Source organism: Streptosporangium carneum, assembly GCF_027922005.1.
Taxonomy (GTDB): Bacteria; Actinomycetota; Actinomycetes; order Streptosporangiales; family Streptosporangiaceae; genus Streptosporangium; species Streptosporangium carneum.
Genome location: NZ_BSEV01000016.1, coordinates 57,672 through 115,342, shown reverse-complemented (window position 1 = coordinate 115,342; position 57,671 = coordinate 57,672). Strand labels below are relative to the sequence as shown.

48 protein-coding genes, 1 tRNA gene and 1 pseudogene (2 of these 50 cut by a window edge) are annotated in these 57,671 nt (G+C 69.4%); 14 read left to right on the top strand and 36 right to left on the bottom strand.

Annotation, left to right across the window (positions count from 1 at the left end):
• The 16 genes from ettA to PKF00_RS28475 all read right to left on the bottom strand — a co-directional run.
• Positions 1-260, bottom strand: partial view of an energy-dependent translational throttle protein EttA gene (gene ettA / locus PKF00_RS28550; RefSeq protein ID WP_271220747.1) — the 5' portion only. 1,405 nt of this gene lie to the left of the window's left edge; 260 of the gene's 1,665 nt are visible here — the first part of the coding sequence; the start codon lies at positions 258-260; its stop codon lies off the left edge, out of view.
• 26 nt (positions 261-286) lie between these two features.
• A complete protein-coding gene (locus tag PKF00_RS28545; protein ID WP_271220746.1) occupies positions 287-1,387 on the bottom strand; it encodes a GGDEF domain-containing protein in 1,101 nt (366 codons plus the stop codon).
• Positions 1,388-2,861: 1,474 nt separating this feature from the next.
• Positions 2,862-3,662 (bottom strand): single-stranded DNA-binding protein, encoded by an 801-nt coding sequence (locus tag PKF00_RS28540; RefSeq protein WP_271220745.1) that lies wholly within the window; start codon positions 3,660-3,662, stop codon positions 2,862-2,864.
• A gap of 520 nt (positions 3,663-4,182) precedes the next feature.
• Positions 4,183-5,823, bottom strand: coding sequence for a GTP-binding protein (locus PKF00_RS28535; RefSeq protein WP_271220744.1), 1,641 nt, complete (start codon positions 5,821-5,823; stop codon positions 4,183-4,185).
• Complete coding sequence (locus PKF00_RS28530; RefSeq protein ID WP_271220743.1) at positions 5,820-7,880, bottom strand: GTPase; 2,061 nt, start codon at positions 7,878-7,880, stop codon at positions 5,820-5,822. The genes PKF00_RS28535 and PKF00_RS28530 overlap by 4 nt, the downstream gene beginning before the upstream one ends.
• Before the next feature lie 2,099 nt (positions 7,881-9,979).
• On the bottom strand, positions 9,980-11,212 hold the full coding sequence (gene cobA / locus PKF00_RS28525; protein WP_271220742.1) for a uroporphyrinogen-III C-methyltransferase: 1,233 nt from the start codon (positions 11,210-11,212) through the stop codon (positions 9,980-9,982).
• Positions 11,213-11,362: 150 nt separating this feature from the next.
• The gene (gene cobT / locus PKF00_RS28520) at positions 11,363-12,460 is read right to left on the bottom strand and encodes a nicotinate-nucleotide--dimethylbenzimidazole phosphoribosyltransferase (protein WP_271220741.1); all 1,098 of its coding nucleotides are present in this window, start codon (positions 12,458-12,460) and stop codon (positions 11,363-11,365) included.
• Positions 12,461-12,585: 125 nt separating this feature from the next.
• The gene (locus PKF00_RS28515) at positions 12,586-13,413 is read right to left on the bottom strand and encodes a sirohydrochlorin chelatase (protein WP_271220740.1); all 828 of its coding nucleotides are present in this window, start codon (positions 13,411-13,413) and stop codon (positions 12,586-12,588) included.
• A gap of 171 nt (positions 13,414-13,584) precedes the next feature.
• Entirely contained in the window at positions 13,585-14,127 is a 543-nt protein-coding gene (locus tag PKF00_RS28510; protein WP_271220739.1) for a GNAT family N-acetyltransferase, read from the bottom strand.
• Between the two features lie 165 nt (positions 14,128-14,292).
• On the bottom strand, positions 14,293-14,916 hold the full coding sequence (locus PKF00_RS28505) for a LutC/YkgG family protein (protein WP_271220738.1): 624 nt from the start codon (positions 14,914-14,916) through the stop codon (positions 14,293-14,295).
• Positions 14,913-16,325 (bottom strand): lactate utilization protein B, encoded by a 1,413-nt coding sequence (locus PKF00_RS28500; RefSeq protein ID WP_271220737.1) that lies wholly within the window; start codon positions 16,323-16,325, stop codon positions 14,913-14,915. Before PKF00_RS28500 ends, PKF00_RS28505 begins: the two co-directional genes overlap by 4 nt.
• Complete coding sequence (locus PKF00_RS28495) at positions 16,322-17,137, bottom strand: (Fe-S)-binding protein (RefSeq protein ID WP_271220736.1); 816 nt, start codon at positions 17,135-17,137, stop codon at positions 16,322-16,324. The genes PKF00_RS28500 and PKF00_RS28495 overlap by 4 nt, the downstream gene beginning before the upstream one ends.
• A gap of 195 nt (positions 17,138-17,332) precedes the next feature.
• Positions 17,333-18,859, bottom strand: coding sequence for a sulfatase family protein (locus PKF00_RS28490; RefSeq protein WP_271220735.1), 1,527 nt, complete (start codon positions 18,857-18,859; stop codon positions 17,333-17,335).
• Positions 18,860-19,040: 181 nt separating this feature from the next.
• Positions 19,041-19,919, bottom strand: a complete 879-nt coding sequence (locus tag PKF00_RS28485; protein ID WP_271220734.1) for an ABC transporter substrate-binding protein — start codon at positions 19,917-19,919, stop codon at positions 19,041-19,043.
• A 266-nt stretch (positions 19,920-20,185) separates the two neighbouring features.
• Positions 20,186-22,186 carry an FtsX-like permease family protein gene (locus tag PKF00_RS28480; RefSeq protein WP_271220733.1) on the bottom strand — a complete coding sequence of 667 codons (2,001 nt, stop codon included), beginning with the start codon at positions 22,184-22,186 and terminating at the stop codon, positions 20,186-20,188.
• Positions 22,183-22,932 (bottom strand): ABC transporter ATP-binding protein, encoded by a 750-nt coding sequence (locus PKF00_RS28475; protein WP_271220732.1) that lies wholly within the window; start codon positions 22,930-22,932, stop codon positions 22,183-22,185. The genes PKF00_RS28480 and PKF00_RS28475 overlap by 4 nt, the downstream gene beginning before the upstream one ends.
• Positions 22,933-23,046: 114 nt before the next feature.
• On the opposite strand from PKF00_RS28475, the gene PKF00_RS28470 reads away from it, so the two are divergent.
• Both PKF00_RS28470 and PKF00_RS28465 read left to right on the top strand, forming a co-directional pair.
• Complete coding sequence (locus tag PKF00_RS28470; protein ID WP_271220731.1) at positions 23,047-23,697, top strand: response regulator; 651 nt, start codon at positions 23,047-23,049, stop codon at positions 23,695-23,697.
• A gap of 127 nt (positions 23,698-23,824) precedes the next feature.
• Positions 23,825-24,583 carry a DUF4328 domain-containing protein gene (locus PKF00_RS28465; RefSeq protein WP_271220730.1) on the top strand — a complete coding sequence of 253 codons (759 nt, stop codon included), beginning with the start codon at positions 23,825-23,827 and terminating at the stop codon, positions 24,581-24,583.
• On the opposite strand, the gene PKF00_RS28460 is transcribed toward PKF00_RS28465, so the two are convergent.
• Together PKF00_RS28460 and PKF00_RS28455 are read right to left on the bottom strand one after the other, a co-directional pair.
• Positions 24,523-24,789 (bottom strand): DUF6504 family protein, encoded by a 267-nt coding sequence (locus PKF00_RS28460; protein ID WP_271220729.1) that lies wholly within the window; start codon positions 24,787-24,789, stop codon positions 24,523-24,525. The two genes, PKF00_RS28465 and PKF00_RS28460, sit on opposite strands and share 61 nt — an antisense overlap.
• Positions 24,790-24,859: 70 nt before the next feature.
• Positions 24,860-25,357: a GntR family transcriptional regulator gene (locus PKF00_RS28455; RefSeq protein ID WP_271220728.1), complete on the bottom strand. Its 498-nt coding sequence runs from the start codon at positions 25,355-25,357 to the stop codon at positions 24,860-24,862.
• A 401-nt stretch (positions 25,358-25,758) separates the two neighbouring features.
• Here PKF00_RS28455 and PKF00_RS28450 point away from each other — a divergent pair, with 401 nt between their 5' ends.
• Positions 25,759-27,645 (top strand): serine/threonine-protein kinase, encoded by a 1,887-nt coding sequence (locus PKF00_RS28450; RefSeq protein WP_271220727.1) that lies wholly within the window; start codon positions 25,759-25,761, stop codon positions 27,643-27,645.
• A gap of 124 nt (positions 27,646-27,769) precedes the next feature.
• Entirely contained in the window at positions 27,770-28,732 is a 963-nt protein-coding gene (locus PKF00_RS28445) for a quinone oxidoreductase family protein (RefSeq protein WP_271220726.1), read from the top strand.
• 107 nt (positions 28,733-28,839) lie between these two features.
• Here PKF00_RS28445 and PKF00_RS28440 read toward each other — a convergent pair whose 3' ends face one another.
• Positions 28,840-30,147 carry an FAD-dependent oxidoreductase gene (locus tag PKF00_RS28440; RefSeq protein ID WP_271220725.1) on the bottom strand — a complete coding sequence of 436 codons (1,308 nt, stop codon included), beginning with the start codon at positions 30,145-30,147 and terminating at the stop codon, positions 28,840-28,842.
• A gap of 116 nt (positions 30,148-30,263) precedes the next feature.
• Between PKF00_RS28440 and PKF00_RS28435 the strand changes: the two genes are divergently transcribed.
• The gene (locus PKF00_RS28435; protein ID WP_271220724.1) at positions 30,264-31,163 is read left to right on the top strand and encodes a patatin-like phospholipase family protein; all 900 of its coding nucleotides are present in this window, start codon (positions 30,264-30,266) and stop codon (positions 31,161-31,163) included.
• An 82-nt stretch (positions 31,164-31,245) separates the two neighbouring features.
• Positions 31,246-32,280 carry a 1-acyl-sn-glycerol-3-phosphate acyltransferase gene (locus PKF00_RS28430; RefSeq protein WP_271220723.1) on the top strand — a complete coding sequence of 345 codons (1,035 nt, stop codon included), beginning with the start codon at positions 31,246-31,248 and terminating at the stop codon, positions 32,278-32,280.
• 62 nt (positions 32,281-32,342) lie between these two features.
• Here the strand turns inward: PKF00_RS28430 and PKF00_RS28425 are convergent, their stop codons facing one another.
• The 5 genes from PKF00_RS28425 to PKF00_RS28405 form a co-directional block, all read right to left on the bottom strand.
• Complete coding sequence (locus tag PKF00_RS28425) at positions 32,343-35,699, bottom strand: NACHT domain-containing protein (RefSeq protein ID WP_271220722.1); 3,357 nt, start codon at positions 35,697-35,699, stop codon at positions 32,343-32,345.
• Positions 35,700-35,864: 165 nt separating this feature from the next.
• The gene (locus PKF00_RS28420; protein WP_271220721.1) at positions 35,865-36,059 is read right to left on the bottom strand and encodes an SHOCT domain-containing protein; all 195 of its coding nucleotides are present in this window, start codon (positions 36,057-36,059) and stop codon (positions 35,865-35,867) included.
• Positions 36,060-36,070: 11 nt separating this feature from the next.
• Complete coding sequence (locus PKF00_RS28415; protein ID WP_271220720.1) at positions 36,071-37,606, bottom strand: cobyric acid synthase; 1,536 nt, start codon at positions 37,604-37,606, stop codon at positions 36,071-36,073.
• Between the two features lie 236 nt (positions 37,607-37,842).
• Positions 37,843-38,787, bottom strand: a complete 945-nt coding sequence (locus PKF00_RS28410; RefSeq protein ID WP_425582192.1) for a cobalamin biosynthesis protein — start codon at positions 38,785-38,787, stop codon at positions 37,843-37,845.
• Between the two features lie 136 nt (positions 38,788-38,923).
• On the bottom strand, positions 38,924-39,676 hold the full coding sequence (locus tag PKF00_RS28405) for a phosphotransferase enzyme family protein (RefSeq protein WP_271220718.1): 753 nt from the start codon (positions 39,674-39,676) through the stop codon (positions 38,924-38,926).
• A gap of 291 nt (positions 39,677-39,967) precedes the next feature.
• Between PKF00_RS28405 and PKF00_RS28400 the strand changes: the two genes are divergently transcribed.
• Positions 39,968-40,041, top strand: a tRNA-Arg gene (locus PKF00_RS28400).
• Between the two features lie 247 nt (positions 40,042-40,288).
• On the opposite strand, the gene PKF00_RS28395 is transcribed toward PKF00_RS28400, so the two are convergent.
• From PKF00_RS28395 to PKF00_RS28355, 9 genes are all read right to left on the bottom strand, one after another.
• Positions 40,289-41,671, bottom strand: a complete 1,383-nt coding sequence (locus PKF00_RS28395; protein WP_271220717.1) for a tyrosine-type recombinase/integrase — start codon at positions 41,669-41,671, stop codon at positions 40,289-40,291.
• On the bottom strand, positions 41,668-41,880 hold the full coding sequence (locus PKF00_RS28390) for a helix-turn-helix transcriptional regulator (protein ID WP_271220716.1): 213 nt from the start codon (positions 41,878-41,880) through the stop codon (positions 41,668-41,670). Before PKF00_RS28390 ends, PKF00_RS28395 begins: the two co-directional genes overlap by 4 nt.
• The gene (locus PKF00_RS28385; protein ID WP_271220715.1) at positions 41,877-43,559 is read right to left on the bottom strand and encodes a replication initiator; all 1,683 of its coding nucleotides are present in this window, start codon (positions 43,557-43,559) and stop codon (positions 41,877-41,879) included. Before PKF00_RS28385 ends, PKF00_RS28390 begins: the two co-directional genes overlap by 4 nt.
• Positions 43,556-43,756 (bottom strand): hypothetical protein, encoded by a 201-nt coding sequence (locus PKF00_RS28380; RefSeq protein ID WP_271220714.1) that lies wholly within the window; start codon positions 43,754-43,756, stop codon positions 43,556-43,558. The genes PKF00_RS28385 and PKF00_RS28380 overlap by 4 nt, the downstream gene beginning before the upstream one ends.
• Entirely contained in the window at positions 43,753-45,165 is a 1,413-nt protein-coding gene (locus PKF00_RS28375) for an FtsK/SpoIIIE domain-containing protein (RefSeq protein ID WP_271220713.1), read from the bottom strand. The genes PKF00_RS28380 and PKF00_RS28375 overlap by 4 nt, the downstream gene beginning before the upstream one ends.
• Before the next feature lie 85 nt (positions 45,166-45,250).
• The gene (locus PKF00_RS28370) at positions 45,251-45,673 is read right to left on the bottom strand and encodes a plasmid replication, integration and excision activator (protein WP_271220712.1); all 423 of its coding nucleotides are present in this window, start codon (positions 45,671-45,673) and stop codon (positions 45,251-45,253) included.
• Between the two features lie 124 nt (positions 45,674-45,797).
• Positions 45,798-46,601: a GntR family transcriptional regulator gene (locus PKF00_RS28365; protein WP_271220711.1), complete on the bottom strand. Its 804-nt coding sequence runs from the start codon at positions 46,599-46,601 to the stop codon at positions 45,798-45,800.
• A gap of 114 nt (positions 46,602-46,715) precedes the next feature.
• A complete protein-coding gene (locus tag PKF00_RS28360) occupies positions 46,716-47,003 on the bottom strand; it encodes a hypothetical protein (RefSeq protein ID WP_271220710.1) in 288 nt (95 codons plus the stop codon).
• Positions 47,000-47,416, bottom strand: coding sequence for a hypothetical protein (locus PKF00_RS28355; protein ID WP_271220709.1), 417 nt, complete (start codon positions 47,414-47,416; stop codon positions 47,000-47,002). The genes PKF00_RS28360 and PKF00_RS28355 overlap by 4 nt, the downstream gene beginning before the upstream one ends.
• Positions 47,417-47,613: 197 nt before the next feature.
• Between PKF00_RS28355 and PKF00_RS28350 the strand changes: the two genes are divergently transcribed.
• The 3 genes from PKF00_RS28350 (at position 47,614) to PKF00_RS28340 (ending at position 52,643) form a co-directional block, all read left to right on the top strand.
• On the top strand, positions 47,614-48,939 hold the full coding sequence (locus PKF00_RS28350) for a helix-turn-helix domain-containing protein (protein WP_309298442.1): 1,326 nt from the start codon (positions 47,614-47,616) through the stop codon (positions 48,937-48,939).
• A gap of 41 nt (positions 48,940-48,980) precedes the next feature.
• The gene (locus PKF00_RS28345; RefSeq protein ID WP_271220707.1) at positions 48,981-49,454 is read left to right on the top strand and encodes an NUDIX domain-containing protein; all 474 of its coding nucleotides are present in this window, start codon (positions 48,981-48,983) and stop codon (positions 49,452-49,454) included.
• 687 nt (positions 49,455-50,141) lie between these two features.
• Positions 50,142-52,643, top strand: a complete 2,502-nt coding sequence (locus tag PKF00_RS28340; protein ID WP_271220706.1) for an AAA family ATPase — start codon at positions 50,142-50,144, stop codon at positions 52,641-52,643.
• 775 nt (positions 52,644-53,418) lie between these two features.
• Here the strand turns inward: PKF00_RS28340 and PKF00_RS28335 are convergent.
• The gene (locus tag PKF00_RS28335) at positions 53,419-54,000 is read right to left on the bottom strand and encodes a site-specific integrase (RefSeq protein WP_271220705.1); all 582 of its coding nucleotides are present in this window, start codon (positions 53,998-54,000) and stop codon (positions 53,419-53,421) included.
• A gap of 18 nt (positions 54,001-54,018) precedes the next feature.
• Here PKF00_RS28335 and PKF00_RS28330 point away from each other — a divergent pair, with 18 nt between their 5' ends.
• Positions 54,019-54,153 (top strand): hypothetical protein, encoded by a 135-nt coding sequence (locus PKF00_RS28330; RefSeq protein WP_271220704.1) that lies wholly within the window; start codon positions 54,019-54,021, stop codon positions 54,151-54,153.
• A gap of 331 nt (positions 54,154-54,484) precedes the next feature.
• Positions 54,485-55,531 carry a methyltransferase gene (locus tag PKF00_RS28325; RefSeq protein ID WP_271220703.1) on the top strand — a complete coding sequence of 349 codons (1,047 nt, stop codon included), beginning with the start codon at positions 54,485-54,487 and terminating at the stop codon, positions 55,529-55,531.
• Positions 55,532-55,905: 374 nt separating this feature from the next.
• On the opposite strand, the gene PKF00_RS28320 is transcribed toward PKF00_RS28325, so the two are convergent.
• Both PKF00_RS28320 and PKF00_RS28315 read right to left on the bottom strand, forming a co-directional pair.
• A complete protein-coding gene (locus PKF00_RS28320; protein ID WP_271220702.1) occupies positions 55,906-56,403 on the bottom strand; it encodes a hypothetical protein in 498 nt (165 codons plus the stop codon).
• A 117-nt stretch (positions 56,404-56,520) separates the two neighbouring features.
• Entirely contained in the window at positions 56,521-56,877 is a 357-nt protein-coding gene (locus tag PKF00_RS28315) for a tyrosine-type recombinase/integrase (protein WP_271220822.1), read from the bottom strand.
• A gap of 267 nt (positions 56,878-57,144) precedes the next feature.
• On the opposite strand from PKF00_RS28315, the pseudogene PKF00_RS45225 reads away from it, so the two are divergent.
• Positions 57,145-57,561, top strand: a pseudogene (locus PKF00_RS45225) (transposase domain-containing protein); the annotation flags it as partial.
• 58 nt (positions 57,562-57,619) lie between these two features.
• A protein-coding gene (locus PKF00_RS28305) for a DUF8825 domain-containing protein (protein WP_498073065.1) crosses the window boundary here: on the top strand, positions 57,620-57,671 show its start. 134 nt of this gene lie beyond the right edge of the window; the window shows 52 of its 186 coding nt (coding positions 1-52); its start codon is at positions 57,620-57,622; its stop codon lies beyond the right edge, outside the window.

Below are 57,671 nucleotides of genomic sequence, written 5' to 3'. Positions count from 1 at the left end.
CCGAGCACCGTCTTGGACTCGTTGAGGGGGGGCTCCTGCTGGAGCATGCCGACGGTGAAGCCGGGCATGAGCCGGGCGTCGCCGTTGGACGGCTGCTCCAGGCCCGCCATCATCTTCAGCAGCGTCGACTTTCCTGTGCCGTTCGGCCCAAGAACGCCGATCTTCGCGCCCGGCAGGAACGACAGCGTCACGTCATCGAGGACGACCTTGTCACCATGCGCCTTGCGCACGCGCTGCAGTGTGTAGATGTACTCCGGCATGCCTTCTAGCTTAGAGCCTGATGGGCTTAGCTAGGGGCGGCCTCCGGGCCGGGACGCCGAGCGGGCGGCACAGGCGTTGCGGGCAGGCAGATCCGGTCTCGGCCGAGCTCCTTCGCACGGTAAAGAGCCAGGTCGGCCGCGGCGAGCAGCTCGATCAGGTCGTCGCCGTGCATGCTCATGATCGCGACCCCCGCGGAGATCGTCACGGTGACCATGTTGTCGTCCGCAGGAACGGCCATCCGCCCGATGCGGGAGCGCAGCCGCTCGGCGACTCTGCGGGCCTCGGTCACGTCGGCCCTCGGCAGCAGGACGACGAACTCCTCACCGCCGAAACGGCCGACCACGTCGTAGTCGCGCAGCTGGCTGCGGATGGTGGCGGCCACTCCGATCAGGACCTGGTCTCCGACCAGGTGGCCGTAGGTGTCGTTGACCCGTTTGAAGTGGTCGATGTCGACGATCAGAAGGGCGAGGGTCTCCCCGGTGCGGCGCGCCCTGACGATCTCGGTGTCGGCCTCGCGCTGCCACGCCGCCGCGTTGAGCAGGCCCGTCTTCGGGTCGGTGCGAGCCGCGGCCTGGAGCTGGGCGTGCAGCAGGCTGCGCTGGAGCAGCACCACCGGCGGCAGGGCCAGCACCAGCAGCGCCAGGTTCACCCCGCACGCGATGGCGACAAGGACGCCCAGGCAGAGCTCGACCACGTCGAGCAGCAGGCTCTCCCGGTCCCACAGCACCTCCCGCCAGCGGGTGTCGGGAACGGCGGTGTGGGCGGCGATGGCGATCAGCGCGGTGTTCAGCACCGTGAACAGGACGGCACAGCCCACGGCGACGAGGATCGGACCGCCCGCCCCCGCGGTGAGGCCGTCCAGGTCGCCGACCACGGCGTGGAACAGCACCGAGGCCGCGCATCCGGCCAGGCTGATGGCGGCCGAACTGAAAACCCTCCGGTAGACGACCGTCTCACGCACCCGTTTCTGCAACAGCAGCTGCAGCGGAATGGGTGCCAGAAGGGCGTAGACAGGCGGCAGCAACAACGCGGCGGGCAGCCACCAGGCGGACAGCAGGTCGCGGGAGACGCCCGCGGGCATGCCGAGCCTGCGGGTCGCCTCGATGCAGACGGCGCCACAGACCATCAGCGCGACGAAGGTGAGTAAGTCGTGCCAGTGGAAATCAGTCGATGCGGCGAAAAACCCGATTGCGATGAGATCCAGGGCCACGATGCCGCAAAGATAGACAACCAGTGGACGGCGTTGCCCAAGGATGGGCCACCGATCGGCCAGGGTCGTCACGGTGTCGCGTGATTTGACCGAGGTGTGACTGGGTGCCGCCATGTCGTCCCCTTCTCCGACTAACGATGTGTAACACGATAGTTGCGGAGTGTGCGCCGCGCGATGGGAACCGCTACCTTGGGCGGAGTGGGTCCACTCATCAGGTGACTCACTGTTGGGGACCGCCCTTCCCGGAGAGCGGACCATGTAGGAAAGGAGCAGCCATGCTGCGAGGTGTGACCTGGACCTAGGCCCTGTCCCTTAGATCTTTTGCCCCCTGCGGTCGCCCAGACGGCATCTCGCGGCGTTCCCACCCCACCCCGCGAAAACGCTGCGCGAACTCCGCGTTCACCGCGGGAACCCCCGGGATGTCTTGGTCACCGCAACCGGCTGCGATCCCTCCCTCCATGACGCACCGTCCGGCTGCGACGTACCACCCGGTCGATCAGCAGCGTAGGCAGGATCTACAGGACAGGACCCGCACGGTGCTTCAGCACCTGGCACGGGCGAGTCCATCGGCCCGCTTCTCCTGGCGCCACCGCGCCCCCTGGGCGGGGCACCAACCATGTACGGCCGATGCCCCCTCCCCCTCGACTTCGCCCGGTTCTCCCGCGGCCTCGGGTTTTCCCTGACCTCCAGGCCAGACAAGAACCCCAGAGACCGCTTTGCTGGAAGGCCATCCCAGAAAGCCCGCCTGAAGCACGTGCGTCCCCCAGCTCTTCCCACTCCCTGGTCAGGGCACGCCGCAGCTCCCTGACCAGGACACCCCCCGAAGCCCCCTGAGCAGAACAGACCACCTCCTTCCCGAGGGGACAGCCTCCTTCTCCGGACTCTCTGGAGGACAGCCTCCTTCTCTGGAAGATCGTCTCTAGAGGACAGCTCTCTGGAGGATCGTCTCTAGAACAACCTCCTGCGGAGAACCGTCCGGGAGACCCCACCCCGAACAGCCTTCGCCCATTCCTCACAGGTCTCCCCCGCCTCAGGCACGTCCGGCTCAACCGCCCCCGCCTCAGGTACGTATGCCTCGAACGTCCACCTCAGAGGGCCCAACCTCAACCACCCCCGCGTCAGGCACGTCCACCTCAGATGTCCACCTCAGAGAGCCCAACCTCAATCGCCCCCGCCTCACACACCTCCACCTCAGAGAGCCCAACCTCAGCCGCCCCCGCCTCACACACCTCCACCTCAGAGAGCCCAACCTCAGCCGCCCCGTCTCACAACCTCCACCTCAGACGTCCACCTCAGAGAGGCCGGCCTCAGGTGTGTCCGTCTCACACACCTCCACCTCAGGCACCTCAGGCAAACCCCTCGGGTGGAATCCGCTTCAGAGACCTCGGCCTCAGGCGGCCATGCGCACCTCCACAGGCCAGGGCGTCTCGTCATCACCGGGCTTCAGCCCTCGCCCGGCCTTCGGACTCTCCTTCGCGTCATGGCCCGGACCATGATCCGCGTCATGGCTCGCGCTGTGACCTGTCTCGCGGACCGTGTCGCGGTCCGCCACGCCGTGCTCCCCTCGTGTGCCCCGCCTGGCACCGCGCCCTCCGCCGGAGGCCCGTCTCACCGCGCCGCTTTCTCCCCCGGTCGTCTCGGCCGTCTCACCGTCGACCTCGTCTCTCACCGGGGCCAGGGCCCCGGAGGCATCCGGAACGGTGGAGTCCGTGACGGAGACGGGGACGGTCGCGAAGTCCGCCGCGGGGGCGGCACCGCCCATCGCCCAGTCGTGCGTCTCCCTGTCGAGCTCGGTCCGCTGGTCCCTGCCCAACACCGGGGCCGCTCCACCCCGCTGCGGCTTGCTGAAGCTCCCCAGCCCCCAGCGCAGGTCGTGCCCGAGCGAGTTCGCCTCCACCTCGGGCATGAAGCGGCGCTCGCCGTCGTGGGTGAACTCACGGATCCTCAGTCGTCCCTGCACGACGATCGGCTGGCCCACCCGGACCGACTGGGCGACGTTGTCGGCGAGCCCGCGAAAGCAGCGGACACCGAAGTAGGTCGTCTCGCCGTTGCACCACTGCTGGTTCTCCCGGTCGAAGTAACGGCTCGTCGAGGCGACCTTGAGCGAGGTGACCCGCGAGCCGTCGGGAAAGGTGTGCTGGCGTGGCGGAGCGGCGACGTTACCGGTCAGCGTGACGTGGATGTCGTTCATCGTGCCTCCCATGAGAACGGGCGGATGCCCGGCGTGTGAAAGACACACTGGCCCGCGCCGCCTGTCGCCCAGAGTGCCGAATCGCGTTCTGGGGACAACGGGAGCCCGTACGGAAAAGCTGTGGACAACCAGCCCCGGCAGGCCCTGTCAGTCCTCAACGCGGGGAAAACACCCCGGGGCCCGCCTCGAAACACCCGAGCCACATCTGTGAAAGCACAGGTCCTGTCACCGCGAAGGGTCCAGAGCCCCCCGGAGAGGCACGGGCCTGTTCGAGGGAGGCGAGGCCGCCTCCGGGCCACCGTGACGTCCCGAACCACGCTGGGGCACGTGCCCGACTGGACGGGAACACTGGGGCATGTGCCGGTTGGGCGGGAACTGAGGCACGCCGACTGGACGGGAACGCTGAGGCACGTGTCAGTTGGACGGGAACAGGCCTGCCCGTTCGGCTCCGCCCCGCGATCCGCTCAGGAAGGCACGGCCCGGTACGGCACGCACCGGGTCGACGGGAAAGCGGCGCGTCTCAGCCCCGCACGCCCCGCAGCGCGGAGTAGAACTCGTTGTATCTGGCCAGCTCCCGCTCGACCGGCTCGATGACCATGGCGGAGGCCACGGTTCCGACCCTGCGGCGCATCTCCCTCTCAAGCCTGTCGCGCTCGTTGCCCGCGCCGAGCATGACGAAGTTACGGCTGGCCACGGCGGTGAGCAGGCCGAGCCCCAGAACCGAGAGGACCATGAGTCCCACCCACGGCAACGACGCCGCCTCACCGAACACCGCCAGGCCCGCGGGCAGGCTTCCCGCGCCGAACACGCCGTAGGCGAGAGCCGTGCCCAGCCAGGCGACCCCCGCGAGGAAGAGCAGGACCAGCAGGTACTGCCAGACGAGGAGCAGCCGCCACCAGCCGGGAACCCGGTCGAGACGGGGGGCGACCTCGGACAGCTCGTCGGAGAGCAGTTGGGGAAGCTCGGCCGAACGTGAGCGCGCGGCGTCCCTGATGCCGTTCTGCCAGGCTTCGTGCATGCCGACGGTCAATCCGTCCGACAGGGCTCGCACCGCGGTGTCCACCTCGGCGGCCTGCGCACTGACGGAGCCTCCCGTCAGGCCCTTGATCTCGTCCCTGAGGTCGCCGAGACGCAGGCTGTTCAGCGGGTCCGGCCTCAGCTTGGCGGCCCACCGGCTGTAGGGCCAGCCGACCCACTCGACGGACCGCACGCCGTACACGTTCTCCATGGCCTCGCCGACGGCGGGCACTCCGACCGCGTCGCAGAGCGCGTCGGTGAGGCCGATCCTGCGGGCGTCGTCGATGGAGGAGAGGGGAACCGGCGCCCCGCTGTCGGGCATGGCCTTCGCCAGGCGGAGCGTGAGCCGGTCGAGGTCGGCCTCCAGGCGCTGAACCGCCGCCCTGCGCCTGGCCACGGTGTCGGCCAGGACCGTCTTGAGCTCGTCGACTCCCTCTCCGGTGGTCGCGGAGGTGGTGACGATGACGGGGTCCTCGACGCCCTCCCGGCGCAGCAGGTCGTTCAGGTCCGCGACGCATTCGGCCAGCTCCTCAGGGCTCAGCCGGTCCGCCTGGTTGAGCACGAAGATCGTCACCGCCTCGTGCCCGGCCAGCTCGGTCACGTAGCGCCTGTGGGTGGAGGCGTCGGCGTACTTCTGCGGGTCGAGCACCCACACGACGAGGTCGGCGACCTGGATCAGCCGGTCGGCCTCGGTGTCGGTGAGCGCGCGGATGGAGTCGTGGTCGGGGAGGTCGAGCAGGATCAGCCCGTGCAACCGGCTCTCGCCCTTGTCCAGGGCGCTGGCCCTGGCGAAGCGGTGCCGCCACTGGATCTGCAGCCAGTCGAGCAGCGGGCCCGCGCCGTCCAGACCCCAGACGCAGGCGTGGGCGCGGGCCGTGGTGGGGCGGCGGACCCCGGTCGGCGAGAGCTCGAGGCCCGAGATCGAGTTGAAGAGCGTGGACTTGCCGCTTCCCGTGCCTCCGGCGAGCGCGACCACCGTGTGGTCCGCGGAGAGCTTGAGCCTGTCACCGGCGCGCAACAGCAGTTGCCCCGACTCGGTGAGGAGCTTGGGGTCGACCCTGCCCGGTCCCAGTTCCACGATCCGTGACAGCGCGGCGAGCCGACTGCCGAGACCTTGGCGAGTCTGGGTGGTGCCAACACTCATCGGGCGACCTCAAGGTTGTACGTTGCCTGGTAAAGGCGGGTGGCGACAGATTCGTCAGGGATGCCCGCGCCGTCAAGTGCCTGGACGTAACGTGACGTCTCATCGTCGAACAGTGTGGCGATCCGTGCGCGCAGGTCGCTGCGGGCCTTGGCGCCGATGGTACGCAGCGACTCGGCGCCCAGAAGCGCGTGCACCAGCCGTTGCGGCAGCCCGCCCCCTGTGCCCTCCGCCTCGGCCGAGCCGTAGCCGAGCAGGCCGATCACGAATATCAGCGCCAGCGACTCGACGTCGAAGGAGACGAGCCTCGCCACCGCGCGTTTGGTCACGCCCTCCGTGCGGATCAACTCGATGATGTGGTCCTGCCAGCCGCCGACGGCGCGGCTGGTCCTGCGAGAGAGCTCGTCGGAGACGCGGCCGAGACCCGCGGTCTCGATCAGGGCCTCTCCCGCGCCGGAACGGTGCAACCAGCGGGAGACGGTCTCCTCCGCGGCGCGCTGCGCGGCGGAGACGATGACGGACTCCAGTCCCGCCCTGAGCGCGGACTTCAGCGCGCTGAGCCGCTCGGGCGCCTGCTGGCTCGCCTTGCCCGCGAACCTTCCCGGCCTGCGCAGATGCAGGGTCCGCATGAGATCTCCCGACCCGGCGAAGTCCTGCCACCGGGCGAGCACCTCGCCGTGCAGCAGCGAACCGTTCCTGGTCGCCTCCTCGATCTCGGTCAGCGCGTTGGCGTAGGCGGTGTCCACGTCGCCCCTGAGCTCGCTCCTGAAGGTCACCTGGACCTCCAGTTGCCTGGCCAGCGCCGGGATCCGGGTGCGGAAGCTGTCCAGAGCCCCGGACAGGGTCGCCTGTACGGCCTGCGCCCGGCGCTGGTCGTCCACCGACAGCTCGGTCAGCCAGAGCCGGAGCTCGGTGACCTCGTGGTCGGGAAGCATGCCGTCGGTGACCTTGCTCTCATTGATGACGAACCGGTCGACCTCGCCGAGGCCGTACTCGGTGAGCATCCTGACGAAGTGCTTGGTGATCACGTCGCGGGACTTGGTGGGCACCCTCGACAACACGATGGCCAGCTTGGCTCCACGCTCCTTGGCCAGGCGGAGCAGCCGCCAGGCGGGGGCGTCGGCGTAGCGGGCCGCGGTGGTCACGAAGATCCAGAGGTCGGCGGCGTCGAGCATGCGGTGGGCGATCTCGTGGTGTTCCTCGACGACCGAGTCGATGTCGGGGGTGTCGAGCAGCGCCACGCCCGTGGGAAGGCGTTCGGTGGAGACGAGGACGAGACTGCCCGGCTCCGCCTTCGGAGCGGGGGCCTCCCACCGCCTCAGGCTGCCGAGCAGGTCACCCTCGGCGAACCACTCGTAGTCCTCCGGATGACAGGCGAGGACCGGGGTGCCCGTGGTGGGACGCCGCACGCCCGTGGCGCTGACCTTGGCGTTGGCAAGGGTGTTGAGGAGCGTGGACTTGCCCGCCCCTGTGGAGCCCGCGACGACGACGAGCGCCGGAGCGGTGCTCATGTGAATTCTCGGGATCACGTAGTCGTCGAGCTGGGCGAGGATCTCGCTCTGCGCCCGCCTGGCCTCCTCCGCGCCCGGCAGGTCGAGACCGAAGTGAAGGCCGGTGACGCTGTCCCTCAGGGCGGCGAGCGCGTTGGTCAGGGCCTCGGAGACGGCGTCGGGCAGCGGCAGTTCCCGCACCCGGTCGCCGCTCGTCTCCCCGGCCTCGCCACCGACCTCGTCCTCGACGTCTTCCCGGTCGGCGTCGCCCTCACCGGTCTCGCCCTGGTCCGCCTCGCCTTCACCGGTCTCGCCCTGGTCCGCCTCATCCTGAACGCTCTCGCCGTCGTCGAGAATGACGATCTCGTCCGAGTCCGGGCCGGAGCCGGGGGGCTCTTCCCCGCCTGAGACGGCCTCGGAAGCCGCGCCGACGCCGCTGGCCGGGGCCGTGTCGGAACTCGCGCTCGCCTCGGAAGCCCCGGTCGTGCCGGAACTCGCGCTCGCCTCGGAAGCCCCGGTCTTGTCGGAAACCCCGGTCGTGTCGGAAACGCCGGTCTTGTCGGAAACCACGTCCGTTCCGAGGGCGGAGGCCGAAACACCGCCAGCGGCGTCGCTGTCGGCGCTCCTCTGCGCGCTTTCGACCGCCCCGGTGCCGCTGCCGTCTCCGGGAGCCTCGCCGACCGTCTCGGCCGAGGTCACGACATCCGCGTCCGCCGCGTTCGCCTTGGCGGATTCGGCCTGGGGATCGTCCTTCCTGGTGCTCGCTCGAAGGGGAGGGACGCCACCGCCCTGGAGGGACGCGGGGGCATGCTCCGGCGACGAAGCGGCGGAGGCGGGCGTCTTCGCGCCGGCCTCCGGCCGGATCTTCCCTGACTGTGCCAGCACACCCCTGGGACGCCTGCGGAAAGCCTCGAAGGCGTTCGCCTCGGGGGCTGCAGCCTGGAGGCCCCCGTCACCGGCGGGTACGGCCGCGCCGTCGCGGCGGGAAACGGGGGCGCTCTTCCCCGCGGGAGGAGTGACAGCCTTCCCCGCAGGGGAAGCCTCCTTGGCCGCGGAAGAACCCGCCGCGCTCCCCTTCCCGGGAGAGGTGTCCTTTCCTACGGGGGGATCGGCGACATCCCTCCCTGCCGGGGAAACGCCCCCGGCGACGGGAGGGGCCGTCGTGCCCCTACCCGCCTGCGCGACGCCCTTGTCCACAGGAGGAGCGCTCTTGCCCGCCTGCGCTGTGCTCTTGTCCGAAGGAGAGACGTTCTTGCCCGCCTGCGTGACGCCCTTACCCGCAGGAGGAACGCCTCCGCCCGCCTGAGCGGCACTCTTACCCCCAGGAGAGGCATCCTTGCCCGCCTGCGCGGCGCCCTTGCCCGTGGGGGCGGCGTCCTTGCCCGTGGGAGAGACGCTCTCACCCGTGGACGCGGCAGCCCCACCGCTCTTGGCCTGAGCCGCGGCGGCAACCTCGTTCACCGACGAGATAGCCGCCTCAGCCGCCCGACGAAAAGCCTCAAAAGCATCATTAACCGGCACCGCAGAACCCGCGCCCGCAGCACCCCCCTGCCCCCCACCAGAAGACCCCTGCCGAGAAGCCCCCGCAGGAGCCGCCCCCTGCGCGACACCGTCCCCACCGACGGACGACGCCGCACCCGCGTCTCCACGAGCGTCGGCCTCCTTCGAGGCGGGAGCGCCTTCACGTGCGGGCGAGGTCTCGCCGTCTCCTCGAGGAGAGGCGGCGTTTCCCACCGCCGGAGAGACGTCCCCGCCCGTGGGCGAACCTGCGGAGGAACCGGTGCCGCTCCCCTGCCTGGGAGAAGCACCTCTCGAGGAAGGGCCGACGCCGCTCCTGCCTGCCGGGGAGGCGTCCCTGCCGGTGGGAGAGGCCGCCGGAGAGGCCGTCGCGCCCTTACCCGCCTGCGCGACGCCCTTGTCCACAGGAGGAACGGCCTTGCCCGCCTGAGCTGCGCCCTTGCCCGAAGGAGAGACGTTCTTGCCCGCCTGCGTGACGGCCTTACCCGCAGGAGGAACGCCTCCGCCCGCCTGAGCGACGCCCTTACCCCCAGGAGAAGCACCCTTGCCCGCCTGCGCGGCGCCCTTGCCCATGGAAGCGGCGTCCTTGCCCGGCTGAGCGGCGCCCTTACCGGTAGGACCGGTAGGAGAGGTGCCCTTGCCGACGGGAGAGACGCTCTCATCCGTGGCCGCGGCAGCCCCACCGCTCTTGGCCTGAGCCGCGGCGGCCACCTCGTTCACCGACGAGATAGCCGCCTCAGCCGCCCGACGAAAAGCCTCAAAAGCATCATTAACCGGCACCGCAGAACCCGCGCCCGCAGAACCCCCCTGCCCCCCACCAGAAGACCCCTGCCGAGAAGCCTCCGCAGGAGCCGCCCCCTGCGCGACACCGTCCCCACCGACGGACGACGCCACACCCGCGTCTCCACGGGAAGCCGCCGGCCGCCTGCTCGCGAGGGCGGCGGCGTCAGCGGCCCCGTCTCCCACGGCGGGCGGGCGCGGACCTGAGGCGTGAACGGGTTCCGCGTCGTCAGGGCGGATGGCCTGGAACGTGACCGTCTGCTCGCCGAGGGATTCCTCGTCCGACGGCAGGTCGTCCGGCGGGTCCTGGGAAGCTCCGGTGCGGCGGTGGTCGCGCTCGCCCGGGTGAGGGGGCTTGTTGGCAGCCGACTTCACGGTACCCGCTCCGCTCGAACCATCTCGACCTCCTGGCCGACCTTCACGACATCGCCAACGATCACGATCGCAGGTGGCCGGATTCCAGCCGTGGTCACGCGTTCCGCCACGGTGGACAACGTGGCGTGAAGAACTCGCTGGGTGGGAAGAGTACCGTCCTGTACCACCATTACGGGAGTTTCTGGCGAACGTCCCTCTTGTGTGAGCGTTTCGGCGATCGCCCCGATTCGCTCGACAGCCATCATGAGCACCAGGGTTCCGGCGGATCTCGCCAGGTTCGGCCAGTCGACGGTGGACCGGGCGTCCCCCGGCGGAACGTGCACGGAGATCACATGGAACTCCTGGCTCACTCCGCGATGCGTCACCGGCACGTTGGCGGCGGCGGGCACCGCGACCGGGCTGGTGATGCCGGGGACGATGATGACGGGGATGCCCTCACGGGCACAGGCGAGCATCTCCTCACCGCCTCGGCCGAAGACGAACGGGTCGCCTCCCTTGAGGCGGACCACGAACTTGCCCTGCTTCGCGTGCTCGACCAGCAGCTCGTTGATCCTTTCCTGGGCCAGGTAGCGGCCGTAGGGGATCTTCGCGGCGTCGATCAGCTCGACGTCCGGGGAGAGCTCGTCGAGCAGCGCCTGCGGGGCGAGACGGTCGGCGACGACGACGTCGGCCTGGGCGAGGAGCTGCCGTCCACGGACCGTGATCAGGCCGGGGTCGCCGGGACCGCCGCCGACCAGCGCGACGCCGACCGGCTTGGTGCGGTTGCGCCTGGCGTCGACCGTGCCGTCGCGGAGCGCCTCCACGACGGCGTCCCTGATGCCCGCGGCCCTGCGGGGGTCGCCCCCGGCGGTGACCGCCACGTTGATCTCGTCCACCCGCCCGCTGGCGGGCGTCCAGGCGGCCGACGCCTCCTTGTCGTCCGCGCGCACGCACCAGATCCGCTTGGCCTCGGCCTCGGCGGCGATCGCGGTGTTCACCGCGCGGTCGTCCGTGCAGGCCTGGACCAGCCAGGCGCCGTCGACGTCGCCGACCTGGTAGGGCCTGGCCTCCCAGGTCACACGACCGGTCGCGATGAGATCGTCGAGGGCGTGCGTGACGCTCGTCGAGACGATGGTGACCAGGGCCCCTGCCTCCAGCAGCGCCGGGACACGTCGCTGGGCGACGCGTCCCCCACCAACGACGAGCACCCGCCGCCCGGAAAGGCGCAAACCGAGCAGGTAGGGCGACATGGTGACAGATCTCCCGTTCGCGATGAATTGTGCAGGGTGTGTTAGGAGGTAAACCTACCGGCTAATACCCCATCGTTGGCTGCTCCCCCGGTAACGGCGCGAGGGGACAGTGCCCGGGGGTTCGCCGATGTAACCGGAATGTTTCGCAGGTCAGGCTTCCTTGTCGGTGACCCCGGCCGAGTCGAAGGTGGCCACCTCGTGCATGACCCTGACCGCCGCGCAGACCAGCGGATGGGCGAGCAGGCCGCCGGTGCCCTCGCCGAGCCGGAGCTCCAGCTCCACCAGGGGACGCAGGCCGAGGTGGTCGAGCGCGACCGCGTGACCGGGCTCGGCCGAACGGTGACCGGCGACGCAGTGGTCGACCACGTCGGGGGCCAGCGCGGCCGCGGCGAGCGCGGCCGAACCCGCGATGACCCCGTCGAGGATGACCGGCACCCCCAGGGCCGCGCCGCCGAGGACGAACCCCGCGAGCGCGGCGTGCTCCAGGCCGCCGACCGCCGCCAGCGTCTTCAGCGCGTCGGGGGAGGGAAGTCCGGAGGCGTCCGCCCCGCCCGCTCCGGCGTCAAGGCGGTTGACCCGCAGGGCCCGCCGGACCACCTCGATCTTGCGGGCCAGCGTCTCGTCGTCGACGCCGGTACCCCTGCCGGTCACGGCCTCCGCGTCGTGCCCGGTGAAGGCGCAGATCAGGGCGGCCGAGGCGGTGGTGTTGGCGATTCCCATGTCTCCGGTGATCAGGCAGCGGGCGCCCCGGTCGACGAGGTCGCGGGCCACCGCGATCCCGGCCTCCAGGGCCGCGACCGCCTGCGCGACGGTCATCGCAGGCCCGAGGGACAGGTCGGCCGTGCCGTGGGCGACCTTGCTGATCGTCAGGCCGGGCGCGGGGGCGAGGTCGGCGGCGACGCCGACGTCGACGACCGTCACCGAGGCGCCCGTCTGGGCCGCGAAGGCGTTGGCCACGGCGCCGCCCGCGAGGAAGTTGCCGACCATCTGGACGGTGACCTCCTGCGGCCACGGGGTCACCCCTTGGGCATGGACGCCGTGGTCCGCCGCGAAGATCGCCAGAGCCGCCGGGGCCGGAAGCGGCGGGGGGTTGACGGCCGCGGCTCCCGCCAGCCGTACGGCCACCTCCTCCAGCACCCCCAGCGCGCCCCTGGGCTTGGTCAGCCTGTCTTGGTGGGCCCTCGCCTCGGCGAGGGCCGCCGGGTCGGCGGGCCGGATCGCGGCGACGGTCTGCTCAAGGATGGTCATGCCACCCAGTGTCCCGTGAAAAGGGTTGAGAAGGGTCATTCCGCCCAAGGATCGAGACTCCGAGGCGTCCCAGGGGGCCCGGAACGTCGCCGCGAGGCTTCCACCTGCGCCGCTCCGGGAAGCGGTCACCAGGCGATGCCGCTGAGCGCCTCCTCGTAGCGTTCGACGACCACGTCGGCCAGCCCCTCGCAGTCGCCGATGACGTCGGCGCAGCGGACGTCCAGGTCGGGGTGGCCCGCGGCGTAGGCCATCGCCTGTGCCCAGATCCTGTCGAGGACGCCTCCGGCGAACAGCAGGTAGGGCACGACGATCACGCGCTTGGCTCCGAGCCTGCGGCAGCGCTCGATGCCGCCGGGGACGCCGGGCGGGGTGAGGGAGGTGAAGGCGGTCTCCACGGTCATGTACTCGTGGGCGTGGGTCTCCCAGAACAGCCGGGAGACGCGGTGCACGTCGGCGTTCGTCGCGGGACTGGTCGAGCCGTCGCCGACCAGGACCACGGCGGTCTCACCGATCTCGATGCGCTCCGGCTCGTCGTCCAGCGGTCCCGCGGCGGCGGGAACCAGGCGGAGGCTGGCGACCTCGGCCGCGGCGTCCGCCAGGCGCTCGGCGAGCAGCGCGAGGATGCGGGGGTCAGAGCCGAGAGGGCGGCCGTAGTCGCAGGTGAGCATGGGGTGGCGCTCCTGCTCCCTGGCCATCGCCGCGGGGATGTCCGCGCCGACGCGCATGTCGCCGGTGAGGCTCAGCGGCAACGCGACCATGCGGTGGTGCCCGCGCGCGACCAGCGAGGCGACCGAGTCGCGCAGGCGCGGCCTGGCCCTGGTGACGTATCCACCGGACACGTCGGCCGCGGTCTGGTCCAGACGGCAGCGGAGCCGGTGGATGAACCTACCGAACTCAACGGATTCGTTGTCCTCGTGTGAGCCCTGCCCGATGAGCAGCAGCGGCGGCTTCATAGAAACAGGACTCCAATGACCTTGACCTGGGGATACGCAGCAGCGACTGGCGAGGATATCCGATAACGGCTCGACATGGACAGGTAACGAAACCATAAATCACATCGGATATGGCACAGGGCGCATCAGGCCCACCGGTCGACCCTCCGCTCCCCCGCGGACCTGTCCGGGTCAGCTCAGATCGCTCCTGAGCAGTCCGAAGACCACCACGTCACGCGGCCCGTCCTTCTCCATCGCGGCCAGGCGCAACACGCCCTCTCTGACGAATCCGGCCTTCTCCGCGACCCTGAGGGAGGCGACGTTGTCCAGGTTCGCGCGGAGCTCGATCCGGTGCAGGGCCGTGCTGTCGAACGCCCAGCGCGTCAGGCCCCGTACGGCCTCGGGGGCGTAGCCCCGTCCCCGGTGCAGCGGGTGCACGCCGTAGCCGATCTCCGTCGTCCCCGCGTCCCAGAGGGTCCTGAACAGGCTGATCGCTCCCACGACGAGCCCGTCGGCCTCCATCGCCAGATGCGTCCCCTGTCCCGAACGGCGCAACTCGTGCACTCCCTGGGCGAGCCACCTGGAGACGCCGGAGGATCGATCCGGCGCGCCCGGCGGGAGGAAGGAGGCGCGGGCCTCGATCACGGAGCGGACACGGCCCGCGTCCGAGGGGGCGAAGGGACGGAGCAGGAGCCGCTGTGTCGTGACGGACGAATCAGGTGCGAAGGCTTGCACGCGCTCTCCCTGCCGCGAAATGGGTGCCGCCAAGCTCATCCCATGGGGGCGCGCGCCCGCAACCCGGGTGCCGCCGCCCGGAAACGGGCGAAGAGCGCGAACTTCCGGCGGAGGCCGGCTGAGCGCGTCCGGTTCCGGCCGTCGCCGGTGGATCCGGCCGGAGGTTCAGCGGACGATCACGACCTCCAGGGTCCGTGGGCCGTGCACGCCTTCGACGCGGTTCAGCTCGATGTCGCTGGTGGCGGAGGGGCCGCTGATCCAGGTGAGCGGCCGGGCGGGGTCGAGCAGGGCGACGGCCTGCGGCACCCCCGCCACGATCTGCCCGGCCCGCACCACGCACAGGTGGTAGTCGGGCACCAGGGTCAGCGCCCGCCGGCCCTGTCCTGGGCCCGCGTCCAGCACGATCGTGCCGGTCTCCGCGATCGCCACGGCACAGCCGGTGACCACCCCGCCGGCGGCGTCGAGCTCCGCCGGGCCCAGCGGCGGATCGTCGGTGACCGTCTCCCGCGGCGCCCACCCCGGAGGCAGGCCGTCGGGGACGACCGGCCTGCCGACACCCCGCAGGGCCAGGGCCGCCGCGATCGCCGCGGGCACGCCCTCCTCCTCCACCACGTGCACGACCGCGCGGTAGTCGGCCACCCGCTCGGCGAACAGTTCGACCAGGTCCACCGGTTCCGGCGGAACGCCGGACGTGCGGTAGGCGCGGGTGATCTCGACGTCGGGCGCCGAGGCGACGGCGGCGCGGATCCTCGACAGGATCAGCTCCCTGCCGTCGGCCCGGCCGTTCACCGGGTGCCTCCGTCCGTGCGGTCCCACCAGTCGCGGAAGGACTCCGGAGGAATGTCGGGGAGGTCGCGGGTCTCGGTCCAGGCGGACAGCGGCCCCGGCAGCCGCCTGGGGACGAAGCGGCGCAGGCGGCCCGCCACGCGCTCGGCGCGCGTCAGCCGTTCCTGACGGTCGAACACCCAGCCCGCCGCGCGCATGCCCAGGCGCTCGGCACGCGGATGGCGGACCCTGCCGCGCAGGTGGACCAGGACCTCCGGGATGTCGATCGCGACCGGGCAGACGTCGAAGCAGGCGCCGCAGAGCGTCGAGGCGTAGGGCAGGGAGGCGTCCAGGTCCGAGGTCGTGCCACGGAGCTGGGGGGTGAGGATCGCGCCGATGGGACCGGGGTAGACGGAGCCGTAGGCGTGCCCTCCCGCGCGCTCGTAGACCGGGCAGACGTTCAGGCAGGCCGAGCAGCGGATGCAGCGCAGCGCCTGCCTGCCGACCTCGTCCGCGAGAACCCCGGTGCGGCCGTTGTCGAGCAGGACCAGGTGGAACTCCTGGCCCTCGACGGCGCCGGTCCAGGTCGAGGTGTAGGGGTTCATCCGCTCGCCGGTCGAGCTCCTGGGCAACAGCTGCAGGAAGACCTCCAGGTCCCGCCAGCTCGGCAGCAGCTTCTCGATGCCGACCACGCTGATCAGCGTCTCCGGCAGGGTCAGGCACATCCGGCCGTTGCCCTCCGACTCGAGCACCACCAGTGTGCCGGTTTCGGCGATCATGAAGTTGGCGCCGGAGATCGCGACCTTGGTGGACAGGAACCGCTCCCGCAGGTGGAGCCGGGCGGCCTCGGCGAGGGCGCGCGGCTCGTCGGTCAGCCCCTCGGGCGCGGCACGCCCCCATTCGGCCATCTTCTCCAGGAAAATCTCACGGATCTCCGAACGGTTGCGGTGGATGGCGGGGACCAGGATGTGCGAGGGCCAGTCGTCGCCGAGCTGCACGATCAACTCGGCCAGGTCGGTCTCGTAGGCGGTGATCCCCTCGGCGGCGAGAGCCTCGTTGAGCCCGATCTCCTGGGTCGCCATCGACTTGACCTTCACCACGCTGGTCTCACCGGTCGCCCTGACCAGCCCGGCCACGATCCGGTTGGCCTCCCGCGCGTCGGCCGCCCAGTGAACGTGACCGCCCGCCCGGGTGACGGCCTCCTCCAACCGGAGGAGGTAACGCTCCAGGTTGCGCAGCGTGTGGTCCTTGATCTGCCTGCCGGCGGCCCTGAGCTCCGCCCAGTCGGGCACCTCGGCGACCACCGAGGCCCGCCTGCCGCGGATCGTGTGCGTGGCCTTGCGCAGGTTGAACCTGAGCTGGGAGTCCTGTACGGCGGCCGCCGCGTTCACCGGGAAGGCGGGCATGCCGAGGAACGTGGCGCGGCCGCTCATCGGGCCCCCTCCGTGGCGGCGAGGATCTCGGCGAGGTGCATGGTCCTGACCCCGGTGCGCTGGCGGCTGAGAGTGCCGCCGATGTGCGTCAGACAGGAGTTGTCGGCGGCGCAGAGCACCTCGGCCCCGGTCGCCGTGACGTTGCGCGCCTTGTCGGCGCACATCGCCGCGGAGATCGCGGGGTTCTTCACCGCGAAGGTGCCGCCGAAGCCGCAGCACTCCTCGGCGGCCGGGAGCGGGACCAGCTCAAGCCCCCTGACCCGCTCCAGCAGCCGGATCGGGCGGTCTCCCACGCGCAGGCCGCGCAGGGAGTGGCAGGTCGGGTGGTAGGTCACCCGGTGGGGGAAGTAGGCCCCGACGTCGGTGACGCCGAGGACGTCGACCAGGAACTCGGAGAGGTCGCGGACCTTCGGCACGAGTTCCGCGACCGCGTCCGCGAAGGCGGCGGAGCCGTCGTCGGCGATCGCCCCAGGGGCGGGAGGCCGTACGGGAGCGGCCGCGGAGGCCCGGACAGGGGCGGATGAGGGGGCTGCGGCGCGGGCGAGTCTGGGGTACTGCTCGCGGACCGTCGCCGCGCACGATCCCGACGGTGCGACGACCGCGTCGTACCCCGCGAAGACGTCGAGGAAGTGCCGCGCGAGGCGTCTGCCCTCACGGGGGTATCCCGTGTTGAGGTGCATCTGGCCGCAGCAGGTCTGCGCCCGGGGGAACTCGACGTCGCATCCGAGGCGGCGCAGCAGCGTCACGACCGCCCGCCCGGTGCCGGGGAACAGCGTGTCGTTCACACAGGTGATGAACAGGGCTACGCGCACGGCACTCCTTCCGTCCGCTCTGTGCTCTGATCACAGTATGGTCAGGCCGCCTCCTCCACCCGGACGGCGGGCGTGACGACCGGACGGCGGGCGTGACGGCGCACGAGGAGCATCGGGCACGCCCCCGCCCTCCGCGACACCCGGGAGACCCCGAGGAGGGCCGGGGCCTGCCCGTGGCGCGGCTGTGCCGGGCTCTCACGAACGGCGCGGGGTGACGGGGAGGGACGGCAGGACGGAGGGGGACGGGGCGAAGGAGGACGAGGGCGGGACGAGTGAGGGCGGGGGCACGGAGTCGGCCGAGCGGCAGGTCGGCCCGGAACAGGCCACCAGGGCGTCGAGCTGCCGGTTGAACTCGGCGATCACGGTCGGCGGAACCCTGGCGGCGAGGTTGTAGAGCTCGTGGGGATCCCTGCCGAGATCGTAGAGCTGGTACTCCCCCGTGGAGTAGCGGACGAAGGTGTTCCCGGCCGTCCGCATGCCCTGGTAGGAGGGAACCGGCGTCTGGCGGGCCGAGCTCGGATTGGTCGGCCGGTAGAACTCCAGCAGGACGTTCTGCCGCCAGGCGGGCGGGGTCTGGCCCTGCAGGAGGGGAAGCAGCGAGCGGCCCTCGACGAAGTCCGGCAGCCGTGCCCCCGCGAGCTGGGCGAACGTCGGGGCGAGGTCCACGTTCGCGGCCATGTCGCCGATGACGCGACCGGCCTGGACTCCCGGCCCCCTGACCAGGAGCGGCACCTTGATCGACTCGTCGAAGGGGGTCGTCTTGCCCTGGGCGAGCCGGTGCTGGCCCAGGTGGAACCCGTTATCGGAGGCGAAGAACAGGTAGGTGTTGTCCAGCTTCCCGGTGACACGCAAACTCTCGATCAAGGAACCGACCATGTCGTCCACGCCGAGCATGGCCCTGAGCCTGCGGCGGTAACGCTCGTCGATGCCGTCGAGCGTCTTCTGGCTGAACCTCTCGCGCGAGCTCAGCCAGCGAGGCTCGGCGCTGACGTCCTCCTGGTCGAAGGACGGGGTCCGCGGAGCGGTGACCCCGGCGAAGGCGTCGCGGTGGCGGGCGGCGCTGTTGGACGGGTTGTGCGGGGCGATCGGGGCGAGGTACAGGAAGAACGGGTCGCCGCCCGCCTGGGAGACGAACGCGTTCGCCTTCTGGGAGAGGACGTCGGCCAGGTAGTCGGCGTCGGCCGAGCCGTACTCCCTCAGCACGCCGTTCTCGTTGAGCGTGTAGTCGTACTCCTTGTAGAGCTTGCGGACGGGCACGTCCCACTCGTCCCACCCCTGCGGCACGTAGGTGGGCTCGGCGGCCCCGCCGGGATAGTGGTTGAGGTACTTGCCCATCAGTCCGGTGCGGTATCCGGCCGACTTCATCCAGGTGCCGATCGTGGAACGTTCCAGGGCCGAGTCGTAGAACTTGGTGAACCCGCCCTCCGGGGCCGTGTTGGTCAGCACGCCGTGGCTGTGCACGTACTGGGAGCGCAGGATCGACGAGCGGGACGGACAGCACCAGGAGTTCGTCGTGAAGAACCGGTCGAAGGCGGTGCCGCCGCGGGCGAGCTCGTTCCAGATGTTCGGAAACTTCTGCAGATCTCCTGCCTCCAGGTCGTCGACGAGGACGAGCACGATGTTGGGCCGTTCGGCCGCCCGAGCCACCGCGGGAGCGAGTCCCGGAGCGCCGAGGGTGGACAGCAGAACCAGGCACATGAGCTTGCGGACAGCGTTAAGCACAAACTCACGTTTCCCAGAAGGCCGAATCACGACACCTCACCCCCGGCCCGCTGATTCAGAACACGTTCTATCGATCGGCCGTTGTCCGAGGGCGTCCCGCCGACCGGGCGTACGACTGAGCATATGAATGGACATGTCAGCATTTTCGCAGTTCAGCGGCGCTCTGGCCGCCAAGCCGAGGTCAGACCGCGACCGCCTCGAGTTCGGCGGCCACGATCCGGTTGAGCGACGGCACGACCGCCTCCCTCGCGTCGACGCGGGCGGCCAGGAACCCGGCGTCGTAGAGCACGTCGGCCGCGTCCTGCTGCTCGGCGGCGAAGGCGTCGGTGACCGGCTCGAGACGCCAGGGAAGGCGTCTGAGCGCCGTGGCCCAGGAGGCGACGGAACCGCCCACGGCCTCGACGACCAGCTGAGCGGCCTCGACCGGGTGTTCCAGCGCCCACCGGTCGGCCTCGCGCAGCGCCCGCACGAGCACGGCCAGTTCCTCGGGCGCGGACTCGGCGAGGCTCCTGCGCGTGAAGAAGACGGAGCGGTCGGAGACGACCCCCGCCGTCCCGGAGAGTCTGGTGAAGTGCCCGGAACGTTCGGCCTCGACCAGTTCGGCCCCCTGGGCGACCCAGCCGGAGACCACCCCGTCACGCAGCCAGAGCCAGGCCTCCGACGCGGCGGGCCGCGGCTCGATGTCCTGGTAGGAGAGCCCGGCGTCCGCGAGCGCCTTGGCCAGGAAGTGGGTCTGCCACGAGCCGACGCGCAGCGAGACGGGCTGGTCCCGCAGGTCGGCGACGGTCATGATCGGACCGTTCTTCGCCACCAGCAGCGCGCCGTGGCCGTGACGCGGCGCGGACGCGGCCACGTAGGCGATCGGCAGCCGCGCGGCCTGGGCGGTCAGCGGGGGCGTCGAGCCGGTGCCGCCGAAGTCGACGACCCCGTCGGCGACGAGTTCGCCGGTGCGGGCCGCGTCGGTGTAGCGGTGGATCTCGACGTCGTCGAGCAGATGCTCGAGGTGGGACAGGAAGAACAGCGAGGGATTGTCGACGTGCACCCCGACACGAATCGCCATCGAATCGCTCCTAGGTCTTTTGGCGGCGAGCCCCAGGGCGGAGCCAGCGGACGAGGGGGCCTCCTGACCGCTGACTCCGTCCTCGCGAGCGACGTCCGTGGCCGTGAGACGCCGCCCCCGTCTACGGAGAACGCCCGGCTGGAAGGTCTGCGCCCGCCGCGTGGGCCCGGCCCCGCGACACCTTCACCAACCGGGGTCCCCGTGCGCCCTACCGTAACGACCCTCGGCCATATTTACAACTTTTCCTACTGGTTAAATAGGAATCACTAGTCCGGGCGGGGCGCGGGGTTGGCCGTGACGGAGCGCAGCAGCGGCGTGCTCGCGGCTCCCGCCCCGATCACCCCGGCGAAACCGAGCACCACGCACACGAGCAAGGTGATCGCGCCGGAGACGTTCATCGCGGACAGCGCGAACGGGAGTGCGCAGAACATGCCGATCGCGATCGCGCCGCCGCCCATGACGGTCAGCGGGATGAGCGTCTCGGCGCGGCGGGCCGCGTCGAGCACCTTCAGCGGGGTGCCCGCCAGGCGGAGCAGGGCGTAGGTCTGCCTGCGGTCCAGGATCGAGGAGGCCGCGGTGATCCCGGCGCTGGCGATCGCCACCAGGAACGACACGGCGAGCACGACGACCGTTCCCGTGCCGATGTCGCCCAGGACCCGGAATCCGGAGCGGTCGTCGTCCGCGGCCGTGGTCGCGCTGCGTCCGGGCACCAGGCCGTCGAGCGCGGTGCGCGCCCTGTCGACCGACGCGACGTCGTGCCCGCGGGGGGAGACGACGAGCACCGTCGGCGCGGCGTCGCGCCCGCGGGGCGAGGGACCGGCTCCCTCGGCACGGCCGCGGACGGTGACCTCGGCCCGCACCCCCGCGGCGGAGAGGCGTTCGCGCGCCTGCGCCGTGACCTCGGCCACTTCGGCGGGAGGGACGGAAAGACGCAGGGCCGAGCTGTCGCCGTGGTCGAACAGGCCGCCGCCGGGAGTGAGCAGGCCGATGAATCCGGCCACGAACCCGGTCATGGCGACGCCGCTCACGGTCCGCCACGCGGCCCTGGGGTCGTCGATCATGCGGCGTCCGGCCAGCAGCCCGGCCGGTTTCCTCGCCGTGCCCGCGACGATCCTGCCGAGCATGCCGACCACCCACGGGCCGGCCAGGTTGACCGCGAGGAAGGCCAGACCCAGGACGGTGGCGACCACGCCGACGCCGACTCCGGCTCCGAGGGTGGGGACCACCGCCAGGATCGCCAGCAGCGCGACGACCCGGACGAAACGCATCGCGGGCGGCGTCTCACGCTTGGCGACGCCGAGCGGGCTGACCACGACGCGGCGCAGGCCGACGACCGCGGACAGGCCGACGAGCAGCGGCACGGCGGCCAGCACGGCGAGCACGGCGAGCCCCCCCGGCCACATGTCGGAGACGAACCAGGGACCCCCCTGGATCTCGATCCCGGTGAGCAGCGGAGTCGCCAGGAAGTACAGGGCCGCGCCGAGCACCGCCCCGCCGAACGCCGTGATCACCGCCTCGGCGACGGTCATCGCGACCACCTGTCCCGGAGTCGCCCCGACCAGCCGCAGCGCCGCCAGACGCTGGTCCCTGCGGGCCACGGTGAGCCTCGCCGCCGCCCCGCCGAACACCAGCAGCGGCACGACCATGAGAACGCTCGCGATCAGCGCCAGGATCTGGTAGCCGATCGCGTCGTCCGTCCTGCGCCCGGTGAAGTCCGCGATCCTCGTGGGGGCGATGTCGTCCACGCCGACGGCCGACCTCGCGGCCATCACCGGGGAGCCGGGATCCTGACCTCGGACGACGACCAGTTCCTCGGGGTGGACGAGCCCCTTGTCACCGATGCTGCCACCGATGCTGCCGCCCCCCTTGCCGGGGAAGCGGTCGGCGAGCCGGTCGGCGGGAAGCCCGGCGGCGAGTTCGGCCAGCGCCGGGGAGAGCCAGACCTCGCCGGGCGCGGGAAAGCGGTCGAGACCGGGCGGCGCGGGCGCCCCAGGCTCCAGCGCGGCCACGTCGACGACGGTGATCGGCCGCTCGTTCACGTAGTCCAGATGCACGGCCTCGATCGCCACCGCGCCGCCGGTGGCCGCGACCGGGTTGCGCCACGCCCCGCGATCCGCCCTGCCCTGGAAGGCGAGGTTCGCGGTCACGGTGAACAGCAGCAGCCCGGTGGAGACCGCCACCGCGGCCACGGTCAGCCCCGAGCCGAGCAGGCCCCTGCGGCCCCCGCCGCGCAGCAGCCTCCAGGCCAGGCCAAGCAGCCCGCTCATCCCGCCACCTCGGGAAGGACCCCGGTCGTCTCCCCGGAAAGGGGCCGGCCTGCCGGGACCGGGGAAGGCTCCGCGCCCTGCGAGCCGGGCAGGATCTGGCCGTCGCGGACCTCGACGACGCGGTCGCACCAGCGGGCCACCTGGGGATCGTGGGTGACGACCACCAGGGAGGCTCCGTTGCGCTTGGTCGCGTCGACCAGGAGGCCCATCGTGTCGTGCCCCGTGGCCTGGTCGAGGGCTCCGGTCGGCTCGTCGGCGAAGATCACCGCGGGCCTGGTGACCAGCGCGCGGGCGATCGCCACCCGCTGGGCCTGCCCTCCGGACAGCTCACCGGGTCTGCGGCCCTCCATCCCGCCGAGGCCGAGGGGGCCGAACCACTCGCGTGCCCGCCGTACGGCGTCGCCCCGGGAGACGTCACCGAGCATGAGCGGCAGCGCGACGTTCTCCTCCGCGGGGAGCTCGGGCAGGAGCTGGCCGAACTGGAACACGAACCCGAAGCGGGTACGGCGCAGCCTGCTGCGCTCGCGCTCCCCCATGGCGTCGATGCGCTCACCGAGCAGGCGGACCTCGCCCGCGTCCGGCTTCATGATCCCGGCGAGGCAGTGCAGCAGGGTCGACTTGCCGGACCCGCTCGGACCCATGATCGCCAGCGCCTCGCCTGCGCGGAGGGCGAGCCCGACCCCGCCCAGCGCCACGGTCGGGCCGAACCGCTTGACCAGACCGAATCCTTCAAGAACAACACTCATGGCGAAGACCCTCTCCCGCCGGGGCGTCCCGGCGGATCGGCCGACCGCCTGATTCGGGAAGGACGGCATCGGCCGAAAGTCCGACATCGCAGGCGGGCTGGCAGAATCGGTCGGGTGACGATTCGGGTGCTCATCGCTGACGACCAGGAGCTCGTACGGACCGGCTTCCAGATGATTCTGGACGCCCAGGCGGACATGGAGGTCGTGGCGACCGCCGCGAACGGCGCGGAGGCGGTGGAGCACGCGCGCAGGCTCCGTCCCGACGTGTGCCTGCTCGACATCCGGATGCCCAAGCTGGACGGCCTCGAGGCCACCAGGCTCCTGGCGGGTCCCGGGGTGTCCGAGCCGATGCGCGTGGTCATCGTCACCACCTTCGACCTGGACGAGTACGTCTACGGCGCGCTGCGGGCCGGGGCCACGGGCTTCCTGCTCAAGGACAGCGGGCCGACGCTGCTGATCGAGGCGATCAGGGCCGCCGCCGCCGGGGACGCGCTGGTCTCGCCCTCGGTGACCGTACGGCTGCTCGAACACCTGGCGCATCCCCGGCCGAACGGCACCCGGGCACCGAGCGAGCCGCTCACCGAGCGCGAGCTGGACGTCGTCCGCCTGGTCGCCAGGGGACGCACCAACCAGGAGGTCGCCGCGGAGCTGTTCGTCTCGCTCTCGACGGTCAAGACTCATCTGGGGAGCATCCAGGCGAAACTCGGCGCGCGGAACAGGGTGGAGATCGCGGCCTGGGCCTGGGAGTCCGGCGTGGTCAGCTGACACGCTCGGCTGATTAGCCGAGCGGCTGACGGGATAGAAGAAGGGCAGGTCCTTCAGCGCATGCCGGGGGGAGATACACATGCGCTTCGTCTCGTCTCCACCGAGAAGATCAGCCACAGCCGTCCACGTGACCCTCAGCGCCCAGGTGGTCGCGATCGCCGCCCTGGTGGTTTTCGAGCACGCCCGCGGCAAGCGGCTCGCCCGTGAGATCTCGGCCCTCGGAGGCGACCCCCACGCCCCCGGCGCGCAGGCCGTCGTCGGCGCGGTGACCCTCTTCGCCATCCTGATCATGCTCGTCGTCGTGACCGTCGTCGCGAGCGCCGCGGCCTATCTGACCTGGCTCGTCCAGGCCCGGCAGAGCGCGGCCGTCCCAGAGCCGTCCGCGTCGCCGGTGCTGGCCGCCTGGCTGCTGCCCGGGGTCAACCTGGTCGTCCCCCCGGTGCTGGTGTATCGCCTCTGGTGGGCCTCGCGCCCACCCTCCGACCGGCACGGCCGCTGGATCGCGCTGCTCGTCGCCTGGTGGCTGAGCTGGCTCGCGGCCGTCACCCTGGTCGTGGCACGGCTGCCGCTGGGCGCCGCCCCCGGCGACTCCGACCTCACCGGACTCGGCCCGGTCGACCTGGTCGCGGTCGCGCTCTCCGCGCTGCTGTGCGCGGCGACCGTCCGGCAGATCACCGGAATCCAGGCCGCCGACGGCCGCGACCGGCGGGCCGGTGACCGGCAGGGGGCGGGAGCCGCGGCCCCGAAGAGCTTCCCCTCGACGCCGCAGATCCGTCTCTCGGACGGTGACACCCCTCGCGGGTCCCTTCCGCGCACGACGAGCCGTCAGTCCCAGGCGCGCATCAGCAGCCAGTCCTCGCCCGCGGTGTCGAAGCGGAGCTCGTAGGTGCCGAGCCTGCCGCCGGGGTCGGCCTCGACCCGCCAGAACCGGCGTTCGCCGGGATCGCGCTCCGAGGTCTTCCACCACTCTCGCGCGACCACCCACTGGTCGAGCACCTGGCGAACGGCGTGCAACCGGTCATGCCAGACGAACTGGACCGGCTGGCCGTCACGGGTCCAGACCTCGATCGGATCGCCGTAGAGTCTGCTCACGACACCTCTCCCCGCGGCTTTCAGATGGGCACCCGGGGGAAGGCGGGTCTCGTTCGTCGAACATACGTTCTCACGACGTCGAGCGCAAGTCACCCACCTGTCGCACGAGCGGGTCGGCGTCCACGGAGTCACGGACGCTGAACGTCACGCTGCCCGCCCGGTAGCGGTCGTCCGACCACTCGACGGGGCGGCCCTCGTGGGTGGTGACGATCCGGCGCCGACGCAGCAGCGGGCCGCCCCGCCGCACGACCAGCAGGCGTGAGTCCTCGACCCCGGCGGCGACCGCGTCGATGAGGTGCTCGCCGTAGGCGAGGACCAGCCCGACGTTCTCGTGGAGGGCCTGGGTGATCGACTCGCAGTCGCGGGCGATCCGTTCGACGGCCGGGGCGATCCACCCGGCGTAGACGGCGCGTTCCAGCACCACCGGCTCGCCGTCCAGGGAGCGCAGCCTCAGCACCGACAGCACCGGGTCGCCGGGGCACAGCGCCAGCCGTTCCGCCTCCGTGGCGTCGGCGGCCCTGCGGCGCCGTTCCAGCACCTGACCGCCGGCCCGCGACTCGTCTCTCACGCCCGCCCCCCGAACCCGCTCCCTGTCACCGCATCTGTCACCGCATGTCCCGGCGGCGAACACCCGCGCCGCGCGCACCCGGACGGTCCAGCGCCTCACACGCTAGACAAGGGGGAATGACTCATGAAGCCGCAGCTCACGCATTCCCCTGACGTACTTCGAGCGTTCATCGGACGGAAACCCGCCCCCGACCCACCGGGCCGGCTTGTCGGTATACGTTCGTTGGATTTCAGTGCATATCGCGCGACATCCTCTCCGGGAGAGACCGCGATCGCACCTCGCGTCCGCGTCGCGGGCCCGGCCGCGTTCCTCGAACGGCCTGGAAAAGATCGACGTGGCGCTGCCGCGGCGGCCGGCGTCAGGAAGGATCTCGATAGGCTGAGCCCTTCAGGCGGCGGCGTATGCGGTTAGGTATGACGGTGAGCAACCTCAATGCGGGCGATTCGTTTTACATAGGGCGATATCGCGTGCTCGGCCAGCTCGGCAGAGGTGGGATGGGCACGGTCTACCTCGGCGAGTCGCCTGATGGGCAGCGGGTGGCCATCAAGGTGATCAACCCGGAGTACAGCAGGCACGACCAGTTCCGGATGCGCTTCCGCCGCGAGGCCGACGCCGCCCAGCGGGTCCGCCGGTTCTGCACCGCCGCCGTGATCGAGGCCGCGCTCGACGGTGACCAGCTCTACGTCGTCACCGAGTACGTCGCCGGGCCGAACCTCGAGGACGCCGTGCAGTCGGGGGGGCCGCTCCGCGGCTCCAGCCTCGACGCGCTGGCGGTCGGCGTGGCGACCGCGCTGGCCGCGATCCACGGCGCGGGGGTCGTGCACCGCGACCTCAAACCGTCCAACGTGCTGCTCTCCTCCGTCGGCCCCAGGGTTATCGACTTCGGCATCGCCCGCGCGCTGGACACGCTCGGCGGGATCACCGGGACCGGCGAGATCCTCGGCACGCCCCGTTACATGGCGCCGGAGGCGCTGCGCGGCGAGCCGGTCTCCCCCGCGTGCGACGTCTTCTCCTGGGGCTGCCTGGTCGCCTTCGCCGCGAGCGGCAAGCCGCCGTTCGGCGGAGAGAGCCTGCCGTCGGTGCTGTACCAGGTGCTCAACACCGAGCCGACCCTGGAGGGCATGGAAGGGCCGCTGCGCGAGCTGGTGACCTACGCCATCGCCAAGGACCCCGCAGGCAGGCCGACCTCCCAGCAGATCCTCGACCACCTGGTCGGCCGCCCGGCGGCGCCCGAACAGGCCGCGTACTCGGTGCGGGAGGCCTGGCAGCAGGGTCCGCCCGAGGCGGGGCCCGTGACGTTCACGGCCTCTTCCGCCCCCTCCTTCCGGCCCTCCTCCGGGCCTCCCCCGGCTTCGCCCACGGGGTTCTCCGCGCCCGGGATCCCCGCCGCGACTCCCACCGTCGCGGGGACGGCGGCCATGTGGACCGGGTCCTCCGAGGACGACACCCACACGGGCCACCAGGGCCCGCCCCCGGCAGGAGTCGCGCGACGGTTCGGCGGCGGCAGGAAGACGGTCGTGGGGGCGGCGGTCGCGGCCCTGGTCGCGGTGGTCGGCGGAGGCGGCCTCTACCTCGCCCTCTCCGGGGGCGGCCCGCCGGAGAGCCTGCCCCTGCTCTACCAGGAGGACTTCACCCAGACCGGGAACGGCTGGAACGGCGGCGTCTACGACGGAGTCGACGACAAGTACGGCTACTCCCCCGAGGGCTACTACGCCGTCGACGTGGACGGCGTCTCCCCGGTGGGCCGGGAGAAGGCCCCGATCGGCTTCCTGACCGCCCCGCCCGCCAGCCCCGACCCCTCGGCCAGCCCGACCCCGGTCATCCCCGACCGCTTCCTCCTCGGCGTCGACGCCGGGGTCCGCGACGGCAGCAACGGAACCGGCCAGTACGGGCTGTTCTGCCGCGGCGAGGACGACTACCAGGCGACGCGCTACGAGTTCCTGATCGACACCCTGGGCACGGCCCGCATCCGCAAGGCCGTCAAGAGCGGCGGCGGCGAGCTGATCAAGCCCGTCGAGGTCGAACTGCCCAAGGACCGGCCGGTGCGCCTGCAGGCCGAGTGCGCGGGCGGCGTGGACGGCGTGCGTCTGACCATGTGGGTCGACGGCGAGCAGATCGGGTCCGTCCTCGACGCGAACCCGCTGCCCAGCGGGCAGGTCGGGGTGCTCGCGCGGGTCGGCGAGAAGAGCAAGGCCACGCTCAAGGCGTCCTTCGACAACTTCACCATGCACGGCACCCCGCGCGAGAGCGCCCCCTCGACGAACGCCCCCGGCGAGAACGGCGAGTGACCTGCCCGGAGCCCGGTCCGGAGCGACGAAGGCGAGCGGCCGGCCCGGGGTAGGGGAACAGCGAGTGGCCGGTCCGGGGTTGGGGACGATCAAAGCACCCAACCGAGCGAAGGAGTTCAGCACGATGCGCGCCATAGTCGTCTCCGCCACCGGCGGCCCCGAGGTCCTCGCCTACAAGACCGACCGTCCGGATCCGGAGCCGAACCCCGGCGAGGTGCTGGTCGACGTCACCGCCAGCGGCGTGAACTTCATCGACGTCTACCACCGGATCGGCCGCTACCCGCTCTCCCTGCCCTTCGTCCCCGGCAACGAGGGCGCGGGAACCGTCGCGGCGGTCGGCGAGGACGTCACAGGAGTCTCCGTCGGCGACACCGTGGCCTGGTCCAGCGTGATGGGCAGCTACGCCTCGCGGGCGGTGGTGCCCGCCTCCCAGCTGCTGGCCGTACCCGAGGGGATCACGGCCGAGGTCGCGGCGGCGGTGACCCTTCAGGGCCTGACCGCCCACTACCTGGCCCACTCGACCTACGAGGTGAAGCCGGGTGACGACGTGCTGGTGCACGCCGCGGCCGGAGGCGTCGGCCTGCTGCTCACCCAGATCGCGAAGCTGCGCGGCGCCCGGGTGATCGGCACCGTCTCCACCGAGGAGAAGGAGACGCTGGCCCGCCAGGCCGGCGCGGACGAGGTCCTCCGCTACGACGGCTTCGCCGACGCGGTGCGCGACCTGACCGGTTCCGGAGTGCACGTCGTCTACGACGGCGTGGGCGCCGCCACCTTCGCCGCGAGCCTCGCCTCACTGCGGCCTCGCGGCATGATGGCCCTGTACGGCCAGGCCAGCGGCCCCGTCCCGCCCGTCGACCCGCAGACCCTCGCCGCCGGCGGATCCCTCTTCCTGACCCGCCCCTCCCTCGGTCCCTACGTCGCCACCCGCGACGAACTGGCCTGGCGGGCCTCCGACATCTTCGGCTGGGTGGCCTCGGGAGAGCTCAGGGTCCACATCTCCAACCGCTACCCCCTGGCCGAGGCCGCCCGGGCCCACGAGGACCTGGAAGCCCGGCGCACCACGGGCAAGCTCCTCCTCCTGCCCTGACCTCACCCCTCCTCCCCGGCCGCCTCCCCCTCGGGCGGCCGGCCCGTCGCCGCGTCAGGACGACGGGACCCGGAAGCCTCGCGGAGGTGAGGAAAGGAGGGGCGGTCTCAGCCTCGCAGGGCGCGCCACACCACGGCGGGGCGCATGAGGGCGGAGGGCGGATCGAGCAGGCCGGTGACCCTGGTGAAGGCGACGGCGACCCTGGGGTCGCGGGCGGCGGCCCACTGCAGCCTGCGGATGTAGGCGTTGAGGAGCCTGACCCGCAGGGTTCTGGCCGCCTTCGTCTTGCGCATGGCCAGGTCCGCCCCGGTCGACAACTGCCAGGCCGGGTCGAGGGCCCTGGCCACCGCGGCGAAGTAGCGGCGCGCGAGGTCGTCGGCGCCGGCGCTCAGGGAGTCGCGCATCGCGAGCGCGTCCAGCGCGCCGACCGCCATGCCCTGCCCGTAGATGGGGTTGAAGTTGCAGATCGCGTCCCCGGTGACGAGCAGTCCCTCGGGGAAACGGTCGAGCCGCTCGTACCTGCGGCGCACGCTGGTCGGGATGCCGGCCGTGCCGATCTCGCCGAGGGGCTCGGCGGCGCGCACCGCCTCGGCCACCTCGGCGGGGACCACCTCGTCGAGCCAGGCGAAGAACCCCTCAGGGTCGGTGGGAGGGCGCAGGCCCGCGTTGCCGCCGAGCGTCACCAGCCAGCGGTCGCCCTCGACGGCGCAGAGCGCGGCGCCCTTGCGCTGCCCCGGATGCGTGCCGACAAGGATCATGTGGTCCGTCCCCAGCGCCCCCTCCGCGAGCCTGAGGTACCACGTCGAGTAGGCGACCTCCACCTTGACGGTCTCCTCCTGCGGCCGGTCGAAGCCCATCGACTCCAGCCAGGCGAGCGTCCGGCCGCCCCTGCCCATGGCGTCGACGACGAGATCCGCGGGCAGTTCCTCCTCGGCGCCGTCCCCGACGCCGGCGACCAGCGCGCCGGTGACCCCGTCGTCTTTCGTGACGAGTCCCGCGACCTGAGTGCGGTCCCGTACCACCAGGCCCGGCAGTTCCCGCACCCGCCGCAGGACGTGCCCCTCGAGGAAGGGCCTGGTCGCCGAGATCCCCCTGTCTCCGGTCGGCGACCTCGCGAACTCACGACCGCCCATGATCATCCGAACCTGCACGATCATCTCGTACGGCACCGCGCCCCCGGCGACCAGTTCCCCGGTGAGGCCGGGGAACAGCTCCTCCAGGACCTGCAGGCCCCGCGGCAGCAGGGCGTGCGCGTGGAAGCCCTGCGGCACGCCCCTGCGAGGAGCCTGCTGTGTGAGGTCGTCCCGTTCGACGAGCGTCACCCGGTCGTAGAAGTCGGTCAGCACCCGTGCGGCGAGCAGCCCGCTGATCCCCGCTCCCAGAACGACCGCGTGCTCCCCTGTCCTATGGATCATGAAGGTCTCCCCGCCGCGCCGATGCCTCGAACCAACCGGAAAGTACGCCAGGTATCGAGACTAAACGATCAATTGCCGCGGGTCAGGGGCTCGCAGGGACGTCTATCGTGAAAGCCATGAGCGCGGACCCGGACACGCCTCCGGACATGACCCCGGACACGACCCCGGCCGCCGGCCAGGGCATGGACACGGCCTTCGTGCTGGGCGGCGGAGGCCTGCTCGGCGCCCACGAGGTGGGCATGCTGCGGGCGCTCGACGAGGCGGGCGTCAAACCCGACCTGGTCGTCGGCACGTCCGTGGGCGCGCTGAACGGCGTCGTGCTCGCGGCCGACCCCGCCGACGCGGTCGCGCGCCTGACCTCGTTGTGGGGCTCGGACGTCGTCCGTACGGCCTTCGCCGGATCGTGGATGACCCGCCTGTCCACCCTGGCCAGAAGCGGCACCCACCTGCACTCCCCCGAGCCGCTGCGCGACCTGCTGGCCCGGACCCTTCCGGTCTCCCGCATCGAGGAGCTGGCCGTGCCGTTCCAGTGCGTGGCCGCCTCCGTCGAGCACGCCCGCGCCCACTGGTTCACCGAGGGTCCGCTGGTCGAGGCGGTCCTCGCCTCGTGCGCCGTGCCGGGCCTGCTCCCGCCGGTCCGGGTCGGCGGCGGCCATTTCCTCGACGGCGGGCTGGTCCACAGCATCCCCGTGGGGCGCGCGGTGGCCCTCGGCGCCCGCCGCGTCTACGTCCTGCACGTCGGCCGGATCGAGCGGCCGCTGACCGTTCCGCGCCGTCCCTGGGAGGTCGGCCTGACCGCCTTCGAAATCGCCCGCAGGCACCGTTTCGCCGAGGAGATGGCCGCCCTGCCCGAGGGCGTGGAGGTTCACGTGATGCCCGCGGGGGCCGAGACCCGTCCCGGGGTCGACCTCTCCCAGCTGCGTTACCGGGACTCGTCGCAGATATCCGGTCACATCGAGCGCGCCTACGAGGCCTCGTCCCGCTATCTCGCCCAGCGCCCCTCCGGATCTCCCTGAGATCTCGGACCACCAGAAACCCGCAGATCAGCTCATATAGGCATATAAAGGACCGTATGGACCTGGCAGGAAGGAGACGTTCATGCTCCCTCCTCGCATCGTCCGCCGCCTGATCCTCGCGCCCCTCGTCATCGTGCTCACCGTGGTCGCCGTGGTCACGCTCCCGGTCTGGCTGCTGGTGGTGACCGCCGCCTCGCTGCGCCTGCCGCCCCCGCAGCGGCGCGGCACCCGCCTCGTCTGGTTCGCGGTCGCCTGGCTGACGCTGGAGTCGATGGCGCTGGTCGCCTGTCTGTGGCTGTGGATCGCGGGCGGACTCGGCGGGCGGCTCAGCCGCGACGAACAGCAGGAGCGGCACTACGCGCTGGTCAGGTGGGTGCTGGCCGGGGTCTACGGCGCGGCCGTACGGATCTTCCGGCTGAGCGTCGAGATCGACGAGCCGCCGTCGACCCCCGAGGAGGTCTCCCGCCGCCTCACCCGTCCCGTGATCGTCCTGTCCCGCCACGCGGGCCCCGGCGACTCCGTCCTGCTCGTGCACCACCTGCTCACCCTGTACGGCCGCCGCCCGAGGATCGTGATGAAGGCGGCCCTGCAGCTCGACCCCTCGCTGGACGTGATGATCAACCGCCTGCCCAACGCCTTCGTCCCCCGCGAGGTCTCGGCGAGCGGCGTCGTCGCCGAGATCCACCGCCTGGCCTCGGACATGGACGCCGACGACGCCCTGGTGATCTTCCCTGAGGGCGGCAACTTCACCCCGAAGCGCCGCTGGCGGGCCATCCTGCGCCTTGAGCGCAAGGGCCTGGCGGAGGAGGCCGCCCGCGCCAGAGGGCTGGAGCATCTCATGGCCCCCCACCCCAACGGAGCGATCGCCGCCATCGAGGCCTGCCCCGCCGCGGACGTGGTCTTCGTCGCCCACACCGGCCTCGACGACCTGGTCACGATCGGCGACGTCTGGCGCAAGCTCCCCGTCCGAGCCGAGATCAGGGCCAAGTGGTGGCGGGTCCGGGCCGAAGACGTCCCGCGGGAGCGCGAGGCGCAGATCGGCTGGCTGTTCGACCAGTGGGAGAAGATCGACGCCTGGATCGCCGAGAACCGGTCCGCCCCGGTCTCCCCCGCCTGAGCAGGGGACGGCACGTCGACGAGGGCGCGATCAGGCGTCGCCCTCGTCGACGCGCCCGCCCGTCACAGCCGCTTGATCCGCGCGCTGCTGTGGAGCAGGCGGGCGTTGCGAAGCTCCTGACCGGCGTCGGCCACCACCTGGAGGCCCGGCTTGCCGGACAGCGGAGCCAGGTCGAGGACGGGGGCGGTGCCTCGCAGGTCGACTTCCTTCAGCGCGTCCAGGGACGCGAGGGGTGAGAGGTCCGTCACCCGGGAGCCGTCGAGAACGAGGTCGCGAAGCCCCATGAGACCGGCCAGGGGGGCGAGGTCGGAGACGGCCGAGCCGCTGAGGTTCAGGGCCTCGAGTTCTCGCTGGCGGGCCAGCGGGGCCAGATCCGTCACCCCCGGACAGTCCACCAGGCTCAGCTCGGTGAGGCCGAGGGCGCTCAGCGCGTCCAGGTCGTCGACGGAGACGTTCCAGAGCCGGAGGACACTCACCTCCGGGCAGTGGTCGACGAGAGCGGCGAGACCGCCCTGGACGTCGACGTGGCTGAGGTTGACCCTCCTCAGCCGGGGAAAGCCGGCGAAGAACGCCGCGTGCCTCAGATGGCGCGCCCCGTAGAGGGAGAGCGTGTCCAGCTCGGCGTGCCGGGTGACCGGGCCGAAGTCCCTGACCGTTTCCAGGTCGCCGAGCACCAGCGAGTCGAGCGACGGCAGGGCGTCGAGGAAGGTGAGATCCTCCCCGAAGTCGTGGTTCAGCAGGCTCAGACGCCGCAACCGGGTCAGCCGGGCGAGGCATCCGAGGTCGGCGGAGCGGCGCAGGCTCATGGTGATCGACAACTGTCTCAACCTCGGCAGGGACGCCACGTCGTCGAGATCGGCCTCGCCCACGGAGTACAGACGCAGCGAGCGCAACGACGGCGTGTGCCGGAGGAAGCCCAGGCCGTCAACGGGCCGACAGAACACGTGAAGGGCCATGAGATGCCCGAGGTGCCGGAGACTTCCCAGAAGTCGCGGATTACTGATGTTCAGTATGCCCGCGCGCAGGAGGGCCTCCGCGAGAACCTCGGCGGCGTACAGGTCGGGATCGAAGTAGCTCCACCCGGCCACCAGTTCCCGCCGGACCTCCCCGCGCGGATCCCTCCGGTATCCCGCGAGCTTGCGTCGGGCGTCGACCCCGTTGATCAGCCAGCAGGCCCGCACCGTCGCCGCCGCCCTCGCCTCCGACAGCCCGCCCAGCTCGTCGGGGAGGCGGCGGAGCACCTCCTCCCCGGCGAGCGCGAGCACCCTCGCCTCCGCCTTGTTCCTGGGCGGGATCACCGTGGCGAGGCAGTCCTCGACGCGTTCGCGCAGGTCCCCGGGAAGCTCCTGGATCGTCTCCAGGCAGCCCGCGACCAGCAGCCGCAGCCTGCGCCCGTGACGGCCGCCCTCGTCGACCCGGTCGAGCAGGCCGCGCAGCAGCTCGTGCCGTACGGGGGCGTTGGCGTGTCCCGCGGCCATCACCACGGTCTCCCGCCACTGGTCCAGGTGCGCCCGCTCGACCAGCGGCTCGACGTCCGCGTCGTCGGCCGCCTGCTTGGCCGCGAGATACTCCTGCACGGTCCGGTGCACGAAGTCGATCCGCCCCGGCACCGGCTCCCTGACCACCCCGCTGCGCTGCAGCAGGTGCTCCAGCACGGCCTGCGCGGACGCGTCGACCCTGGGCATGCTCCGGATCCTGTCCTCCACCCGCCTGAGCGCCGTAACCGCGGACAGCTCGGAACGCCCCCAGACCGTCAGCTGCCAGGCCAGGTCCTGCAGCACCCGCACCTTCTGCTCGGGCTCCAACGCGACCTCCGAGGCGATCCCCCGCTCGGCGTCCCTGCGTTCGAGCAGCAGCTCCAGCGCCGCCGCGTACAACCCCATCCGGTTGCGCGGCAGCTGCTTGCCCCGGTCCAGGTTCAGCGCGCACAGCATCGCCGCGAGCAACGGGGTCGAGGCGAGCATCCTCAGGTGCGGGCTGCTCTCGAACCTGGCCAGCAGCGCGCCCTCGTACTCGTCCAGCCGCTCCGGAGCGCACGGCAGGCTCCTGGACCCGCGCATGGCGGTGTGCCACTGCCGTACGAGCGCCCGCAGGTCCGACGGGGTCATCGGCTCCAGCACGAGCGGGGAGAAGCCCTCCTCGCCCAGCCAGCGCGCGTCGGCCGCCGCGGGCCGGGAGGTCACGATCGTCACGGTCTGCGGGTAGGCGGCCAGCAGGCCGCCCAGCCACTGCCTGACCGCGGGCCTGTGCCGCACGGCCAGCTCGTCGACCCCGTCGACGAGCAGCAGCGCCCGTCCCGCGTCGAGCACCCGGTGCGCCCAGCCGTCCGGCATCCGTCCCGCGACGGCCCCGGCGACGTCGGAGAGGAACTCCTCCGGGGTGGGGAACCTCCCCGAGGGGTGGCTGCGGAGTTTGACGACGAACGGCACCCAGCCGTTCCAGTGGGCCAGGTCTCCGGAGAAGCCGCTCCTCGCGGCCGTCACCGCCAGCCAGCGCAGCAGCGTGCTCTTGCCGGAACCCGCGTCGCCCCGAAGCAGCGTCCGCGGGGAGCGGCCGAGCGCGCTCTCGACGCGCAGGGGCGCCGCCTCGTGCTCGGCGGCCGTCTCGGTCAGGTCGGCGAAGAGCAACCGGTCGGGGACGCGACGACGCCCTGCCCGGCTCTCCGCCGAGACGCTGAGGCTGATGTAGGCGACGCTCAACGTGGCACGAGGCCGGTAGTTCTCCACCCGGACGCCGAACAGCTCGACCTCGTCGAGGACCGTGCTGAGATGTTCGAGGTAGCGGCGTTCGAACTCCGCGTCGTCCTGGGTGCCGGAGGGCGCGTCGAGCGAGCGGACGGGCAGCCTGTCGAGACCCGAGGCGATCCGCTGGCCGAGCGCGGCGACCTGCTCCTCCACGGAGGACATCCGGCCCAGGACCTCGGTCGCGGCCCTGGGGAGATACTGCGGGAGCTGCTGGACGACGCGGAGCAGACAGTCGAGGCACTCCTCGAGCAGCACGTCGTACAGCCTGGCCCCGGCCTCGCCGAGCTGCCTGGCGGGGGCGGGCGACCCGGCTCCGAGGGTCTTCGCGAGCCTGACCGGGTCCATGTCGGCGGCCATGACGGCCCGGTCGGACAGGTCCGCGGCCTCCAGGGTCGCCACGACCTCGTGGAGCACCGCCGCCCTGTCGTTCTCGGTGAGCCCGCCGTACTCCTGCTCGACGAGCACCGCGAGCCGCCGCTCGATCCCGTCGGCGACGGCCTCGATCTGGCGTTCGAGGCTGCGCCGTACGAACCGGTCGGGGAAACCGCTGCGGATCAGGGTCGTCAGGTCCGCGCCCCGTTCCTGTCTGGCCGCCCTGGCGGCGAGCCCCTCCCGCACGGCACGTCCCGCGACGGCCTTTCCCGCAGCGGCCACGACGGCTTCCAGTCCGGACATCCTGCTCCTCGGCGCACTGTGACGTTCGCTTCCAAGGATCATCGAAAAAGCCGCCGGGCACTGGGAAACCCCCAGTCGCCGGCGACCGCCGCCCGAGCGGCGTCGAGGCGTGAACCGGCCGCGTCCCGCTGCGATCCCGCGGGACGCCCGAACCGGGCAGGCCGTCTACCAGTCCTGGGAGAGGCCCGACATCCGGCGGAGGTACTCGTCCTCGTCGATCTCCCCCGCCGCGTAACGGCGCTTGAGGATCTCACGGGGATCGTCGAGAGCGGGTCGCCTGTTCCCCTTGAGGACGCGCATTATCGGGTCGGGGCGCAGGACCACCACGACGACCACGGCGATGATGAGAAGAACCACCACGAGCCGGAACATCATTCACCTTCCATGGCTCTATTGTGCGAGATTCTGGAGAAGTCCGGCGCCTCGCGCAAGGCCCCGCCAGGAGGCAGGACCGGCAGGCCCGCCGGGGCGCCGCCCTCCAGAAGCCTGAGCAGGGCGTCGGTGTCCACATGCCGTTCGACCAGGTCACCCAGGGCGTCCAGCCGCTCCTCGCGCAGCGCGGCGAAGCTGACTCCGGGAGCCGGGGTGAAGTCGCGCCCCGCGGCGGCCGCCGCCTCGGCGAGGAACGCCCGGCGGAAGTCGTCGTTCTCCAGGGCGCCGTGCCAGGTCGTGCCCCAGACCGTGCCGGAGCGGCAGCCGTCGAGGAAGGACTCCCCGCCCTCGGGGGTCACGACGCCGTGGTGGATCTCGTAGGCCTCGACGCGGCAGCCGTACGCGCTGCCGACGGGACGGCCCAGCGTCTTCTCGGCCGCGAACTCCACCGTCGCGGGCAGCAGCCCCAGCCCCTCGACCGTTCCCGCTCCCGACTCGACGTCGTCGCGAATGGTCCTGGCGAGCATCTGGTAGCCGCCGCAGATGCCCAGCAGCACCCTGCCGGGCAGCGCGTCCGCCAGGCCGGTCGCGCGCAGCCAGGCCAGATCGGAGACCGTGGCGCGGGAGCCGGGCAGCACCACCAGATCGGCGTCGTCCAGTTCGCCGGGGGAGGTCACGAACCTGACCGTCACCCCCGGCTCCGAGACCAGGGCGTCGACGTCGGTGAAGTTGGAGATGCGCGGCAGCCTGACCACCGCGACCCGCAGGGTCTGCCGGCCGTACGGCGCCCGCGGCCCGGCGGAGGGCCTGTTGTCCAGGGCCAGGGAGTCCTCGACGTCCAGCCAGAGGCCGTCCAGCCAGGGCAGCACGCCGTACACCTCGCGCCCCGTCAGGTTCCTGATCATGTCGAGCCCGGGTTCGAGGAGCTCGGGCGCCCCCCTGAACTTGTTGACCACGAAACCGGCGATCAGCGCCTGGTCCGCGGGCTCCAGCAGCGCGACCGTCCCGAACAGCGAGGCGAAGACCCCGCCCCTGTCGATGTCGCCGACCACGATCACCGGCAGGTTCGCGGCCCGGGCCAGCCCCATGTTCGCGATGTCGCCCCTGCGCAGGTTGATCTCCGCCGGGCTGCCCGCCCCCTCACAGACCACCACGTCGTAGGAGTCGCGCAGCCGCTCGAGCGCCTCCACGGCCACCTGCCGGAGCCGGTCCTTGACCTCCCAGTACTCCATCGCGTCGACCTCGGCGAGCGGCCTGCCCATGACCACGACCTGGCTGCGCCGGTCACTGCCCGGCTTGAGCAGGATCGGGTTCATGTCCGCGGTCGGCTCCAGGCCGCACGCGGCGGCCTGCATCGCCTGGGCCCTGCCGATCTCGGCGCCGTCGGCGGTGACGAAGGAGTTCAACGACATGTTCTGGGCCTTGTACGGCGCGACCTTCACCCCCTGCCTGGCCAGCCAGCGGCAGATTCCCGCGGTGACGACGCTCTTGCCCGCGTCCGAGGTGGTCCCGGCGACCAGCAGGGCCCCTCTCACGCGCCCACCCCCGTGACCGTCGCGGCCGGGAGGGCGGGCTCGTGGCGGCGAGGCGGGAAGGTGGTCACGAGGCCGTGGCCGCCCCGTTCTGCGCTGTCGGGACCGGCCTGGGTCACGGGCGGCCTCCCCGGTGGGTGGGCAATCATGCACACAGCATGACGTGTGGCACACCGTGCCGCCCACCCAGGGCGCGTCGATCGCCCGCGCCGATCACCGACCGGCCGCGAGCGCCGTGATCACCATCGTGGGAGACACCTCGACCGTCCGCGGGCGCGCCGCGACGCCGCCAGCACCGCCAGGCCCGCCGCGGCGAGGCCGACCGCCCGTGCCAGCCGCACCGAACGGCGGATGTCCCCGACCGACGGCTTCGGCCCGTCCCCCATCTCGGGGCGGTGCTCCACGCGGTCGCCGTAGACGTTCGTGCCGCCGAGCGTGACGTCCAGCGCCCCGGCGAAGGCCGCCTCGCAGCGGCCCGCGTTGGGGCTCGGATGGCGGTGACCGTCCCTGCGCAGCACGCCCGCGGCCTGCCGGACCGAGCCGCCTGCCAGAGGGGCGCACAGAACCGTGAGCAGACCGGTGATCCGCGCCGGAACGAAGTTGGCGACGTCGTCGAGCCTGGCGGCGGCCCACCCGAAACGCTCGTAGCGGGCGTTACGGTGGCCGACCATGGCGTCCAGCGTGTTGACCGCCCGATAGGCCAGCAGCCCGGGAACACCGGCGACCGCCCCCCAGAACAGCGGCGCCACCACGGCGTCCGAGGTGTTCTCCGCGATCGACTCGACCGTGGCCCTGGCCAACTCGGCGGAGCCCAGCGGGGAGGGGTCGCGCCCGCACAGGTGCGAGAGCCTGCCGCGCGCCCCGGCGAGGTCGTCGGCCTCGAGGAACTCGGCCATGGCCACGCCCTCGCGCCCCAGCGTCGTGCCGCCCAGCACCGCCCAGGTCGCGACGGCGCTCACCGCGCCCCGCAGCAAGGGGTTTCCCACCCTGTTCCCCACACCGGTCACGGCGACCCCGAGCAGCGCGACCGGGCCGACGCACAGCGCGACGTAGCCGACCCCCGTGGGGCGGGCGTCGCCGTACACGCGCCTCTCCAACGCCGCCGCGGCCCGCCCGAACAGCGCGACCGGATGCCCGCGCCTCGGGTCGCCGAGGACGGCGTCGGCGACGATCCCGGCGAGCATCCCCAGAGCCTGTGCCCTCCCGGTCCCGGCCCCCTTCGAGGAGGACCCGCTCTTCGAGGAGGACCTGCTCGCGGCTCGGGGCAGAAGGCGGGAGAGGACCTTCCCCACCCCCTCGGGCGCGGGCGTGCCGGACAGGTCAGACAAGGTGGGCATGGAGCCGGTCCTGGTTCTTCTCAAGCCAGGCACAGGCCCGGCGGATGCGCGTTCCCGCGCCACTGTCCCACATGCGGGCCCAGCCGCCGCCGAGGGTCACCGCCTTGGTGCGCATGGCATGGTAGGAACGGTCGAAGCGCACTCTAGAGAGGTCCAGGAGGCGACGGCGGTCACGAGGCTTCAGACCGTACGCGTCGCAGAACAGCCGCAGCCTCGGTCCGATCTCCAGGGAGGCCTGGAGTGGCTCCAGATCGACCGGATCTGCGATCGGGGCCCAGTGCCGCAGGGTCGTCACCACGTCGAACAGCCTGGTCGTCGGCCTGGCCATGTCGAAGTCGATCAGCGCCGCCGGCAGCCCGTCACGGAAGATCACGTTGTCGAGGTTGACGTCACAGTGACCGATCAGCTCGGGGGCCGCGTCGTCGTTGGACCCGGCCTCCCAGACGGCGTCGGGCGGGGGGACGAACCCGGCGGAGGCGTCGTGGAAGCGCCGCAGCAGCACCGCCAGCGCGGCCAGGGACTCGTCGGTGAGCGCGTACGCGGGCAGCGGCCTGGGCGCCGACTCCCCCTCGACGTAGGTCAGGACCTCCCTGCCCCTTCCGTCGACTCCGACGATCCGGGGCGCGCCGTCGAACCCGACTGCCTCCAGATGCCGCAGCAGCGCGTGCACCGAGCGCGTGGAAGGCCGAGTCGGCCTGCGGACGGTGTCACCGACCCGCACAACCCCGTCGGTCACGTCACCGCCCAATAAGGGAATCTCCTCATGGAGCGTGACGGCGAACATGACATACGAGCCTAGACCGGTCCACCCGCCGGAGAGAACGATTTTCGGCGAAACCCCCGGCTCCCCGGAGATCACCGACGACACGGCCACGCCACCGGGCAGATCTCCCTCAGGTACACTTCCTTGGCCGCCATCACGACCCGAGCGTTCGCGCACCGGTCGCCCGCCCGTGAAGTGATCCTCACGACACAGACGGAAATTCGATGCATGGACACTCCCCGGATCATGCACAATTAGGCGGGAGCGCCCTTAGCTCAGCTGGATAGAGCACCGGACTTCTAATCCGACGGTCGCAGGTTCGAATCCTGCAGGGCGCGCAACCAGGACCAGGTCATCTCCACTCTGACCTGGTCTTTTCCATGTTCCGGGGTGGACGCCCCCATGCAGCCAAAGGCAGCCGTGAGCAGCCGCACGCCACCGGTCGCGGAACATACGCGGAATGCCCGAGGCCCCGTTTTCCCAGGTGAAACCGGGGTTTCCGGAGACTCACGGAACGGTTCCGAGCCCGGAACGCCGAAGGACCCCGAGGGGTCCCGGGGTCCTTGGTGGCGCGTGTCGGTGATGTCATGCGGCGAGCGCGTCGAGGATGCGTTGGTTCGCCACCTCGCGTTGGCCGTCGATGCACCTGGCGTAGACCTTGAGCATCACGTCCACCCCGTGCCCCGCCCGCTCGGCCGCCTCCGGCGCGTGCACTCCGGCGTTGAGCCAGAGGGACACCGCCGCGTGCCGCAGGTCGTACGGCCGGGCCGCCAGTGGTGAGGCCGCCTGATCAGGCGTGAACGCATACGTCCGCGCCTCCTTCCAGACCTTGGCGTAGGCCGACCCGGAGATCAGGCCACCCGTGCGGGTGCGGAACAGCCGGCCGTCCGGACCGGCGCCGAACCTGTCGATGTGGTCCCGCAGCGTGGCCACCAGCTCCGGCGGGATCGGGACCTCCCGGACCACCTTGCGGCCCCGGTGCTTGAGCCCGCGATCGTCGTGCGTCTCTCCCGAGTCGGTGAACCGCTTGTTGCTCTGCGGCTTGGTCCTCTCCAGGGTCAGCAGGCCCCAGCCGGACGTGGGCAGGTGGCAGTCCTTGGCCCGTAGTCCCGCCGCCTCGGCCGGGCGCAGACCGCCGAAGTACATGCAGGCGAACATGGCCGCCAGCATCGGCCCCCGCGAACGGCCGACGTAGGTCACCGCGGTCAGCAACTCCCGCGCCTGAGCCGGGTTGACCACCGAGCGCCGGTCGATCTCACCGGTGGACTTGGGCTTGCGGAGCTTGACCCGGTGCAGCGGGTTCGCCGAGAGCTCCTCCAGCTCCACCGCGTACTCCAGCACGTGATGGAAGACCGCGCGCTTGCGCCGGTAGGTCGAAGTGGCCGCCGCCGTACCGTCCAGGAGCAGAGCCAGGGCCTCCAGCGCCGCGCGGGTGTGCTTGGCCTCCTCCAGGGCGCTCAGAGGCAGCGAGGCCGCCTCCAGCCACCGCACCGCGCGGGCGATCTCCGGTGAAGGTTCCGGCCGACGGTCCTCCGGCAGGAAGGAGAACTCCCGCAGCGCCCGCCGGATCGTCTCGTCGGCGGGACGGCCGGGCAGGTCCTTCGTCAGGACCGGCGTGACGTTGGCGAGCGTGTCCGTCATGCCCTCCCGGGTCTTGGCCGCCGCATGGGGCCACCAAGCATGAACGTAGGCGACGGCGAAGGCGTACCAGGTGCGGGCATCCTTGGCCTTGACCATTGAGGCGGGAAGACCGCTCTCCAGGTCGAACGCCTCTCCGCTCCTGGCCGCCTGCCGCAGGTCCGACAGGAAGCTCTCGGCGAGCCCCTTCGTCTTGAAGGTCGAGGACCTCTCCCGCTCCCCCACGGTCCAGCGGACGGTGTGGGAGACGACGCGGGGCTTCTTGCCCGTGCCGTCGGATCTAGTGTTGGTGCGGATCCCCCAGAACTTGACCTTGTACGAGGTGCTCACGCCGCCCTGCCTCTCCGGCCGCGCTCCTCGCGGAGGGTTTCGAGCCATGCCTCGAACTCGCTGCGATACAGGCGGATCTCGTCGTTAGGGAGGCGCAGCCCGGCGGGGAACCTGCCGATCTCGCGCCAGCGGTAGAGCGTGCGAGGTGAGATCCCGCCCAGCTCTTCGAGGATCTCGGGGACGGTCATCAGCTTGTCGCCCTTCCTCATGCCGCCTTCCTCATTGCCGAAAGATCTCCTGTGGGTTGTCCGGTCGCCTCCTGTTGCAGGGCGAGGAGGGTCGTCCGCCAGCGCCGGCGTTCGGCGACCATGCGCAGCAGCCGCAGGGCGAGCGGGGGGACGTTGCCGTCCCCGGCGGGGACGGGTTTCCAGACGTAGCGGTACGGGTCGTTCTCGGCGGGATCGTCGGCCAGGCCGAGGGCTTCCAGGACCCAGGTGCGCCGGTCGCGCCGGTGCTCGGCCAGGGTCTTGTTCGACCACTTACGGGAGACGAGCACACGACGGCCCGCGTAACCGAGATGATCGGGCCTGTGCGCCTTGCCCCGGCACCGGCCCGGCGTCATGCCCGGCTTGGCGCCCTTGGGCTGTACGCCGTAGCGGAGCCAGTTCGGGCACGACGGCGAGCACGGTTCGTACCGCAGCGCCTCGACCAGCCGGGCCGCGTGGTCCCGGCGAGCGAGGTCGTCGGCGTCGAGGCTCTCCCCCAGGCTCTTGGTCAGGTACTTGCTCAGGTAGCGGATGCACTGGTCGGCATCCGGGGTGCCGGCGAGCACGCCCTGAACGTCGACCTGGTCACCGAAGCGGATCACGTGGAGCGGTTCGGCGTCGTCGTCCTGGTCGAGCCGATCGAGCGCCTCGTCCCAGGTCGGCAGCAGCTCACCCGTGTCGGGGGCGAGGTAGTCACCGCTCTGCCCGTCGGGGTAGGTCCCGCCGTCGGGAAGCTCGGCCCGCGGAGCCCACATCGGCAGATGATCGCCCTCGAAGCGGACCTCGTCGGCCGCCGGCCACCACACCTGGTGATAGGTCGCGGCGGCGACGGCCTTGATCTCCGCCCGCGGCAGGGTCCCGCGGATCGCCATGTGCAGGTGCGGCGCGAGCCGCTTCTGAGGTTCCACGGTGGCGAAATACTGCACGTCGTATCCGGCGACCCGGCGAAGATTCTGCACGAACCGGTCGAGCAGCTTGGAGAAGTGCAGCGCGTCCCGGGCCGCCCGCCGGTAGTCGTAGGCGGCGGGGTCGACCGGAACGCCCTGCCCTGACCGGATCTTTCCGTAGGAGGGCAGGGTGAGGGTGATGAACATCGACGGCCGGTAGACCCTGCCGTCGGTTCCGGTGAAGGTCCGCCCGAGCGTGGTAGGGCTCATCTGCCGTTTGGGCAGGTCCGGGGCGTCCTGGCGTCGCCGGGTCGAGCGGGAGCGCTTGGGCGCCGTACGGGCGGACAGGCTTCCCCGTATCCCCGCCGCGTTGATCTCGGCGTCGACGGCCCGGATCGCCTCGTCCCAGTCGGCGACCTCGTCGGCCGTCCCGGAGCGTTCGGCCGCGTCCCGCCTGGCTTGCACGTCGGCGCGGAACTCGACCAGCCACCGCTGTTCATCGGTGGAGGGGTTCGGTTCGGTGACGGGTTCGTGGTCGAGATGCCAGCCCTCTCGACACTGGACCATCCGGAGCTGCCTGTTGCGCTTGGCGCACGGCGGGCACTTGGCCTCCCGGGTGGCCCCGCACGGGACGTTGACGTCCTCGCTCCGCCCGGTGCGGGTGTCCAGCCGTCGCAGTACCAGGGGGCGGACGCACACGCCGTTGGCTTTGGCGACCTCCACGGCCACGTCCAGGGCGACAGGCATCCTCTGCCGCTCCGCCCGTGAAAGGCCACGGCCGACCACGTTGCTCATTCGCCGGCCTCCTTGCGAACTTCGGCCAGGTCCGCCGCCAGCCGGAACACGGTTCCGTACGGGTCTCCGGTCACGGAGACGTTGGACAGTTCGAAGGCCAGGACGGGATCGGGGTGACGCAGCCCGAGGACGGCCAGGAACGGCCGCTCGCATACCCGGCTGATCTCCTCGTCGGTGCCGTAGAAGCAGACCCTCACGCCGCCACCGCCTCGACCATGGCGCGGATGGCGTCGTCGGAGACGTAGGCCGCGCGAACCCGGATCGGGTCGGGCGAGGCTTCCAGCCGGACGAACCCGACGCCCGCACCCTGTCGCGGAACCGGTGAGATGTGGTCGGCCAGCGCGCCCCGGTCGCGGGCACCGTCGCCGAGCACCATGTCCACCTGCTCCGACTCATCCAGCCGGAGCGCGATCCTGTCGGGGAACAGGTTGCGGATGTTCATGACCTCCTTGCGCGGATCCTGGAGCGCGGCCAGCACTCCGACCCCGACCGCGCGCCCCTGGGTGGTCAAGGTGGCGAGCGCGGCGGAAATGCGCAGCTTCAGGCCCTTGTCGGACTGGTAGGCGGTCAGGAACGCCACCTCGTCGACCACCACCAGGACGAACGGGTCCTCAACGGTCGGAACGTGGGAGCGACGAACTCCGGCGAACCGGTCGGCCCGCTCCTGCATCACCTCGACCGCCGCTTCCAGCAGGTCGGCGCAGCTCTCCGGCGTCGCCGCGTACCGCTCTCCGAACAGCGCACGGCCGAAGGACAGTTCCATCCGCTTGGGATCCAACGCCCAGATCTGCGCCAGCCCCGCCCGCACGGCCGGAAGCAAGCCACGAACGGTCGACCAGATGACCGAACCCTTGCCCGCCCCGGTGGCCCCGGCGACGAGAACGTGGGTGCCGTGAACCTTCAGCAGCCAGGGGGCGCCGTCCTCACGGGTGCCGACCTGCACCGGCCCCACCGACACCTCATCGGGAATCGGCAGAGCCGGAAGGGGGACGGCCAGAGGGTCGTGGCGGGGGAAGAGGAGCAGTAACCGGCCCGCCCGTGCGATCGACACCCGACATGAACGAGCGCCGAACCCGTGTGCCAGGTGGTCGATCCGGTCGGCCCAGTCCTTGACCGCCTGCCCGTGCAGCATCCTCACGGTGACCACGTCGGCCCACGAGGTGCACCGGATCCTCATCAGGTGAGGAAGGTAGTCCCGGCCGCGCAGGTGCCTCCCGAGGCCGGAGACGATCATCACGGGCTGCCAGTGCCTCCGGTACACCCAGACCAGCCGCCAGAAGGCCAGCAGTCGCCAGCCGACCAGCCGGAGGAACGAGGGCCGGTGCGCGACGCACCACAGCGCCGGAGCGGTCACGGCCACCGCGATCAGCACCACGCTCTGGAGCCAGCCGTACAGCCACGCCACCGCGCACGGGACCGCGACGACGGCCGAGGCGATCGGGTGTCGCCAGAACAGCCGGACCGATCCGGCGAACAGCCGCCAGGCGAAGATGACGAACGTGACGAACGCCGGAGTGCGGACCACTGCCGGCCGGAACACTACGGCGGTGTCGGGAGTGGTGGAGACAAGATGCTGAGCCTCGTCACCGGGGAGCTTTCTGAACATTAGGCTGATGCCCTCTCTCGGATCGCATCTGGGGAGAGTCGAGGGGCCGCCGGAAGTTGCCGCTTCCGACGGCCCCGTTTACCTGTCAGGCCGCGATGTCCTTGCCGCCGGTCTTCGCCGGAGCGGTTGCGGCGCGCGGAGCGCGCATGGACGTGGCCCGGACGGAGTAGGCCAGGCGGCCAGTGGACTGGTTGACGTACGGGGTTACGGTCATGCCGTCGAACTCGACCGGCGTGAACGGCAGACCCGGCAGTGACGGCGGGACGACCGGCTCGACCGGCGACAGGATCTTGACCGACACCGTCTTCTGCCCCGCCTTCACGGCTGGGTCGGCGTCCATCACCGCGACCTGCCAGACGAGTTCGCCGGTGGTCCTGTCCTTGGCGTAGACGGTGCGGCCGTTGGTCGAGGCGTCGAAGTCCTTGACCTGCTCGACCGCCCCGACGACGTAACAACCGTGGGGGAAGACCTGCTCGAAACTGACGGGGATGGGTCCCTGAAGGGCCATCTCACTCTCCTAATAAGACAGAAATGAATTGATTCGCAACCTGACCTATCAGGTTGCTCTACAAAACTAGATTCGCCAACCTGTCATGTCAAGTTGGATTATTTGAGCGACCGATCAGGCGAGATCAGGTCAGGGGGTAGGCGTCACGCAGCTCGTGACGATCTCCCGGAAGGACCGCGTCGACAAGCTGGAGCGCCCTGCCGTCCGCATCATGTCCCGTCACGACGAGGTTCAGCACGGGCGCACCGGCCGGCACCTTCAGAACCTGCGCCTCGTCAGCCGTCGCCGATCGCGCGAGCGTACGTTCCACTGCGTAGTCGAGCCGGAGACGCTTACGGCCGTACAGATGACGCCGGATTCCCTCATCCATCGGTTCGGGTGAGGTCAGCTTGGTTCCGGTGACCAGGTCGATGGGAAACCACGCCGACACCAGTTCCACGGGGCCGTCCTCGTCACTGAGAACGTATTGCCGCAGGAAAGCCTTGGATCCCGCGGGCAGCTCAAGCAGAGTGGTGACCCTTGTGGGGGCGACGATGATCCCGGCTTGCAGCAACTCGGCCAAGGACTCCGACTCGGCGAGATCGAGAAGGCGCTGCCCGGGATACGCGCGCTCCAGGCTCAGCGTGGGCACCTTCCCCCGCACGAACGAACCGCGTCCGGTCTGGGACTCGATCAACCCTTCTTGGCGGAGCAGGCGAAGCGCCTCGATCACCGTGGGGCGTGACACGTCGAACTCCGCGACGAGCCGGCTCTGCGAGGGCAGCATCATTCCCGGCGGATAGGTGCCGTCAGCGATGCGCGACCTCAAGGCGTTCAGTACCCGCTCGTACTTGAGGCCGTCCTCGCGTGGAGCTGCCATGACAACCGCCTTACCAGCTTTAACATGTTCTAACAGGTTGAGGGTAGCATCGGCACTCGGATCTTCCACTCCCCCGCATGAACATGGAAGGCCCGGCAAGCCTAGGTGTGGGAAGGGCATGGCCTGCCGGGCCGGGCACGACGACGAGGAGCACACCGGGTGTCGGAGACACGCCGATGGCGATCAACCTCGTCGCCGTGCCTGCTTTGGTGGGGCATCGGCAGCCGGATCGAGCCCCGCGCACGGCGCGTCAGCGATCCACCACCGCTCTTCGACGCGCTTCTCGGCCGCCAGATGGCGGGCCAACTCCTCCAGAGTCTGACCGCAACGCACGAGAGACAGTCCGCGCCGAACGCTTTCCTGGGAGAGATCACCTCGGCGCACCGCGCACCACCCGCCTCCCAGGGCTGCCGAGATGCTCCATCGCCTGCCGTAGACGGCGTTCAACTCGTTGAGGGTCACGTCGATCACTCCGGCTGGGCGTACGGGACGAAGCGGTGCCGTCCACGCAGGTCAACCGGTCGGCGATCATCCGGGAGTACGCATTGGGCCTCTTCCACCAGCCCCGAGAAGGGGTGTCCTTTGCGCAGTTCCGCGTATCGGACGGCGATCCGGCGAGCAGCGGCCACCGGATCGTTCGCCGGGCTATAGGCGTAGAGCCAGCGTCCGCGCGCCGACACGGTTCCCGACCACCAGTGATACGAGATCCCGTTGGTCCAGACGACCAGGTCGATCCATACCGAGACCAGCGCGACTCTGTCACCTCGGTGGATATCGACGGGCATTCCCAGGTTGCGCAATTCTTCGGCGAGTACCGCAGCGGCATGGGAAGGGTCGCCGCTTCTGGATTCAACCGAACGCTGCCACACGAGTTTGTCTGTCATGTTCCCTGCCATCCGGTTCCGGCACAGTCGAAGCAGTCGCTCCGCGTTCTCCGAGCGCGGCGGCCGTCGATGGCCTGAGCGCCGTAGGTCGCGTTCACCTGCGTGTATCGCCACCCCTTACCCCGGCAGGACGAGCAGTCCTCTCCCCCACCGGTCTCGCGAGACCCCGTTGTGTCCACTCCTTTTCCTCCGTCACGATGGACGTTTTCTCGTCTCGCCGAGACACTAAGAAGCGCAAGCCGCCCCTTCCCGGAAAAGAATTCCGGGGTCTCCTAGTTATCCGTGCGAGGCTGACCGGTATGCGAGGCATGACGGATCATCTGACCATCGGGGAGCGCGTGGCGTGGTATCGCCGTCGGCGCGGAATGTCACAGGAAGTGTTGGCCGGGCTTGTCGGCCGTACGGTGGACTGGCTGAGCAAAGTCGAAAACGACCGGATCGAGCTTGACCGCCTGTCGGTCATCAAGTCCCTCGCGGTCGCCTTGGACGTGGCCCTCGGCGACCTTCTTGCCGAGCCGTCCCTTCTCGACTGGAGTCCCGACAGCGGGGACCGCACCGTCCCGGCGTTACGGGCGGCGATCACCGACTATCGGCAGCTCACTCCACTCGCCGCTCTCGCCCAGGCCCACGAACCACCCAGCCTCGCCGAGCTGCACAACGAGATCGCCGACGTGTGGCACGCCTACCAGGCATCCCGGTACGGCCTCGTGGTCCGCCGGCTGCCCGCCCTTCTCGCCGAGGCCCACCACGCCGCCGGCGCCTATCAGGGTGATCAGCGCATCCAGGCTCTCAGCCTGCTGGGCCAGGCTTATCACGCGGCGGCCACCATCCTCGTCAAAGTCGGAGAGACCGATCTCGCGTGGATTGCCGCCGAGCGGGGTCTGAGCCATGCCCAGAACTCCGGTGATCAGATCGTGGTCGCCTCACTCCTGCGATCCGTCACCCACGCCCTGCTCTCCAACGGCCGCTACGAGGCAGCCTCCCAGTTGACCAGTGACGCCGCCGGTCTTCTCCAGGGGGACCTGCCTCAGGCGAGTCCCGAACTCCTGTCGGTGTACGGCACTCTCTTTCTCGCTGGTTCAATGGCCGCCGCCCGCGCCGACGACCGTGCCACCACTAAGACTTTCTTGGGCGAGGCCGCGGAGTCCGCCCGCCGGCTGGGAGGGGACGCCAACCATGTGTGGACCGCGTTCGGCCCCACCAACGTGGCCATCCACCAGGTGGCCACCGCCATCGAGCTGGGAGACGTCCAGGTCGCCATCAACATCGGTCCCGGCCTGGACACCAGTGCCCTGCCGATCGAGCGTCGCGCCCGCCACGGAATCGCCGTCGCCCAGGCGTTCAGCCTGTGGAACCGTACGGACGAGGCACTCGACGCGCTCCTCCAGGCCGAACACCTAGCCCCCGAGCAGATCCGCCACCACTACCTCAGCCGACAACTCGTCCTGAACTGGATCCGCCGCCAGAAGGGCAAGCCCAGTCACCGACTCTCCGATCTGGCGCGTCGTCTGCGCGTCACCTGAGGGACTCTCACAGGGGGCGGACTTCCCGTACCGTAGGGATCATGACCGAGCAAGAGACCCCGCCCATGGCCACTCCCCGCGCCGCAGCCGGGGCCCTCTTCTTCGACGAGCAGGGCCGCCTGCTCCTGGTCCGCCCCCACTACAAGGACTACCGCGACATCCCTGGCGGCTACATCGAACCGGGCGAGACCCCGTTCCAGGCGTGCGTGCGCGAAGTCCACGAGGAACTCGGCATCCAACCGCCGATCGGTGACCTCCTGGTGGTCGACTGGGCACCCCACCCGCAGGAGGGCGACAAGGTCCTGTTCCTCTTCGACGGCGGCGTCCTCAGCCCGAGCGTGCGTGACAACATCCGCCTCGGTGCCGACGAACTGTCCGGCTACGACTTTCACCCCGTCGAAGAGCTGCCCACCCTCCTGATCGAACGCCTGGCCCACCGCGTCACAGCCGCCGTCACCGCCCGCAACCTCGGCCGTCCGCTGTATCTGGAGCACGGCCAGCAGTTGCCGAATTAATCTCGTATAGATCAAGGGGCGGCGGCGCTGCGCGCCGTCGCCCGGCCCTGCGCCTGCCGGCGCGTGCCGGGCATGCGGCTTGGGGGCCGGTCCCGGCACGCGCGCAGGACTCCGGGCCGCCGCCGCACGCACACCGCGCCGCACCTACGCCATTCACCGGCTACTGGTCGCGCCACCGCCCCCATGCAGCACGACGATCGCCACGGGCTGGCCGATGTCCGACGTAGTTGGGGGCGATCGAAGATCCGGGGTTCGTTCCTCACCCCGGCTCACCGAGAAGCGTGGCTTACCTATCGGCGCAGAGCTCGCATCGTCAAGGCAGTCGCGGCAATGAACGGGCCTGGGGGACGGCGTGGGTGGTCATCTCCTCGCCGGTCACCCAAAGGGGCACCAGACCGACCCCACCAAATCAAGCCGCCATCGTACATGTAGGACAACTAACGGGCGAGGAAGGTCACCGGGAGCATGTACACGCCAATAACGGCCTGACTTGAAGTGTCCGGACCGTTATGGTTGCGCCTGCCCGACGAGGAGATGACCACCCACCCCCCTGGGCAGCAAAAGGGCTAAAGACCGACTTTCCCTGCATTGATTAATGTCAAACCTTCCCTATCTGCTAGATTTTCAGATTGCAGATCTTGTAACGCTTTGGTTCTCATCTGCGATCGTCTTGTAGACGATGCTTCCATGATCAAGAGAAGGTTGGATTCGCATTTCATGAATGCACAAACCAGGACCGATAGAGATTACGCGAGCTTCAGAGCTGCCGTGGATCAATGTTTAGGTGACCCTCGTCTCGTTCCTTGGTTTGATAGGGGGATTGTAGATGTTAATGATTTACGTCAGGACTCGTCATGGAGCCTTGTATTCGAATGGACCAAGTTAAAAGAATCATATAAAAATTACACGTCGATGCAGGAAAGAGAAAAGAATATTGCTGATCAAATCGACTACATTCCTATAGGTGGGGATATAAACAGGAGGACCGCACCAGCTCTCCTTTTGCTGGTATTGGCGATCCTTGCCTTCATCTCGGAGCTTACGAGAACTAATGGGTTGCTGGTTATAACTGGATTCGCTTTGAGTGGGACTACGTTATTTTTTGCAGGACATAAGATTTATTCTCTCTCGCATAATAAATCATGGAGGGAGTGGGTTTTTGTTAGTGGATTGATTGGCGCGGCAATAGGAATTCTATGCCTCCTATATCTTGTTGCAGGCGTTGATTGGCGCCCTTGGCGTACATTGGTAATCGTTGCACTATCGGTGCTATCCGGATACCTACTTGCGGGTCCAGGCGTTATGACTCAGTTTAAGTCGGCTGCATCTATACCAAAGCTAATGATGCTTAGTATGCAGCTCGATATCCAAATACCTAAAGCCAGGGAGAAATGGCTAGAAGAAATTAAAGAAGACCCAATATTTCTACATGCTACGTATTGCATTAACAAGCTAGTCAAAGATCATCATAAGCTGCTCGTTGAGCAGAACTCTGAAGGACTAAGGAAGCTATATGATCCCAATCTGGTAGTAGCAACCTCTTCCCTTGAGCGTGTTAAGCGCGTGATCTCAAGCCTTGACGGAGGAAGTATTGCTATTGCCGGGCCGCGGGGCGCAGGGAAGTCTACACTTCTACGCCGGATATGTGACTCTGGCGATAATCTTGTTGTGCACGTCAGTGCGCCCGCAGAATACATCCCTAAAGAATTCCTGGCGGAGCTATTTCAGCGTTTCGCGCAAGCATACTTAGAGGCTACTAAAAGTCCTCTTGGTCCGAGGCTTACGCCGAACCTATCTGCCAAAAAAAGTGTTTTTACAACTATACGGAAGATAGCCGTATATCTTTTTCGGCTTGCTGCATCTATCGCACTTTTTCTCTTTGTTCTTTGGTCCTTTTTCCCGCAGTGGCAAGACCTGCTGAAGAGTGCATATTCCACTCTTTTGATGTGGACTCAGACAGTAATGCTAAAGATCCAGGAGTGGTGGTCTTATCACCGTTTTGCAATTCAGATTGCAGCCATTATTACGGCTCTGATTATTTGGCCTAGTGTAGGAAAGCTGCGTGCTTTGCTTGGTAGTTTCGACCCACCTCTTGTATTAAAAGCCAGAGAGTACCTCCTTAGATTGCAAATGGAGCGTACGGCAACTTGGGCTTTTACTGGAGGATTATCATTTCCTTTTGGGATCACGGGGTCAGGAAGTCGCGGTAGCTCATTGAAGTATCTTCCATGGACCCTCCCGGAGCTTGTCAGCAGCTTGCGGGAATTTATAGGTAAAGTAGCTGTCGAGCAGCGGTCCTACGGAAAGCACGTAATAATTGCTATTGACGAAATAGATCGCATAGGCTCTGCAGAAAAAGCAGAAAGGTTTATTAGTGAGATTAAATCTATATTTGGTATAGACAATTGCTTTTTTTTGGTTTCGGTGGCAGAGGATGTGGGATCAATTTTTGGCCACCGCGCCCTAGCGGGAAAATCGGTGTTCGATACGGCATTTGACGAGGTTAAGGTCATTGATCAATTAAGTCTCAGGGAATCGAAAGACTTATTACAGCAGCGCGTCCTCGGTTTTACCGACCCTTTTGTGTCCCTAGTTCATTCCGTTTCAGGAGGGCTTCCTAGAGAGCTTCTGCGTTCCACTCGGCGCATGCTAGATATAAATCAAGAACTAAACACCGTCACAAGGAAAGCGCCTCGTCGCGAGGATTTAGCGATTACGCTAATTTGCGAGGAGATGAGAGAGATTATTGCAGGGGCGCGTGATTATATCTCGCGAGTGGACGGTGCAAGCGCCTACGGGTATGCGATTGACCTGATGAGGATGTCTCTAGTGACTATTAATTCCAAGCCTCTACTGTCAATCCAAGAGGCGCTGGAGGTTCTAGACGGATTAACTACAGTAATTGATATCGTGGACATGGAACGCAATAGCGCAGAAGAAGGTGTTGGACGGAATGAAAAGATAGACCATATATTACATCAACTGTCGGTGTATGCTTATTTCGGTTTAACCGTCATTGAAATGTTTTCTGACGATAAATTTGACATAGGGATGACGTCTGATGCTAAACCGAATGGATTGCTACCATCTTTTGATGAGCTAGCTGCGGTTCGGCGTGAACTAAGTATATCTAGTGAGAGTTGTAGACTTGCTTTAGAACGATTCCGCAACAAGTGGGGGTTGGGTTAATTTATTTGAGAGCGGACGAATATGTAGGTTCTAGTATTTTTGCATCCGCTTGCAGGTGTTGGATTGCGGGAAAAATGCCAGGCTGCGGCAGATCACTTACCTTAATATCCCGAAGTTCGGGAGTTGTATGCAGCAGCCAGAACGAGATCGCGTAGCTCAGTCGGGGTAGGCCACGACGCTGATCGGTGGATCATCCGGTGGCAGAGCGCTGCGATCGTCCTTCGCCTCCTCTGGCAGGGCTTCGATGGCCCCGGACCTCGGGACACGACGCCCGCGAGATCTACCACAAGGGGGAGCAACAGAAAGGCGTGGCCCTCGCGTGGGGACCGGCGACGGAGACTGAGTAATTTTCAAGATCCGGAACATACATGGATCCACCTCCTCGCCCCAGTGAGATCACATGGCTCGTCAGCAGGTCAGCGCGTTGTCAGGCTGAGAAGCAGCAATCCACTTCTAATCCGACGGTCGCAGGTTCGAATCCTGCAGGGCGCGCAACCAGAAGCAGCGGAAACCCCCGCCTGACCTGCACTGACGCAGGGCAGCGGGGGTTTCTCATGTCCGGCTGTCCACGGCTCTCACCGGCCGTCTGCGGTTGATCCTTCCCAATGCCTTCCCACGGGAACGGACCTGCCCGTCACTCCCCTAGTGCCTCGGAAATGCGACGCTTAGCCGCTTCGTCCTGGCCGATGATGCACTTGGCGTAGATCCTGAGCAGGACTTCCACGCTGTGCCCCGCCCACTCGGCGACCTGGGTGGCGGGCACCCCGGCGTTGAGTCAGGTGGACACGCACGCGTGCCGGAGGTCGTAGACCCGCTTGGCGAGCGGTGAGGCGTACTCCTGATCGGTGAAGACGGCCTTGCGCGCCTTCTGCCAGGCGCGCCGGTAGGTGATGCCGGGCAGTTCCCCGCCCTGCTCTCCCCAGAACAGCCGACTGTCCGGGCCTTTGCCACAGTCGGCGGCGAGGTGGGTGCGGAGAAGCCTGGTCAGTGCGGGCGGGCAGGGCACAGTCCGGGCATGCCCGTCGGGGCGGTGCTTGAGGGCGCGTTCCTCACGGAGCGCGCCGTCGTCGGTCCACTCGCGGCCCGCGAACGGGGCCGCGACGGCGACGTGTAGTTCTCCCCAGGCGTCCGCAGGCTCCTCCCATTCGCCGGTCTCCTCGTTCCGCACAAGGCTGGGAAGAGTCACGTTGTGATCCCGGAGGCTGACCACTTCCTCGGGGCGAAGCGCGGCGTAGTACATGACGGCGAAGAACGCCACGAGCCGGGGGCCGCTACGGAGCTGGTTCCCCACAGCAACCAGCAGTGCCCGCGCCTGAGCGTGGTTGACGACGCTGCGGCGGTCTACCTCATACGTCATCATGGGTGCCTTATCAACATGCTGGTCGGCGCCCCCCAGCGGATCACGGAGTACGCCAAGAAGGGCTTCGCCGTCGAACAGCCGTACCCGGATGAGGTCCGGACGGCCTTCGAGCGCTTGATGGAAGCCGGGTACACGAGTCGCCTGATCTAAGAGGGGCAGCCTGCGGAGTTGGTGCGGCTTGGGAGTGCGCTTGCGGGTGCCAGGAAGTGAGCTGACGGCGGGAGGGATCCGGCGTCCTTTCCGCCGTTCGCCCCTCTGGCCGTTCGCCGCAGCGCAGAACCGGCCGACCGGGGTGGCGGGCCGGTGAGCCGCGCGACACTATGCTCACTCACGGTGCAGCCGGATATCGCCCCCTGGACCAATGGTTGAAAATCTGGCAGGCCCATAGGCTCGAACGAGGCCCCACACCGCAGAATCAGCGGACGGCGTGCTCCGTCGCACCGGCGAAGAACACGCAGATCCCCCCAAGGGAGGCACCTCGATGGAAGGCCGCCACGAACAGGACAGCGCGACCGCCGACGGCCGGGCGTCGGCGTCCTTCCTGATCGACGAAGCACTCATGTTCTATTACCCGGCCGCCCTGCGGGCCATAGCCGCGACCGGCGTGGCAGATCATCTCGCGGAGGGTCCGCGTACCGTCGAAGACCTGGCCCGGCGTACGGGTGTCAACACGCAGAGCCTGTACCGGGCCCTGCGGGTGTCGGCGACCCGCGGGATCTTCGAGGAGTTGGACGACGGCCGGTTCCGCCTCACCCCTGCGGGGGACGCGCTGCGCATGGACGCGCCCCTGTCAGCGCGGTCGGCCGTACTGATGCTCACGGACCAGTCGATGTGGCGGCCCGCCGGCGAGATGGAACGCTGCCTGCAGCGGGGCGGCCCGGCGTTCGACGATCTCTTCGGCATGCCGTTCTTCGACTATTTCGCACAAGATCAGGCGACGGCGGCCGTCTTCCACCATGGGATGGCGGCCATGTCCGCCCAGGAGAACGTGCCGATCGCCGCGGCCTGCGAATTCCCCGACTCGGGAGTGGTCGTCGACGTCGGCGGGGGCCAGGGCGGGCTGCTGCTGGCGGTGCTGGGCCGGAGGGGCGGCCTGCGGGGTGTGCTCTTCGACGCCGAGCACGTCCTGCGACACCACCTGCTGGACGTGGCGGAGACCGGTGGCCGCTGGGAACTGGCCGTGGGGGACTTCTTCACCGGGGTCCCCGAAGGGGACGTCTACCTGCTGAAGCGCATCCTGCACGACTGGGAGGACGACCAGTGCGTGACCATTCTGCGCAACTGCCGTACGGTGATGCGGCCGGGCGGGCGGATCCTGGTCATCGACGCGGTGGTTCCCTCCGGCAACGCCCCGCACCAGGCGAAGCTCGTCGACCTCCTGCTGATGGCTTCTCTCGTCGGTCGTGAGCGCACGGCGCAGGAGTTCTCGCAGCTTTTCGAGGCGGCCGATCTGCAGCTGTCCCGCGTCGTCCCCACCGGTACCGTCCTGTCCATCGTGGAGGCGACTCCGAAGGACCCGGACGGCTGATCCCGGCCCGCGCCGAGCCTCCGGCGAGCGGGCGAGGACTCCTGTGCCGCGGGAGGTTTCCGCCCGGCCGCCCGTCCCTCTTCGACTCCGTCCATGGTCATGACTACATCGGCGCCGAGGAGCATCTGAGGGTGGACCTTCCGCCGGGGCGCTGCACCGTCCGCGCCGCATATGCCCGAACTGAGGCCGCCTGCGTGGTGATCGTTCAGCTTGTCCAGCAGATCCGCCCCTGCGGGATATGCGCAGGATGATCTTCAAGTCCCCACACTGGAACGCACGCATCGCAGCAGTTCAGAGCCGTCGCCGACGCCAGGAATGCAGTGCTCTTGAAAACCGCTGCCACCGTTGACCAGCGGGACACTCTGTCGGTGACCTCAGACGTGGGGGGGCTTCTCAGGGCAGTCAGTCTCCACCCACGTAGCGGTCAGGTCCCGGCAGGCCACCATGACCGTTCCCGGCCGAAAGGCGATCTCATGGCTGCATCCGTCGGGGTGCGGCAGGATCTCGTCGAGGATCACCACGCTGCGCGGTTCGGTCCCGGAGGGGGCGGCGATGTCGAGTCTGTAGTGCGACATGCCTTCGTAGCGGATGACGAGGTCCTCTTCGTGCTTCCAGCAGTTGTGCCGGAACGCGAGTTCCATACAGCTCTCGCCATCGGTCTCGCCGAACGAGATGCGCTCCAGGTTGAGGTCCTTTACGCATCGCGGACCGTGGAAGTCGTAGTGCTGGGGATCCGCTGCGAACGCACGAGCACCCGTCGGCAGTGCGTCGGCGAACTCGGGAAGCCGCTCCAGGTACTCGGTCGGGCTGATGACACCATGGACGACACCACCGGGCAGGGTCATCGAGGCGTTGAGATCGACGTACTTCATGCGTCGATCACGTTCGGAGGCATACGGGTACGGCCGCTGCGGAACATGCGCGGAACGATCTCCATCGCACTCACCATGCCATGGGTCACAGCCGCAGGCCACCGCATTACGGAGCCCTCAACGACCGGTCCGCTTCCAATCCGACGGTCGCAGGTTCGGATCCTGCAGGGCGCGCTGTGTATGACCTAGATTGAAAAGGCCCCTGGTAGACCATTGCCAGACCATCACGTCAGCCGGACGCCTTCCGAGACCGGCGCGGGGTGATCGTCGGCGTCGCCTCGGCCACCTTCGGACGACATACGTATAGACGTCCGCGGTGAACGAGAACCGCGAGTGCCCCAGCGTCTCCGACACCACCTTCATCGGCACCCCCGCGGCGAGCATCAGCGAGGCCGCGCTGTGCCGGAGGTCGTGGAACCGGATCGGCGGCAGGCCGGCCCGACGGACCCGACGGACCCGACGGACCCGACGGATGAGAATCTCGAACCGCTGGCTCGCGTACTCCTCCCCCAGGGCCTCGCCGTTGCGCCGAGTGAAGACCCGGGTCGCTGTTCATCCACGTCGTACCGACACGGAGGCGGTCGGTCTTCTGCTTCGTCCGCCACGCCTTCGGCAACGCGACGTTCTCAGCGCCAAGTGCGATCGTCCTTCACCAGCTTCCGTCTTCGGCCCCTGGGATCCGTCGGCTGCCTGGACCACGCTGAGCGTGCCCGCCCCCCAGGTCGAGATCCGACCACTAGCATGCACCGGACCGCCGAGTGCGATGAGGTGGTGATCACCTGGTGGAAGTCCGAGCAGTGGCAGCGGATGAAAAGACGGCGGCGGCTCAAGACAGCTGGATCTGCTTCGAAGACGAGGCCGCTCAGATCTTCCAGACCGCCCCGGGGCCGGACCTGGTCACGGCGCGGCCACACGTCGGCGGCAACCGTTTCAGGGAAAGGCTCGGGCCGGGTGTCGATCACCGGCATGATCTGCCTCAAGCCCGGGCACCGCAGCCGGATGATCTATCGCGTCCGGCTGCGCCGCGGCCGTAAGGGCGAGCGGCGCAGTTTCGCCGAACGCGACTACACCGGTCTGCTGGATGCCGTCCACCAGCAGTTCGGCGGCTCCATCGTGCTCGTCTGGGACAATCTGAACACCCATCTCAGCCATGCGATGCGCGCCTACGTTGCCGTTCGTGACTGGCTGACGGTTTACCGGCTGCCCGCCTGCGCTCCTGCCGTCGTCGGTCGCGGTGCCGGCAGGAGAGGCGGAGGTCACGGAGGAGC

Excerpts from the sequence above, each read along its gene's own strand:
- PKF00_RS28545 (WP_271220746.1), bottom strand. The coding sequence starts at position 1,387 with ATGGTCTGTGGCGCCGTCTGCATCGAGGCGACCCGCAGGCTCGGCATG.
- PKF00_RS28540 (WP_271220745.1), bottom strand. The coding sequence starts at position 3,662 with ATGAACGACATCCACGTCACGCTGACCGGTAACGTCGCCGCTCCGCCA.
- PKF00_RS28535 (WP_271220744.1), bottom strand. The coding sequence starts at position 5,823 with ATGAGTGTTGGCACCACCCAGACTCGCCAAGGTCTCGGCAGTCGGCTC.
- cobA (WP_271220742.1), bottom strand. The coding sequence starts at position 11,212 with ATGTCGCCCTACCTGCTCGGTTTGCGCCTTTCCGGGCGGCGGGTGCTC.
- cobT (WP_271220741.1), bottom strand. The coding sequence starts at position 12,460 with ATGACCATCCTTGAGCAGACCGTCGCCGCGATCCGGCCCGCCGACCCG.
- PKF00_RS28515 (WP_271220740.1), bottom strand. The coding sequence starts at position 13,413 with ATGAAGCCGCCGCTGCTGCTCATCGGGCAGGGCTCACACGAGGACAAC.
- PKF00_RS28500 (WP_271220737.1), bottom strand. The coding sequence starts at position 16,325 with ATGAGCGGCCGCGCCACGTTCCTCGGCATGCCCGCCTTCCCGGTGAAC.
- PKF00_RS28485 (WP_271220734.1), bottom strand. The coding sequence starts at position 19,919 with ATGGCGATTCGTGTCGGGGTGCACGTCGACAATCCCTCGCTGTTCTTC.
- PKF00_RS28480 (WP_271220733.1), bottom strand. The coding sequence starts at position 22,186 with ATGAGCGGGCTGCTTGGCCTGGCCTGGAGGCTGCTGCGCGGCGGGGGC.
- PKF00_RS28475 (WP_271220732.1), bottom strand. The coding sequence starts at position 22,932 with ATGAGTGTTGTTCTTGAAGGATTCGGTCTGGTCAAGCGGTTCGGCCCG.
- PKF00_RS28450 (WP_271220727.1), top strand. The coding sequence starts at position 25,759 with ATGCGGTTAGGTATGACGGTGAGCAACCTCAATGCGGGCGATTCGTTT.
- PKF00_RS28445 (WP_271220726.1), top strand. The coding sequence starts at position 27,770 with ATGCGCGCCATAGTCGTCTCCGCCACCGGCGGCCCCGAGGTCCTCGCC.
- PKF00_RS28440 (WP_271220725.1), bottom strand. The coding sequence starts at position 30,147 with ATGATCCATAGGACAGGGGAGCACGCGGTCGTTCTGGGAGCGGGGATC.
- PKF00_RS28435 (WP_271220724.1), top strand. The coding sequence starts at position 30,264 with ATGAGCGCGGACCCGGACACGCCTCCGGACATGACCCCGGACACGACC.
- PKF00_RS28430 (WP_271220723.1), top strand. The coding sequence starts at position 31,246 with ATGCTCCCTCCTCGCATCGTCCGCCGCCTGATCCTCGCGCCCCTCGTC.
- PKF00_RS28425 (WP_271220722.1), bottom strand. The coding sequence starts at position 35,699 with ATGTCCGGACTGGAAGCCGTCGTGGCCGCTGCGGGAAAGGCCGTCGCG.
- PKF00_RS28410 (WP_425582192.1), bottom strand. The coding sequence starts at position 38,787 with ATGCTCGCCGGGATCGTCGCCGACGCCGTCCTCGGCGACCCGAGGCGC.
- PKF00_RS28390 (WP_271220716.1), bottom strand. The coding sequence starts at position 41,880 with ATGAGGAAGGGCGACAAGCTGATGACCGTCCCCGAGATCCTCGAAGAG.
- PKF00_RS28385 (WP_271220715.1), bottom strand. The coding sequence starts at position 43,559 with ATGAGCAACGTGGTCGGCCGTGGCCTTTCACGGGCGGAGCGGCAGAGG.
- PKF00_RS28375 (WP_271220713.1), bottom strand. The coding sequence starts at position 45,165 with ATGTTCAGAAAGCTCCCCGGTGACGAGGCTCAGCATCTTGTCTCCACC.
- PKF00_RS28370 (WP_271220712.1), bottom strand. The coding sequence starts at position 45,673 with ATGGCCCTTCAGGGACCCATCCCCGTCAGTTTCGAGCAGGTCTTCCCC.
- PKF00_RS28355 (WP_271220709.1), bottom strand. The coding sequence starts at position 47,416 with ATGACAGACAAACTCGTGTGGCAGCGTTCGGTTGAATCCAGAAGCGGC.
- PKF00_RS28350 (WP_309298442.1), top strand. The coding sequence starts at position 47,614 with ATGGACGTTTTCTCGTCTCGCCGAGACACTAAGAAGCGCAAGCCGCCC.
- PKF00_RS28345 (WP_271220707.1), top strand. The coding sequence starts at position 48,981 with ATGACCGAGCAAGAGACCCCGCCCATGGCCACTCCCCGCGCCGCAGCC.
- PKF00_RS28340 (WP_271220706.1), top strand. The coding sequence starts at position 50,142 with ATGATCAAGAGAAGGTTGGATTCGCATTTCATGAATGCACAAACCAGG.
- PKF00_RS28335 (WP_271220705.1), bottom strand. The coding sequence starts at position 54,000 with ATGACGTATGAGGTAGACCGCCGCAGCGTCGTCAACCACGCTCAGGCG.
- PKF00_RS28330 (WP_271220704.1), top strand. The coding sequence starts at position 54,019 with ATGCTGGTCGGCGCCCCCCAGCGGATCACGGAGTACGCCAAGAAGGGC.
- PKF00_RS28325 (WP_271220703.1), top strand. The coding sequence starts at position 54,485 with ATGGAAGGCCGCCACGAACAGGACAGCGCGACCGCCGACGGCCGGGCG.
- PKF00_RS28320 (WP_271220702.1), bottom strand. The coding sequence starts at position 56,403 with ATGAAGTACGTCGATCTCAACGCCTCGATGACCCTGCCCGGTGGTGTC.